The sequence below is a fragment of the Halomonas sp. 25-S5 genome (genome assembly GCF_029889845.1).
Lineage (GTDB): Bacteria > Pseudomonadota > Gammaproteobacteria > Pseudomonadales > Halomonadaceae > Halomonas.
The window spans coordinates 56,244-98,414 of record NZ_JARANV010000014.1 but is presented as its reverse complement, the minus strand read 5'-3'; the positions used below and the strand labels follow the sequence as shown (position 1 = coordinate 98,414).

Genomic DNA, 42,171 nt, shown 5'->3' with positions numbered 1-42,171 from the left:
TCATACTCTCCCCTCCGCTGTGTGGGGTGCGTGTTGTGGTCAATACCCCCCGGGCCCGGGACCGGCCGGTCCGGGCGCTCGGCCGCCGGCGATCAGCAGCTGTAGTACATGTCGAACTCGATCGGGTGCGTGGTCATGCGGATGCGCTCCACGTCTTCGCTGAGCAGCTCGATGTAGGCATCGATCATCTCGTCGGTGAACACGCCGCCCTCGGTGAGGAAGGCGCGATCGGCGTCCAGCGCCTCCAGGGCCTGGTCGAGGCTGTGGGCCACGGTCGGCACGGCCTTGCCCTCTTCCGGCGGCAGGTCGTAGAGGTTCTTGTCCATGGGGTCGCCGGGATGGATCTTGTTCTTGATGCCGTCGATGCCGGCCATCAGCATCGCTGAGAAGGCCAGGTAGGGGTTGGCGGTCGGGTCCGGGAAGCGGGTCTCGACGCGCTTGCCCTTGGGGCTCGCGGTGTAGGGAATGCGCAGCGACGCGGAGCGGTTGCGGGCGCTGTAGGCCAGCATCACCGGCGCCTCGAAGCCCGGCACCAGGCGCTTGTAGGAGTTGGTGGAGGCGTTGGTGAAGGCGTTCAGGGCACGGGCGTGCTTGATGATGCCGCCGATGTAGTAGAGCGCCATCTCGGAGAGGCCCGCGTACTCGTCACCGGCGAACTGGTTGACGCCGTCCTTCCAGAAGGACTGGTGGACGTGCATGCCGCTGCCGTTGTCGCCGACCAGCGGCTTGGGCATGAAGGTGGCGGTCTTGCCGTAGGCGTGAGCCACGTTGTGGATCACGTACTTCATCTCCTGGACCTCGTCGGCCTTCTTCACGAGGGTGTTGAACTTCACACCGATCTCGTTCTGGCCAGCGTTGGCCACCTCGTGGTGATGCACCTCGACGGACTGGCCGATGACTTCCAGGGTGTTGCACATGGCACCGCGCATGTCGTGGAAGCTGTCCACCGGCGGGACCGGGAAGTAGCCGCCCTTGACCCGCGGACGGTGGGCCAGGTTGCCGCCTTCGACAGAACGGTCGGTGGACCAGGCGCCCTCCTCGGAGGTGATCTTGTACATGGAGCCCTCGATGTCGGACTTCCAGTGCACCTCGTCGAAGATGAAGAACTCGGGCTCTGGACCGAAGAAGGCGGTATCACCCAGGCCGGAAGACTGCAGGTAGGCCTCGGCACGCTTGGCGATGGAGCGCGGGTCACGCTCATAGCCCTGCATGGTGGCCGGCTCGATGATGTCGCAGCGCAGCACCAGGGTGGCGTCCTCGGTGAAGGGGTCGAGGAAGGCAGTGCCATCCTCCGGGCGCAGAATCATGTCCGACTCGTTGATGCCCTTCCAGCCAGAGATGGAGGAACCATCGAACATCTGGCCATTCTCGAAAAACTCCTCGTCGACGTCACGGGCCGGGATGGTGACGTGCTGTTCCTTGCCGCGGGTGTCGGTAAAACGCAGATCGACCCACTTCACGTCGTGTTCTTCAATCAGGGCGAGAGTCTTGGCAGACATGGTGTCCTCCGCTGTGAGCTAGGCTCGAAATGTTGGCTGATGTAATGCAATGGCGCTGGCAATACCAGCACGTGTTGTAACATGCCGCGGCAGTGCTGCCCACGGAAGCCATGCACGAACATGGCACTGCCCATAGCAATGCAGGCAGCGTGCCAATCTTGCACCGCTTCATTCCACCTGCCTCATATCATTCTGATTTTTATCGATTTTCGCACCTCGATCCCGGACAGTCCATGTACCAGCATCTGCAGCTCGACGCGGAAATCCGGGGCCTCGCACACCTCGTTGCACCATAAAGGTGCACAAAGATCCTCTAACGCACCACATTGAAACATTCTGCCCCCCCCTTGCCCGCTGATGGCGCGCCTCATGCCGAGGCGGCCGGATAGGTCATGGTTCGCGCACAGAAATATCAGTCCGGCGCCTCATTGATACGCTTCACAACCAAAAACTACACTCACTTACATGGCGGCGCCGGCCGAGGTAAGGCGCGGGTTCCGGAGATGGCGCCATGTCAGTCCGATCGCGTGACTTTTCACTGGAGCCGGCACGAGCATGATCGTCTGCAGCATCCTCCTCGATGCCCGCTCCGCGGGTGCCGGCCTGCCCCGCCGCCTGGCGGCCCTGAGGCCGCTCCGTCAACGGCCCGACCTGCGCCTGGAAGTGGTGCTGGCCGACGACACCGAGGACCCGCGCCTGCAGCGCCTGGCGAGCGGACATGACGCGCGCCTGGTGACCACCGAGGGGACCCCGCTGGGGGATCGCCTCAACACGGCCGTGGCCCACAGCCAGGGACAGGCGCTGCTATTCCCGGCCCGAGGGCGCGCCATCCCCGTCGGCTGGCTCGTCAAGGCGCTGGCGGACATCGAGCAGCACAGCCGGGATGCCGTGGTGTTGACCACCTCGCGCAGCGGCCGGCTGGTGCAGCTCTGGCAACGCTTGCGCCACCGGACACCCGCGGACACCCTCTGTGTCTCGCGGGCCTGGTTCGAGCGCATCGGTGGCTGCGATCCGGCACTCGACGCCGACGCCCTGCCCGACCTGATCGAGCGCTTGCGTGCCTGTCAGGCCAGGATCAGCGCCATCGTGGCGTGAGCCGGGGACGACTCACCGCTGCAACGTCACCTCCTGCTGAACCGACCAGCGACGCGTTCACCTCCTCCGATCACAGGTACTTGGTGATCTGCTTGAACTCATCGAGCGAGACCGACTGACCCTGGGCGATCGCCGCCACGGAATCATCCAGGCAATGGTCCAGGTGATCCTGGATCAGGGTGCGCTTGGCCTGGCACACCGCCTTCTCGACGGCATGTAACTGCTGCGCCAGATCCACGCAGGGCCGACCCTCTTCCATCATGGCAATGACCCGACGCAGGTGGCCATCTACCCGCTTAAGCCGCTTGACGACGTCGTCATGGCTTTGATGTCGATGTGGCGTGTCCTGCATCAAATGTCCTCGTTGTCTTGAGCCTCTCGCCTTTGACCCTATCCCCCCCGGGGGGATAGGGTCAAAGGATCCGATCTTCCCATATGGTTAGCGGCTTGCCATCAAAGATTCCGACCGGGAGCACGCATGGAGCTCTTTCGCGACAAACGTTATCGGCACCTGTTTACCGCCCAGGTGATCGCCTTGATCGGCACCGGCCTCACCACCGTTGGCCTGGCGCTGCTGGCCAGCGAGCTGGCGGGAGAGCGTGCCGGCGAGGTGTTGGGCACGGCACTCGCCATCAAGATGATCGCTTACGTGGGCATCGCCCCGGTGGCGGGTGCCTATGCGTCACGGCTGCCGCGCCGCACGCTGCTGGTTACCCTTGACGTGCTGCGCTGTGCGGTAGTGGTCAGCCTGCCATTCGTCACCGAGGTGTGGCAGATCTACCTCCTGATCTTTCTGCTCAACGCCTGCTCGGCGGGTTTCACACCGGTCTTCCAGGCCACCATTCCCGACATCTTCGAGGACGAACGGCGCTACACGCGAGCGCTGTCGCTGTCTCGGCTCGCGTATGACCTGGAAAACCTGCTCAGCCCGCTTTTCGCCGCGCTGCTGCTGGTGGTGATGTCCTTCGACGCGCTATTCGTCCTGAACGCCGTGGCTTTCCTGCTTTCTGCCGCGCTGGTCGTCAGCGTGGCTCTCCCTTCACCGCACCCTGAGCCGCTCGTGAGTGGCGTCTGGTCCAAGGTGACGCACGGCATGAGCATCTACCTGCGCGCCCCACGCCTGCGGGGCTTGCTGGCCCTCAACATGGCCGTGGCCGCAGCTGGCGCCATGCAGATCGTCAACACCGTCGTCTACGTGCGCCATCTGCTCGGCATGAGCGAGACCAGCGTGGCAATCGCCTTCGCGGCAGCCGGGGGCGGCTCCATGGTCGTAGCACTCTTGCTACCCGCCCTGCTCGAGCGACTCGATCAGCGGCAGGTGATGCTGACCGGTGGCGTGTTCATGAGTCTCAGCCTGTTCGGTGGGCTGCTGGAGCCCGGTTTCATCACCCTGCTGCTGCTGTGGTTCGTGCTGGGGTCCGGCGCCTCGATGGTGATGACCCCCACCGGGCGGCTGCTCAAGCAGTCCTGCCAGGCGGAAGAGCGTCCGGCACTGTTCGCCGCGCAGTTCTCGCTCTCCCACGCCTGCTGGCTGATCGCCTATCCGCTGGCCGGCTGGCTGGGGAGCTCGATGGGCATGATGGCGGCGTTCGCGGCACTGGCAGCGGTGGCCTTGATCGCCACCCTGGCTGCCAGCCGGCTATGGCCGACGGAACCCACAACGGCACGCACCTGAGCGGGCCGTCGCACACGAAGGAGAGAAGGGCTCCCACCAGGCCGAAAGCGCATTTCACCCTTTACCCCGATGAGAACTATTCTGTTCATGCGATTGCCTTGGGGAAGCGACTGAACGTGCTACTCCTAGGCGCCGGTAGTCTGTACAATGCGCGCCCTACATCCCTGCCCCGCGCCTAGGGTACTTTCCAAAACGTGTACATAGGTGCGTACATATCAGCGAGTCATATCCTATGAGCACGACCGTAAGTCCTTCAAATATAGACGCTCTCAGGAACATCGCCATCATCGCTCACGTCGACCATGGCAAGACCACCCTGGTCGACAAGCTCCTCAGCCAGTCCGGCACCCTGGACCGCAAGGCCGAGGGGCAGGAGCGCATCATGGACTCCAATGACCAGGAGAAGGAACGCGGCATCACCATCCTGGCCAAGAACACGGCGATCCGCTGGCAGGCCCCGGGTGGCGAGTACTACCACATCAACATCGTCGACACGCCCGGACACGCCGACTTCGGCGGCGAGGTCGAGCGCGTCATGTCGATGGTCGACTCCGTGCTGCTGCTGGTCGACGCCGTCGACGGCCCCATGCCGCAGACACGCTTCGTCACCCAGAAGGCCTTCGACAAGGGCCTCAAGCCCATCGTGGTAGTCAACAAGATCGACCGCCCCGGCGCCCGCCCCGACTGGGTCATCGACCAGATCTTCGATCTCTTCGACAACCTCGGCGCCAGCGACGAGCAGCTCGACTTCCCGATCATCTACTGTTCGGCACTCAACGGCGTCGCCGGGCCGGATCCCGATGAGCTGGCCGAGGACATGACCCCCATGTTCCAGTCCATCGTCGATATCGTCGAGCCACCCAAGGTCGAGCTCGACGGCCCCTTCCAGATGCAGATCTCGGCCCTCGATTACTCCAGCTACGTGGGCGTCATCGGCTTGGGGCGTATCAGCCGCGGCTCGGTGAAGCCCAACCAGCAGGTCAGCATCATCAGCAAGGAAGGCAACGTCCGCAAGGGCAAGATCGGCCAGGTGATGACCCACATGGGCCTGGAGCGCGTGCAGACCGACGAGGCCACCGCCGGCGACATCATCTGCATCACCGGCATCGACAACCTGGCGATCTCCGACACGATCTGCGACACCGCCCACGTCGAGGCGCTGCCGCCGCTGTCGGTGGATGAGCCGACCGTCTCGATGAGCTTCCAGGTCAACGACTCGCCGTTCGCCGGCAAGGACGGCAAGTTCGTCACCAGCCGCAACATCAAGGAGCGCCTGGAGCAGGAGCTGATCCACAACGTCGCGCTGCGTGTCGAGCAGGGCGAAACGCCGGAGAAGTTCAAGGTGTCCGGGCGCGGCGAGCTGCACCTCTCGGTGCTGATCGAGAGCATGCGCCGCGAAGGCTTCGAGCTGGCCGTGGGCCGCCCCGAGGTGATCATCCGCGAAATCGACGGCGTCAAGCAGGAGCCGTACGAGGAAGTGATCATCGACTGCGAGGAGCAGCACCAGGGCGCCATCATGGAAGAGCTCGGCTATCGCAAGGGCGAGCTCTCCAACATGAACCCCGACGGCAAGGGCCGCGTGCGCCTGGACTTCATCATCCCCGCCCGCGGACTGATCGGCTTTCGTGGCCAGTTCCTGACCCTGACCTCCGGCACCGGCATCCTCACCAGCCGCTTCGATCACTACGGGCCGCTCAAGCCCGACGCGGCGGTCGAGCGTCGCAACGGCGTGCTGGTCTCGATGGTCGGCGGTAAGGCCCTGGCCTATGCGCTGTTCGCCCTTCAGGAGCGTGGCAAGCTGATCATCGACCATGCCACCGAGGTCTATGAAGGCATGCTGATCGGCATCAACAACCGTGCCAACGACATGGTGGTCAATCCCACCAAGGGCAAGAAGCTCGACAATATGCGCTCCACGGGCAACGACGAGAACATCGTGCTGACCCCGCCGGTGAATTTCTCGCTGGAACAGGCCATCGAGTTTCTCGACGACGACGAGCTCGTCGAGATCACGCCGTCTCACATTCGCCTGCGCAAGAAGCACCTCACCGAGAACGAGCGTAAGCGCGCCAGCAAGAAGTAACGTTCGCTGCGCAGCCTGTCAGAGCCCGCCCCCGGCGGGCTCTCTCGTTTGTGCCCGCGGCAGGCTGTCGTTCACTGCATCGGCGGCTATGCTGGAGGCTGGAAGTCCACCCCCGAAGGAGAGCCGACATGCACAAGCACGTGGAGTGGGACGACCCCGGCCGCGACAGCGTGCTGGCGCATTACGCCAGCCATCCCGAGCAGCTCGTCGAGCCGCGTCCCGGCGACATCCTCTCGGGCCGCTACCAGGGCACCATCGTCCGGGTGAAAGTCGAGGCCTGGGTCGACGGCACCAGCATCGGCGAGGTGGCGGCGCTGATCGCCGCCGACAACGGCCGGCGCATGAAGTCCCACGGCAAGCTCGCGCTCGGCGATACCGTGCGCCTGCCGGATGCCTGCCGCGCCCTGGAGCCCGAGCCCAGCCACCCGGAGGAAGACCAGGAATGATCCCGCGCGCGGATACCATCCCCGCCGCCAACGGCCCCTAAACGCAAGTCGACTAGCCAGGAAGGGGGCTTGTGCCGCAAAGTTGGCGAGACAGGCCCACAAGGCCATCAAGACAACCCTGGATCTCCAAGAGCACGCACAACGTCTGGACCCACAAGGGCATCTTCCTGTTGACCGGCGTCGGCCTCGGCATCCACACGTTGTAGAATAACAACCGACGGAACCTGACATGGCAGCCATCATCGACGTCCAGCACGTCCACAAGGCCTTCGGTGGCCTCAGGGTCATCAATGACTGCTCGATCCAGGTGGAGCAGGGCTCGATCACCGGCCTGATCGGCCCCAACGGCGCCGGCAAGTCGACGCTGTTCAACATCATCGCCGGGGCCCTGCCGCTGGACAGCGGCCGGGTCCTGCTCGACGGCGAGGACATCACCAACCGCCCCGCCAACGAGCTGTTCCACAAGGGGCTGCTGCGCACCTTCCAGATCGCCCACGAGTTCTCGCAGATGACGGCGCTGGAGAACCTGATGATGGTGCCGCCGGCCCAGGCCGGCGAGACCCTCTTCAATGCCTGGTTCAAGCCCTCCCTGGTGACGATGCAGGAAACCGAGGTGCGTCGCCGCGCCCTGGAGGTGATCGACTTCATCGGCCTGCACCATGTGCGCAACGAGCTGGCGGGCAACCTCTCCGGCGGCCAGAAGAAGCTGCTGGAACTCGGCCGCACCATGATGACCGACGCCCGGGTGGTGCTGCTCGACGAGATCGCCGCCGGGGTCAACCGCACCCTGCTCGGCGACCTGGTGACCAACATCGAGCGGCTCAATCGCGAGATGGGCTTCACCTTCCTGGTCATCGAACACGACATGGACATGATCGCCCGGCTCTGCGACCCGGTGATCGTGCTCGCCCAAGGCAGCGTGATGGTCGAGGGCAGCATCGAGGAGATCCAGAACAACCCCCAGGTCATCGAGGCCTACTTCGGCGCCGCGTCCTGACGGGAGAGCCGCCGCCCGAGGGCAGGCACCCGGCCAGCGCATTCCAGCGCTTTCCAACAACGAGAACGCACCCAGAGAACGTCTGACAATGCCATTACTCGACGCACGCGACGTGTACGGTGGCTACGGCGGCATGAACATCCTCAACGGGGTGGACATGGCCATCGAGGCCAACGAGATCGGCGTGATCGTCGGCCCCAACGGCGCCGGCAAGTCCACCATGCTCAAGGCCATCTTCGGCCTGCTCCATGTCAACCAGGGCGAGATCCTGCTGCGTGGCGAGCCGATCCACAACCTGCCGCCCAACAAGCTGGTGCAGAAGGGCATGGGCTTCGTCCCCCAGGAGAAGAACGTCTTCCCGAGCCTCACGGTGAAGGAGAACCTGGAGATGGGCGCCTTCCTCAAGCCCGGCAACGTCAAGCGCATGCTCAAGCAAGTCTACGACTTCTTCCCGCCACTCCATGACAAGCGGCACCAGCCCGCTGGCGAGCTCTCCGGGGGCCAGCGCCAGATGGTGGCCATGGGCCGGGCGCTGATGGCCGAGCCCAGCCTGCTGCTGCTCGACGAGCCCACCGCCGGCCTCTCGCCGCTCTACATGAACGAGATCTTCGAGCATGTGAAGTTGGTCAATTCGGCCGGCGTGGGCATCCTGATGGTCGAGCAGAACGCCAAGCAGGCCCTGGCCATCGCCGACCGAGGCTTCGTGCTGGCCGCCGGCCAGAACCGTTTCACCGATACCGGCGCCGCCCTGCTGGCCGACCCGGAAGTCGCCAAGAGCTTCCTGGGCGGCTAGCCCTGAAGGTAAGAAAGAGAAGGTGGGAGAGTACCGAAGTGAATGAACTGGTCTTCTTTATCAACAACGTGGTGATCGCAGGCAGCGTGAGCGGCTCGATCTATGCCATCGGCGCGGTAGGCGTGACGCTGATCTTCAGCATCATGCGCTTCGCCCACTTCGCCCATGGCGACATGATGACCTTCGGCGCCTTCATGGTGCTGCTGCTGACCACCGCCTTCCCCGGCGCGGGAGCCGCCTTCGGCGTGCCCTCCGCGCTGGTCCTGCTACCGCTGGCCATGGCGCTCACCGCGCTGCTCGCGGTGGGCATCGACAAGGCGTTCTACAAGCCGCTGCGCGCCCACGGGGTCAAGCCGATCGTGCTGGTGATCGGCTCGCTGGGGGTGACCCTGATGCTTCAGGGCCTGATCCGGCTGTTCGCCGGCACCAGCGGCCAGAGCCTCTACATCGATGACCGCAAGGAGATCTTCCGCCTCGCCCTGCCCTTCGAAGGCGTGCGGGCCCCTGTAGTGGTCACCGAACCGCAGCTCTATCTGTTCGTGATTACCCTGGTCGCGGTCATCGGCCTGCACCTCTTCCTCAGCCGTTCGCGGCTGGGCAAGGCGATGCGCGCCATGTCCGACAACCCCGACCTGGCCCAAGCCTCGGGCATCAACACCAATACCATCGTCGCCGTGACCTGGGTGATCGCCGGAGGGCTTGCCGCCATCGCCGGCACCCTGCTGTCGCTGGACGTGACCTTCAAGCCCGACCTCAGCTTCTTCCTGCTGCTGCCGATCTTTGCCGCCACCATCGTCGGCGGCGTGGGCCACCCCTACGGCGCGGTCGCCGGCGGCTTCGTGGTCGGCTTCGCCGAAACCCTCGCCGTCTTCAACTGGAGCGTGCTGCTGCGCCCCTTTCGCGACAGCCTGCCGGAATGGCTGACCCAGTCCGGCAACCTGGCCTTCGTCGGCACCGAGTACAAGATCGTGGTGCCCTTCTTCATCCTGGTCGCCATCCTGGTATGGCGCCCCACCGGCATCTTCAAGGGCAAGGTGATCTGATGGACACCAAACGAGCCGATACCGTCGCCGCACCGCGCCGCTTCCCGATGCGCGAGGTCGTTCTCTTCGCTGCCGTGCTAATGGCCGTGCTGGGCGTCTACGTCGCCATGGGCGCGGCCTACAGCACACGCATGCTGGTGGAGGCCGCCTGCTACGCCATCCTGGCCCTGGGCCTGACCATCCAATGGGGCTATGCCGGCCAGTTCAACGCCGGGGTGATGGGCTTCGTGGCCCTGGGCGGCTTCTGTGCCATGTTCTTCAGCATCCCGGTCAACGAGGCCTTCTGGGGGAGCGAGTTGCCCGGCGAGCTAGGCCTGGTGCTGCTCTATATGATCGCTGCCGTGCTGGTGGTGTTCGGCGCCACCCGACTCGACCGACTCGGCGTGCCGCGGAAGCTGCGCACCCTGATCGCCGTCATCCTCGGGGTGGTGCTCTACCTGGTAGTGGTCAATGCCTTCCGCGGCGTGACCGACCAGATCGAGTCGCGCGCCGGCTTCATCGGCGGCCTCGGCCTGCCGGTCGGCATCGGCTGGGTCGTGGGCGGAGCACTCGCCGGCGGGGTGGGCTACTTCATCGGCCGTGTCTGCCTGGGGCTGCGCAGCGACTACCTGGCCATCGCCACCCTGGGCATCGCCGAGATCATCAAGGCCTTCCTCAAGAACTCCGACTGGCTAACCCGCGGCACCGCCACCGTCTCGCCGTTGCCCTGGCCGGTGCCGGGCCCGGCCGAGGTCGGCTTCACCCTGGCCCGGGCCCTCTACCTCTCGATCACCGCGGTGGTGATCGCGGCGATCTTCTTCCTGCTCAGTCGCGCCTACCACGCCCCTTGGGGGCGGATGATCCGCGCCATCCGCGACAACGAGATATCCGCCGCCGCCATGGGCAAGGACATCAACAAGCGGCGCCTGGAGATCTTTGTGCTGGGCTGCATCCTGATGGGCATCGGCGGTGCGGCCCTGGCCAGCTTCAACAGCATGTTCGACCCCCAGGGCTACCTGCCGCTCAACCACACCTTCCTGGTGCTGGTGATGGTGATCCTGGGCGGGCCCGGCAACAACCTGGGCACCATCTTCGGCGCCGTGGCGGTGTACATCATCTGGATCATGTCCGAGCCGCTGGCGCTGTTCCTGATGGAGCTGGCCGTCACCTTCGGCGAGGGTGCCTTCGGCTGGGATGCGCCTACCAACCTGGACAGCCGGGCCCTGCAGGCGCGGGTGTTCGTGATCGGCCTGCTGATCACCCTGGTGCTGCGCTATGCGCCCAAGGGGCTGTTGCCGGAGAAGGTTCGCCACCACGGCTAAGTGCCTCGACGTCACGCAGACGAAGTCCCATACGAACGAGGCCCCGACGGTTGCCCGCCGGGGCCTCTGTGCTGACGGGCCTGGTTCGCGTTTACTTGTCCAGGAAGCCCTTGCTGACAAACTTGCCGTCCTCGACCGCCATTTCCTCGACGACACCCGGCACGTCGCCTTTCTCGTCGAACTCGTGGCTGCCGGAGGCGCCCTCGTAGTTGATCTCGGTGCCGGCGGCGATCAGCTCCTTGGCCTTCTCCCACTCGCCGGGCAGGATCACTTCGCCCGGGGCGGAGGAGACGCTGCGTAGCGCCGCGGCCACGCCCTCGCGCTCGGCGCTGCCGTTCTGCTCGATGGCCAGCGCCAGCAGGAAGGTGGCGTCGTAACCCTGGCCGGCAAACACCGCCTCGTGGGCGATGCCGCCCGCCTCGGCCTGCTCAACGAAACGCTCTGTTCCCGGCGTGTCCGGGTTGCCCGGGCGAGTAGCGATGAAGCTGTCGTTGAGCACCTCCTCGCCCACGTTGTCGAGCAGGCCGGAGATCACCATGCCATCGGCGCCGATGTACTGAGTGAACATGCCGCTCTCATACGCCTGGCGCACCACCGTCTGGCCGGAGGTGTCGCCGTAGGCCAGCACCACCAGGTCGGGCACGCCGGTCGCCGAGAGGGTGCCGAGCTCGGAGCGGTAATCGGCACGGTTGTCCTCGTGGGCCAAGTTCTCGGCCACGGTGCCGCCCTCGGCCTCGTAGGTGGCCACGAAAGCGTCGGCCAACCCGCGGCCATAGTCGTTGTTGACGTAGGTGACCGCCACCTCGTCGATGCCCTTGGCTAGCAGCATCTTGGCCAGCGCCTCGCCTTGGAAGGCGTCGGAGGGCACGGTGCGGAACACCAGGTCGTTGTCCGCGAGCTCGCTCACCGCCGGCGCCGTGGAGGCCGGCGAGACCATCACCACACCGCCGGGAATAGCCGCGTTGTTGGCGGCCGCGATGGTCGCACCGGTGCACAGTGCCCCGACGATGGCCGTGACGTGTTCGCTGTTGACCAGGCGGTCGGCGGCGTTGGAGGCCGCCGAAGCGTCCGAGCAGGTGGTGTCACCGGTGGGCATCTCGATCATCTGGCCATCGAGGAGTCCACCCTGCTCGTTGACGTGCTGCACGGCCAGCTGCGCGGCATCATACACCGGAGGGGTCAACGTCTCGATCGGACCGGTGAAGCCCCCCAAGAAGCCGATCTTCACCTCAGCCTGGGCCATGCCGGAAAGGGCCACCGTGGACGCGGCGACTGCCATCGCCAGTACGTGTTTTTTCATGATTGTTTGTCTCGCTCAGGTTGCTTGAGTAACACACCTACACAATCTGGAACCCTTCTCCGCAGAACACAAGCTCCCCTCGCCAACGCTCCTGGCGATGAGGCCTATACTGACTGGTGTCCATCAACGCTGGAGGCACACCATGATCCATCCGCTTCACGCCACCCTGACCCTGGCCGCCACCCTGGGCCTCGCCACCGGCAGCGCCTTCGCCTTCGAGCCCGCCGGCCAGGACGTCACCTATGACGTCGGCAACGAGGCCTTCGCAGGTTACCTCGCCACTGCCGAGGGCGAGGCCCGCGGCAGCGTGCTGGTCATCCACGACTGGGACGGCCTCGATGACTACGAGCGCCAGCGCGCCGACATGCTCGCCGAACAGGGCTATGACGCCTTCGCCATCGACCTCTACGGCCAGGGCAATCGCCCGGCGGAAACCACCGCCAAGAAGGCCGAGACCGCCCGGCTCTACGAGGACCGCGAGCGCATGCGCCGCCTGACCCTGGCTGGCCTGGCCGAGGCCCGCCAGCAGGGGGCCGCCCGGCCCACCGTGGTGATGGGCTACTGCTTCGGCGGCGCCGTGGTGCTCGAGCTCGCCCGCTCCGGTGCGGCCGACGATGTGGCCGGCTATGCCACCTTCCATGGCAGTCTGGCGACTCCCGAGGGCCAATCCTACAGCGGCGACACCGCCCCGATCCTGATCGCCCACGGCGGCGCCGACCAGTCGATCTCCCTGGGCGACGTCGCCAGCCTGGGCAAGAAGCTCGAGGCCGCCGGCGTCACCTACGAGATCCAGATCTACTCCGGCGCACCCCACGCCTTCACCGTCTTCGGCAGCGACCGCTACCAGCAGCGGGCCGACGAGAAGTCCTGGTCCGCCTTCCAGGGCATGCTCGACGAAGTGCTGTAACCATGCATATCACCTCCCTCTCCGGCAGCCGCGCCGAGATCGGCGAGGCCCACGGCCGCGCCCATGCCGGGCTGATCACCCACAGCCTCGAGGTCTATGACCGGCTGTTCCGGGACTTCGTGGGCCTGGACTGGGCCGGGGCGCGCCACACGGCCGCCCGCTTCCTGCCGATGATCGAGCGCGGCTTCCCGGCCATCCTCGAGGAGATGCAAGGCATCGCCCACGGGGCCGGGCTCGACTTCGAGGACATCCTCACCCTCAACTGCCGCAGCGAGATCTCGCTGACCCAGGCCAGCGGCGGCTGCTCCGCCTTCGCCCTGAACCACAACGGCACTCAGTGGCTGGCCCAGAACTGGGACTGGCGCACCGACCAGCTGCACAACGTGGTGGCGCTCGAGATCAGCGGCCTCGACGCCCCCGCCCTGATCAGCATTGGCGAGGCCGGCATGGTGGCCAAGATCGGCATGAACGAACACGGCATCGGCGTGTGCCTCAACGCCATCCGCTCGCGGACCTGCGGCGAGGGGCTGCCCATCCACGTCGCCCTGCGCAAGATCCTCGAGAGCGCCGACATGGAAGGCGCCGTGGCCGTGGCCAGCCGCGACCGGGTCTGCTCGCCCGCCCACTTCCTGATCGCCAGTGCCCAGGGCGGCAACGAGGGGGACCAGGCCGCCGGCCTGGAGGTGCACCCCGGTGAGCCCGGCCGGCTGGCCCCCGAGGGCGGCCTGGTCACCCACACCAACCACCTCTATGCCCGCGCCGCCACCCGCCAGGTCGAGGACTTCCCGCGGCCCGATTCCCGCCCGCGCCTGGCGCGGCTGGATAGCCTGCTGCGCGAGCGGCTGCCCGCCGAGGGCGAGCTCGGCGAGGGCGAGCTGTTCGCCATCCTGAGCGACCACGACAACGCCCCGCTCTCCATCTGCCGCCACTTCAATCCCGACCAGCCCCCCGAGGAGCGCATGGAGACGCTGTTCTCGGTGGTGATGAACCTGACCCAACGTCGCCTGACGCTGCGCCACGGCAAGCCCTGCGAGAGTGACGAGAGCCTGACCGTGCAGTTTGGCGCCGAGTGACCGCCCGGCCCCGCCGGGCGGGCGTTCACCCTGCCAACGCCTCCTCCACCAGGCCGCGCGCCTCGGCCGTCATCGGCAGCCCCAGCGCCAGCTCATGGGCCCGCGGCGACATCTTTTTCCAGGTCATCTGCACGATGCGGATCAGGTGGTCATGGTCGATCTGCTTCGAGAAGTCGCCGAAGTAGTTCTCCAGGAACACCAAGCAGGCGCAGTCCTCCACCGCCTGGGTGCCCGGGTCGCGCCCCAGGCCCTGCTTGCGGATCATCCGTGCCACCGCCTCGGCCTGCTCGGCGGTGTAGCCCGCCGCCTGCATCAGCCGGGCGGTGGTCTCGCCGGCGCGCTGGCCCTGGTCGCGCCGCCAGGTGAGATAGCCCACCCGCCCCTCGGGATAGTCGCTGCGCGGCACCTGCCAGCGCTGCAGGTGCTGGCCGCGCACCGCCAACCACATCAACGCGTCGGGGTGCTCATGCAGGCGCTCCAGCCAAGCACTCATGCGCCCGGCATGCCACAGCTCCTGGGGCAACGGCTCGCCGTCCACCTCTACACGGCGCGGGTCCTCCGCATGCAGGGCGTCCAGGGCGGCGAGGGTCTGATCAAGGGGGGAAAGGGGCATGGGTCTAGCCTCCGTGTGGAACAAGCTGGCCAGCCCGGTGGCCATCACGCCACCGGGCCGAGATATCCGCCTGTTCTGAAGCAAAACCCCATGCAGGTCAATCTTGTGGATCGTTGCCCTGACCGGAGGCCCTTCCCCAGCCAGCCGGGATGTCGGCGCCTTCGAGCCCCTCGAAGCGATCGGTGACGTAGGTGCTGTGACACGCCACGCAGGACTCGGTCATGCGCCCGTATAGCGCCACCTGCCGGGCGGTATTTCCCGCACGACCAGCCTCGGCCAGGGACGCCGAGAGTTCGTGCAGATAGCCATCCATCTCCAGGAACTCCGCGGGCACAGCGGCCTTCAGGTCCTGACGGTCCTGATCGGTCAACGACTGCGAGAGGATGAAGCTGTCATGGATCGCTTGTCCCTTCTCGGCCACCACGGCGTGGCGCCCCTGGATGATGGCGCTGTAGACCTCGTGCATGGCCAGCTCGACCTGGATCATCTCCTTCTGCAACAGGCCCTGCAGCTTGGGCGTCAGGTCCGGCCGGACGGGCTCCGCGGCCAGGCTGGACGCACTGGCCACCAGCGCGACCAGGGTGCCCAGGGCTAGGGCGACCCGCCGGCCACGGCCGGGGGTCAACGAACGGCTCGATAGGGGGAATAGCATGGTCTGTCTCCTCTGGTGGCTCGCACTCCAAGTGCTCAGCCCTGGAAAGCGTAGTTGCCACCCGGCGGGGCCGCCTTGAGCCAGGTCAGTCCCATCCCGATCTCTACCCCCTGTCGCCACACAGCAGGCCACTGCGGCGGATCTCCCTCAGCCGCCCGCCGCCGATACGGAAGTCCGCATCATCTCGCTGGCATCGTAGCGGAGATGATGCGTAGAGATTGGCATATTCGCCCGAGGTGGTAGAGGAAACAGGCGTGTCATGGAACCGACAAGGTGCTGTCATCGGGAGACAGGATGATGCTCCTGCGGAACTCATCATCCTCGGAGGCTCTCATGAATTTCACCCGTCGCGATGCCCTCAAGATCGGTATAAAGGGGGGGGCCACTCTCGGCGCCTGCCTGGCCGCCCCCTCCATCGTGCTGGCCCAAGGCCGGCGCCCGGTGCTGCCCTACGGCGTGATGAGCGGCGACATGCTTCATGACCGTGCCATGCTCTGGGCCCGTGCCGACCGTGCCTCACGCATGCTGGTGGAGATCGCCGACAACCCCGAGTTTCTTGGTGCTCGCCAGCTCACTGGCCCCGAGGTGCTGCCCGCCACCGACCTGACCGCCAAGCTGGACATCACCGGCCTGGCCGACATGGATACCGCCCACTACCGCGTGCGCTTCGCTGCCCTGGATGACCATCGCGCGATCAGCGAGCCAGTTACCGGGCAGCTGCGCCTGCCGCCGACCACGCGTCGCAACGTCCGCTTCGTCTGGTCCGGCGACACCGCCGGCCAAGGCTGGGGCATCGACGAGTCCCGCGGCGGCATGACCACCTACGCCACCATGCGCCGGCAGCGGCCCGACTTCTTCATCCACTCCGGCGATACCGTCTACGCCGACGGCCCCCTTGAGGAGAGCGTGACGCTGGACAACGGCGAAATCTGGCGCAACCTGGTCACCCCAGAGAAGCGCAAGGTGGCCGAAACCCTGCAGGAGTTCCGCGGCCAGTTCGCCTACAACTTGATGGACGCCAACGTGCGGCAATTCAATGCCGAGGTACCCATGCTCGCCCAGTGGGACGACCACGAAACCCTGAACAACTGGTACCCGGGTGAGCTCCTCGACGACAGCCGCTACACCGAGAAGAACGCCAGCCTGCTAGCGGCACGCGCACGCCGCGCCTTCCTCGAGTACATGCCGCTACGCCAGATGCCCGACGCCCCCGGCAGGATCCACCGGTGTTTCGCCTACGGCCCCGGCCTCGAGGTCTTCATGCTGGACATGCGCAGCTATCGCGCCGCCAACAGCCGCAACCGACAGAGCGACGGCGAGGCCGCCACCTTCCTGGGCCAGGACCAGCTACGTTGGCTGCTCGACGGCCTGCGCCACTCCACCGCCACCTGGAAGATCATCGCCGCCGACATGCCCATCGGGCTGATCGTGCGCGACGGCGAGCACTTTGAAGCCATTGCCAACGACCATCACGGCGCGCCGCTGGGGCGCGAAATGGAAATCGCCGACCTGCTGCGCGCCATCCGTGACGAAGCCATTCACAACGTGGTGTGGCTCACCGCCGATGTGCACTACACCGCCGCCCACCACTACTCACCCGAGCGCGCCAGCTTCAAGGAGTTCGCGCCCTTCTGGGAGTTCGTCAGCGGCCCGCTCCACGCCGGCACCTTCGGCCCCGGCGAGCTGGATGGCACCTTCGGCCCCGAGGTGGTGTTCCAGAAGGCCCCGCCGGAAGGGCAGTCCAACCTGCCGCCCTCCGACGGCTACCAGTTCTTCGGCCAGGTGGACTTGGACGGCGAGAGCGAGACCCTCACCGTCACCCTGATGGACTCCGCCGGCAACGCCCTGCACAGCCAGGCGCTGGAGCCCCAGCCGGCCTGATGATCCCCATGGCAGACAGCGCCGCCAGGTCTTGGACCCGGCGGCGCTGTCGTGAACAGGCTTGCTTCAGATGAAGATCCAGCGCAAAACCGGCCATCGCGAGCAGGAACAGCGTCAGGCCGATGCGCCGCGCCTGCGGGGATCGGGGTTACAGCGGCGACAGTGGCGTGAACGGCAACGGTTGAGCCCCGCGCCTGCGGGGATCGGGGCTTCAAGAAGACTCGCTTCAACGGCAAGGACGGTTGAGCCCCGCGCCTGCGGGGATCGGGCCCTGTAGCCGCCTATGGTCAGGCCGATGAACGGTTGAGCCCCGCGCCTGCGGGGATCGGCTACGGCCCACCACATAGCCGCCCAGGCCGACCGGTTGAGCCCCGCGCCTGCGGGGATCGGAGCTGCCAATCATTCCACGGATCTAGGGCGATCGGTTGAGCCCCGCGCCTGCGGGGATCGGGAACCCGCCGGCTCCGGCGAACAGGTCTATGGCGGTTGAGCCCCGCGCCTGCGGGGATCGGAACGAGCTGCTGGATGCACTCTGCACGGCAGACGGTTGAGCCCCGCGCCTGCGGGGATCGGGTTACGGGAGGAGTTTTCTGGCGGCCTTCGGCGGGTTGAGCCCCGCGCCTGCGGGGATCGGGTCGAGCTGTACAGCAACCCCGGCGAGATCGTGCGGTTGAGCCCCGCGCCTGCGGGGATCGGCAGATCGCCCGCCACGAGACCGACGCCACCGACGGTTGAGCCCCGCGCCTGCGGGGATCGGCGCGAGAGCTATCCGCCGGCCCAGGGCATGTACGGTTGAGCCCCGCGCCTGCGGGGATCGGGGCACCGGTGCCGGCGTGGTCAACGCCGTGGGCGGTTGAGCCCCGCGCCTGCGGGGATCGGCACATCGGAGCCAACCACCATCGGCGGATACGCGGTTGAGCCCCGCGCCTGCGGGGATCGGCCTACGGAGGAACAGAGCATCGAATCATCGGCCGGTTGAGCCCCGCGCCTGCGGGGATCGGCGGGTCTCGGCGAACCGCCCGCGCCTCGGGAACGGTTGAGCCCCGCGCCTGCGGGGATCGGGGCATCAAGCCCATCACCCCTTGGCGCGTAACCGGTTGAGCCCCGCGCCTGCGGGGATCGGGCCACCACCACCGCTCATCGCATCATCGCCACCGGTTGAGCCCCGCGCCTGCGGGGATCGGCCAGGATCGCGTTGACCGCCTCGAAGCCCAGACGGTTGAGCCCCGCGCCTGCGGGGATCGGACGGTCAGATGGTGGCGGCGCTGCTTGATGAACGGTTGAGCCCCGCGCCTGCGGGGATCGGCCGCCGCGCCACGGTAGCCTGTCCACCGCAGTCGGTTGAGCCCCGCGCCTGCGGGGATCGGGCGGCCACCCTTGCCGGTGTCCATGGCCTGATCGGTTGAGCCCCGCGCCTGCGGGGATCGGTTGTGCTCGCAGAGATAGAAGGCGGTTTCGGGCGGTTGAGCCCCGCGCCTGCGGGGATCGGCAGAGCACGGTCCATCGGCCTTTCTCCTTAGCCGGTTGAGCCCCGCGCCTGCGGGGATCGGCTGCCCCTCGGCATCGCGGGCCTTGTCGATGACGGTTGAGCCCCGCGCCTGCGGGGATCGGTTCTCGGTGCTGGTGTCCGTCTCACTGAGCAGCGGTTGAGCCCCGCGCCTGCGGGGATCGGCGCGGCACCATCGTGCGCGACCTGACCTACAGCGGTTGAGCCCCGCGCCTGCGGGGATCGGGATCGCGGGTGAGGTCAAGACCGGCCATCGGCCGGTTGAGCCCCGCGCCTGCGGGGATCGGTTGTGGCACGCTGGAAGCTATGACCCTGCAGACGGTTGAGCCCCGCGCCTGCGGGGATCGGACTAATCGTAACCACTTGTCCTGCAAAAGGAAAATCGCCAGCGGAATTTCCACCAGCGATTTTGCCTATTTTTTGTTCAGCCTGGTTTTTTAAAGAGCCAAACTTATCAACTACTTGGCTTCAATCGGCATAAAGCGCACCAAGCGTAAGCCATCATGGTCCCAGGGCTCGCGGCGGTTGGTGCCATGGGTCTGAAACTCGAAACCGGATTCATGGTTACTGGCCCAGGCCATCACGACATTGCCATCTTCGGCCAGGGCGTTGACCTGCTCCCAGATCATCTCCCGAATGCGCTTGCTGACATCACCGACATAAACCCCCGCACGGATTTCCAGTAACCAAATGGCGAGCCTGCCTCGCAGGCGCGGGGGTACGGCTTCGGTCACTACCATGAGCATGGCCATTATCCACTCCTGTGCCCGGCATCACCGATGGAAGACGGTTCGGGTATCGCCGGGGGCACGGCCTCGGGGGCGGGAGGTGGCGGTTCAATCTCACCGGCTGCCAAGACTTCTTCGATCATGGGAATCAACCGCTGAAGAATCTTGGCCTGCTTGAAGGCATCCCGACAGGCAATGCGCACTTCACGCTCCGGCATGGGCGGGTTGCGCGCTGCAACTCGAAAGGCGGCTGGCACCACCGTATCGAACTTGACGATATCGGCAATATCGTAGACAAAGCTCTTCGGCTTGCCGGTATGCAGAAAGCCGATGGCCGGTGCATAACCCGCCGCCAGTATGGCCGCCTCAGTGAGGCCATAGAGACAAGCTGTTGCGGCGGAAAGGCATTGGTTGGCGACATCGGAGGCATCCCACTGGGCCGGGTCATAACGGCGACCCGACCACTTGACGCCATGCTGCTTGGCAATCAACTGGTAGGTCTTGCGAACCCTGGCCCCCTCCATGCCGCGCAACTGGTCGACACTGCGCCGTGACGGCGGAGGCTCGCCGAAGCGCAGCTCGAACATCTTGCGCACCACTTTCAGGCGCAGCGAATCGTCCAGTGCTAGCTGTGCCTGATAGAGCAGCTTGTCGGAACGTGCTCCCCCCGGTTGGCCAGCGCTATAGAGGCGCACACCGGCATCGCCGATCCAGATCAGTAGCGTACCGACTGTCGCGGCCAACTTGACGGCAGCATGCGAAACCCGGGTTCCGGGTTCGAGCATCAAGCAGGTCACCGCCCCCACGGGAATGTGCATACGTTCGCCGTTCACCTCGTCGATGACGACGAAGGCCCCATCACGCACATCGATCTGCCCCTTGCGAAGGAAAATCATCGACATGCGGTCCTTTTCCGGAATCGGCTTGAGTGGAACGAACCCCATAACAGCCTCCCTACCCCTGAAGAATGCCTATGGCCGGCGGATCAGCATCAGCCCACAACCGAAGGCCTTGGCACGCCCGATTCCCCGCGCCAGCGTCTCGACCAGGCGCCCCGGATCCACGACTTCCAGCAGCCCTTCGTAATCCACACTGGAGAACTGGATGGCGTCTCGCCGGCCGGGTTTCTGCAGCGCGTGCTGACGATAGGCGCCCACCTCCGGCGGAACCGGGAGATGAAAGCCAAATCCTTCCGATCGTTCGACCAACCAGTCTCGTGCAGCCTGATCCATCGCGTGAACACAGTCAGCGCTGGTGCGCTGTCCTGGCGGAAACGGCTTCTTCGCCGTCATCAACACGTCGCTGCGCGGTGAATGCCTGGCGCCCGGTACTCGCCTGGCCACGGTAGGATTGGCGCGGAGCCGAAACGCCAGGCGATCTCCAGGCTCGAGCGTGGGCGCGAACGGCTTGCTCTGCACGTCAAGCAAGTCCGCCATGGCGACCGGCTCCCGGTCGGATAGCACGTAGAACAATGGCAGCCCCTTGGGAATTTTCCCTTGAGTGCCATCCGCCTCCTCCATTTCCTGGCGGAACAGGAAGGGGCGCGGTGCATCGAGATCGGGAAACAGTCGCCACAACAACTGGTGTGCCCCGTAGGCACCGCCTTCCAGGATCTCGAACAAGGTCTCACGGGTGAGCCCGTTGAGATCGACACGAACGCGTGAGAGATACATCAGCGCTTCTCCCCGTGGTGTTCCAGGCGCCGGAACTCGACGCGCGGCCCGAATTGCCAGCGCCGGCGGTTGAGGGGCCGGTCCCAGACCTCGGAAGACTGCACGCCACTGACTTGATCGTGGCCGTCCAGTCGCTCGGGGCCACCCTCCCAGGCATACAGCACGTCATCGGGAAGCCGCAGGACTCTCTTTTCGCCGGGAACCACTTCGTCGAACACGCTATCAAGGGCTCCCCGCAAGTGCTCGGCCTCGACCCGGCGAGGCGCCAGGGGGGCGGCCAGGGGGCAGGACTTGCGCCCCAGGTAGAGCGGAAAGCTCGGTCGACGCAAGGCCGTCTCCAGGGCCTCGAGGGTATGATTCGCCCCCTCGGTGAGCCATACCGCCGCCGTCCAGAGGCCGTCGCAGCGGTAATCACGGCTGGAAAGAATGGTGTTGAGGACCTTGCGAGGGGCATTCAGCTCATCCCGCCGCGTGCGATAGGTCACCTTGGCCTGGGCCGCCGGCACCTGGGCAGTGTGATAATCGCGCAGCAGGATGCCGGGAGAACGCTGCTTGATGGCGATATGCACGCTGTCACAGAGGGCCCGTTGCTCCGCCTCGTCTTCGCGTTTGATGCCCAGAGCCGCCGCCAGCAGACCGATGATCGCCCCTCGCCCGGGATGGGTGGCGGTGGGGCGAGTCTCGCCCACGGCGGCCTCCCCCCAGCTGGCGAGCGGCGCATAGAGCCGAAAGACCAGATATTCCGTCATGACGGCTCCTTACCGATCGGCCTTGAGAAACTCGACTAGGCCAGAGAGGTTGCCGGTGACGGCTTCTCCCTCGAAGGAAGGGCCAGGGTAATCCGGCAGCGCAGAGAGGACATAGCGCCGCTCGGCACAGGGCCCGTATGCCGTGTCAAATGCCTTCGCTTGTTTCTCGAGGCGCCGGACGGCCTCCTCGGCCTGATCCTGACCGGTGACCGGGCGCAGGAAAGATGCCGAGAGCGAGCGTGGCTGCTGATCGCCCTTCTCGGCCAGCACATAGCTGGCGTGGGCACGGGAGCCGAAGCTGTTCTGCTTGCCCTTGGGCGAGGTCCGCACGGCGGCCTCCACCAGGGCGGCGATGGCTCGATCGGCCAGTTCGCTATCGCCCTGGAGGTTGTCGATCAGTTGCTGGCGATCGATGCAGACATAGCTGTAGAACAGGCCTGCACCGAAACCGGCCTCACCGACGTGGGCGGCCCCGCGGTGCTCATCGCCGGTGTTGAGATCGTCCACGGCGGTGAAGTAATCGTCCTCCACTTCGGCGGCATGAACGGTGATGGCGTGGGCCACCTGGCAGGCTGCCTCGACGTTATATTCCGGAACCGCCGCCAGCATACGACCGAACAGGGCGATATCCGCTGCAGCGGGCTTATGGCGCAGCAGCTTGAGATCCGCCTCCGCCGGTGCCCGGTTCTCAGTGACCAGTGTCTCGACCAGGGCATCCACCGCCGCCTGCTCCTCGGGTCCGATATGCACCAGTTGGCTGGTCGCGAGCTCGCCCTTCGCCACGTCGCCGAAGACCTTGGCAATCTCGGTTGCCCAGGCGCGGGCGTCCTTTGCCTTGATACCTTTCTCGAGTAGGCGCTGCTCAGCCTCTATTCCTACCCGCTTGGTGCGCTGACCACGGTGCTGCCCCAGCGCCTCCTCGAACAGCGCCGAGGTGCGCCAGGTACGCTTGAGGCTCTGGGAGGAGACCCGCAGGCGCTTGGCGCCTCCCATGATGGCGGTCTTAGGCCGTCCCAGGTCGTCGCGGTTGAGGTTGGCCGGCGGATAGGCGGTCAGCAGATGAAGCTGGAGAAAATGGCTCATGATGAAAGTCTCTGTCGTCGTGATGGCAAAAATGGGCGCTCATGCACCGCTATGTGGCAGCGCCCCGAAGTAGTCGTTGGCCCAGACGAAGCCGAGCCGTTTCGTGGGCCGGGAGTCCAGCCCACCGCGGTATTCCCGCCACCAGAGCGCAATGTTGTCGGCCAGGTAGACGACGCTGACGTCTTTCCTGTCGATCAGCGCCAGGGCACGCCGCAGTCGCTGCACCAGCTCTTCCGGTGTGCGGCAACCCATCAACTGCTGGAAACGCAGCTCGCTCATGAGCGGCTTGCCGGTCTTCTCCTTCTCCTTGCCCAGCCGGCTCCCCAAGGTGGCATTCGGTTTGTCCCCGCGAACTTCCGTCAGCACCAGGGCAATACAGCTCCAGGCCTGGAGTCGTTCGTCACGCAGCTGAACCGACGCCCCGGGTAGCCGCTGCCAGAGATGGCGAAAGCCTTCGGTCAGCATGGCGGCCTCCGAGGATTCGCAACGCTTTAGTCGGGCACGCACGCCCTTCGGCCAGGGCGGCACCGTGGTGAAGGCTTTCAGTTCCTCGGAGGAGAGCGTCAGGCGCTGCCACCACTGGCGCAACTCAAAGGCCTCGTCTGGCTGCAGTGCCAGCAAACGTTCGGGAACCGCGCGCTCTTTCTGCGTACCCCCCATGATCGTCTCCTCGCTCATGGCGCAACCTCCTCGGTGGGTGTGGCTTCCTGGGCTGCCGTGAGCGGGAAACCGCCCTCTTCGGCAAAGTTCTTCACAACCGTTCCCCCTTTGCCTCCCGCCAACCAGGCCAGCAGGTGTCGGCGGGCCCGAATCACACGCTTCATGTCCAGCTCGACCGGCGGACCGCTCAGGGACTGGTCATCGAACAGTCGCAGCGCCTCGAACTTGAGTGCCTGATACCACGCCTTGGCGACCCGCGACGGCACATGCGGACCCTCGCCCTGCTGCAGGGCCACCTGCATGTCGAATAGCGCGCGGAAGAAGTTAGGCTCGGTCGCGTCATAGAACTGGCTGTCGATGGGGCTCATGTCCCCCTTGGCATCACCGGGGCGAGCGAACCAGGCAGCCTTGACCTGATTGCGCACCGTCCAAGCCACCTGGCGTGCCAGCTCCGTGAAGGATTGCACCCAGGCCCTGAGCGTCTCCTGCTGCTCCGGTGACACCGCCACCAGCGGCATCTCCACGGCGTACCAGGCACGGGGCTTCATCTTGTCGAGATCGTAGCCGAAGGCCCATAGCCTGGCATGCGAGAGCAGTGCCTTGATGTCGTCACCCCACTGCCGGGCTAGCCGGTTAGCGGGAGCCTTGCCATGGAGGTAGTCGTGCACCACACCCGCCGGCAAGGAGCCACTGTTCTTTGGGTCTTCTAGCACCAGGTGCGACCAGTGGCGATACCCCAAGCCGCCCGGCTGTCCCTTGAGGGAAAGAGGCGGTTCCTGGGGTTTCTTGGGATCACGGCGATAGGGGGTCAACGGATGCTGCCAGGGGCCGGCATAGTTGATGCCCTGCTTTCGAGCCCGAATCTCACGAACGCTTCGTTGAGACTCCCTGCCGCAGAGGTCGCATCGGCAGAAGGAATCTTCCACCAGTAGGCGGAAGCGACGCGGCATCGACCAGTACGGATGCAGGGGGTGCATCTGCTCCGGCAACACTTCGGTACCCATGCGATCGCTGATTCGGGTCGTCCCCATCCAGGGAAAGAGGGTGGCGTCATCGGCTCGCGGCGCAGCGCTTTCCTGGCCTCGCCGGGTGATCGAGGCGAGGGGCAACACATTCAGCCACAGACGCTGCCACAGGCTGGCCTCAGCGTCGTCCGGCAGCACCAGAGTCGTCAGCGGGCCACCGCCGCGCAGGCCTACCCGAATACCCGCCCCACCAGCGGGGGCATTGACCTGCATGGTGAAGAGAGCCAACGCTGCGCAATCCGGGCAGATCGTATCGACCCGACCGCGCTTGACGAACAGGTCCGTGTTGTTCTTGACGCCATTGGCCCCCGGCGAGTCGATCAGAAGTCCCGCCACCGTCGCCGGTTCGGTTTCCGCCAACGGATCAAGGTCCTGCATAAAACGCGGCCCTTCGCCATCCAATGCAAAGGCCGCAGAAAAGGGCGTGAAGGAAGTCTCCAATGCCTCACCAACCGGTGGGTCGGCGAAGCGATCCAGCCACTCATCGTGATCCTTCGGCACCAGCGCGGACTGGAGCAGGCCGATCAGCCACTGATAGGCCGCCCCTTGGAAATCGGCGCGTGGCAATGCCAGGTCGACGATATCCGGATCGGCGATGGCCGAGGGTGGGCGGTAGGCGACGCTACCATCCCTGGCACGGAAGGGGAGCCATGAGGCCCATAACAAGTTCATGCGTCACACTCCTTGCAAATGACGGTTCACTCAACCTAGATCAGAAAGCCACATCACACAAAGGAAGAAGAGCATTGACATCACAACACCCAAAACGATAATCGAAACGAGGTTCCTCTCCTCAGAGAGGATGACCCATAAGAAGAGCAGTGAACTGCCTACTGGGATATGTGCTCCCCGCCCTAGCGGGGCTTCTCCTGGTGGTTCCATGACGACTCGGGGCTTATGCTGTCCCAAGGTCGTTGAAACCGGGACCCATGGAGCCTTCAAATGCCGACGCACTATGATCAGGACGCCTATGCCTGGGCTCTGGAGCAGGCCTCTCTGCTGCGCCGCGGCAAACTGGACCAACTCGACACCGAGCACCTGGCCGAGGAGATCGAGAGCATGGGCAAGAGCGAACGTCGTGCCTTGGTCAGCCAACTGGCCCGGCTCTTCATCCACCTGCTCAAGTGGGACCACCAACCCGAACGCCGCTCGCGCAGCTGGTCCCTGACCATCCAGGATGCCCAGGTCAAGGTGACAAGGCTGTTGAGCGAAAACCCGAGCCTGAAGGGCTCGCTGGGCGAGCTGATGTCCGAGGCCTATGACGATGCCCGACGGGCCGCCGCCATCGAGGCCGAGCTGGACCTGGATACCTTTCCGGAGCAATGCCTCTACAGCTTCGACGAAGCGATGACCTTCACTCCCGAGGATTCCCCCTGACCCGGCGATCAGCGTGAGAATTCCACCCCACGTTGCGGGCTGTACCCACCGCCAGGATCGGACTCGGCAAGCCACGGCTGAACGAAGCGCAGCGCCGGGTAGCGCTCCTGCAGGGCCTCCCATTGGGCCTGGCACTCCCCAGAAAGGGCAGCCAGCTTGCGGGCCTGGCTCTGGCGCAGCTTGAGCTGGCTGAGCATGTCGGCATGCCGCTCGCCCTCGGCCCATAGCCTCAGAGAACCCTCGGCATCGCACGCGAGCAGCGCCACATTGACCGTCGGCTCATCGACCAGTCGTGTGCCGATCTCCTGCTCTTCCTGCCACTTGTGTCGATCCCAGATATAGCCGGCCTCCAGCTCCAGAGCATTGAAGGTCGCCATGGACTCGGCGACTCCCTGCATGCCGCGTTGCTCCCAGCGCGCGCCTTGGAGGCCGTCCGGCACCTGATCGGCCACCTCGCCATAGACCCCCTCGATCAAAGGCCGCGCCTCCTCGGGCATGCGGATGGCGCCCCGGTCGCGCAGCACCCGCTGAGTCAGCCAGAGCAGCGAGGTGTCACGGTAGACGGCATTGGTGCCGGGCAAGGCACGCTTCAGCCATTGTTCATCCGGATCCTCCGACCAATCGGGAGCCAGCACCTTGAGGATGGGCGGACGCCTGAAGCCACGCGCATGCCGTTGCAGGCGACCGGCGCGCTGAACCAGCAGGTCGATGGGGGCGAGATCGCTGACCATCAGGTCGACGTCGCAATCCAGGGATTCCTGGAAGACCTGGGTGCTGATCAGCACCTGGCCGCTACGCCGCTGTGGCGAGGACGCCTTGCCCAGCCGGTCGATGACCTGCGATTCGATGCGTTGCCGGTCGATCATGGCGAAGCGGCTGTGGAAAAGTAGGCAACGCTCGGGGTCGGGGTGGCGCTCACGCACCGCCTCAAAGGCGCGAATGGCATCATCCACCGTGTTGCGCACCCAGGCGACGCACTCACCGGCCTCGACGGCGGCCAGGAGGATGTCGATGGCCTGCTCTTCCTGCGTCAGCCAGTCGACCTTAACCTCGCGCGACACCTCAGGGTGCGAGCCCAATGCCACCTCCCGCGGTCCCTCGGGGGTTATCTGCGTCAAAAGCGGAAAATCGTCTCGCACCAGAGACATAGGCTCACGGGAAAGCCCGGTCCACCAGGCCGCGGCCAGGGATTCGCGCATCGCCTTGGGTAGTGTGGCGGTGAGCAGGATGGCACTGCCGCCCTGGCGAGCATGATGGCTCAACAGCTGGCCCAGTAGCGTCTGCATATACTGGTCGTAGGCGTGCACTTCATCGACGATCAGCACCTTGCGCGCCAGGCCATAGAGCCGCAGCGACTGATGACGAAACGGTAGCAGCCCCATCAGGGCCTGATCGATGGTGCCGACTCCCACCTCGGCGAGCAGCGCCTTCTTGCGCGAGTCGGCGAGCCAGCGATTGCACTGCGCCGTGGCCGTCGCTTCCCCCGGCTCGTAGTCGCGGTCGCCGGGTTGGGGCCGGTCGATCGCCAGGGTGAACGCCTCGTTCAAGCGGCTGGCCCCATGGGCAAGCACGAAGGAAGGATGAGAATCGGCGGTATAGAAGCGGCGATGCAGATTGCCGAGACGCTCGTACATGGCGTTGGAGGTCGCCATGGTGGGCAGGGCGAAGTAGAGGCCCTCGCCATGCCCCTCGGCCAGCAGCCGCTGGGTGAGGATGCAGGCGGCCTCGGTCTTGCCGGCGCCGGTAACGTCCTCGAGGAGGAACAGTTGCGCTCCCGCCGAGAGCGGGATCGACTCGGCCTCGCGCTGCAAGGGCGTCGGCGTGACCGGCTGGCCATTGAACCAGGGCGCCAGCCCAGCGTAGGCCAATGGCTGCGGCAGTCGATCGAACCCGGTATCGCGCAACACCCGCTCGGCTCCCGGCTGGGCAGACTGCTCCCAGTACTCGGCAAGCGGCCTAGGCGACTGGCAATACGGGAAGTGCTGCTGATGAGAACCCAGCCAATCGCTGAGCGTCACCCAGCCCGCGATGGTCCAGCTCAGCGACCGGAAGGTCTCCAGCCACGCAGCCGACAGCAACTGCTCAACGGGCCATTCGACCTGGATAAGTGCCGCCCACTCGGCGACGAACCGGTGAGCGGCTTCGACGTCATCGCCTCGCTCATCCCGGTCGAAGAAGCGATCGAGCGCCAACTGGTCCGCCTCGACCGGCTGGCCATGGTGGCCGAACATCGGCGTCATCAGGGCCTTCATGGCTTCGCCGAGTTGCCGGCGCGAGCTGCGCTCCAGCCGGATATCAGGCCAACGCAACACCCCCTCGCGCAGCCAAGCTATCCAGCACCGATCCCACAGCAAGGCACCCAGCCGGTCATGGCGTTCGGTGTAGACCAGCCGCTCGATGGCGGGCACCAGGTCGACGCCTTCGGGTTGCGCCAGACCCTGGAAGGCCCGCGAGAACTTGCCGAGATCGTGCAGGCCCAGCAGGAAAACGAGGAAACAGCGCAACGCCTCGGGTGACATCTCGAGCTGAGTTGCCAGGCGCCGAGTCAAGGAGTATTCGGGAGCAAAAAGGTGCCAACCCACGGCGGCCACATCGAGACTGTGATAGGGCAGCAAATGGCATTGCTCCCCTTCAGCAGCCGGCTTCGCCTTTCCCCAGTAGCGGTGATATGACATCCCTGTCTCTCCGAATGGCATCCTCGTCTTTCATCCAAACACCCCTAACCCCACTCCGCCACCCCTGTGCATCCAACCACCGTACCCTTCAACCCGGTCCTGACTTCGTTCATGCTGAGGTCTCCACCACGGAAGGAGGCGTCTCGCCATGCCCGAAGCCACGGCACTCGCCTGGGATACCCTGGCCCGCTACCGGCTGATCGAGATCTTGGCGCTGTGGGAAGGTCGGGTGGTGGCCTCACAGCTAGGCGAGGCCTTCGGCATCGGGCGACAGCAGGCGCAGAAGGTGCTGCGCCAGTACCGCGCCGTGGCGCCGGGCAACCTCCTCTACGACGAATCGCGCAAGGGGTTCCTGCCTACCGAGTCCTTTGCACCACGATTCGTCCGGGGCCGGGTTGAGGAGTACCTGCACCTGATGGGTTCCGATCAAGCGCCGGCGTCGCCCTTTGCCGGGCTGAGCCTCGCTTCGGCCACCACCGAATCGCTGCCGCTGCCCAGCCGCAAGGTCTCACCGAGGGTCGTGCGCGAGATCGTCAAGGCCGCGCGTGATGAGCAGCGCCTGGAGGTCACCTACGCGTCCTTCACCAGTCCCGCGGGCGAAGACCGCATCCTGGTGCCGCATACCCTGGTGTTCGCCGCCGGGCGCTGGCACGTGCGTGCCTTCTGCGAGAAGCATCGCGACTACCGGGATTTCGTGCTGAGCCGCTTCCGCGGCGTGCCTGAACCGTGTGGCGACATGCTGGGCGAACACGGCATCGCCGAGGACATGGCCTGGCATACCCGGGTCGAGGTGCGCCTGATTCCCGACCGTCGGCTGCCACCGCGGGAGCGCGCGCTCATCGCGGGGGACTTTGGCATGCAGAACGGTGAGCTTGCCCTGTCGTGCCGAGGCCCGCTGGTGCTGTATGCGCTACGCGAGGTGGGGGTGAATCCCCATCACGTCGAGACCGAACCACGGGCCCAGCAGGTCGAGATCGCCAATGCCCAGGCACTGGCACCCTGGATCCACTGGGGCTAGGAGAGTACATGGCGATCGAACAAGGCTGGAAGCTCGCTGACCGAAGGCTACTCGCAGATCGACCCGGCCAAGGACGACGACGATACCGAGCACCTGGTCCCACACCGTGGAGCGCCTGATGCAGGTATGGCGCATCAGCGACGAACGCACATAACAGCCCCCGCCTAGGCTCGTGAGGGCCAGGAGGTGGGTGCCGTATTAAAGCACAAGGTTGAGGGCGCTGAGCCCATTAGGCTCAGGCCTGCATCCTGAGCGCATTGGCCGGCATAGCCGGCCGGTCATCCAGTCGGATACGGGTCAGCACATAGACCAAGGGGCGCTCGGGGTTGCCATTGGTGCGGAATACTTCGCCGTCCAACTCAGCGCCCCGGTCCAGCATGCGGTGCAGCATATCCAAGTGCCCCCTGGGAACATAGCCCAACTTGTGTCCGGCGCTCTCCATCCTGATGGCTTGCGCCTCAACCGAGTTCTCGGGCTCCGGCACGAATTGAACGGGGTCACCCTCACTCAGCTCTGCCGCGTTGAGTTCGGCCTCGTGGCGAAAGCCTGCTATCTCCACCAGCACCTCGAAGGCTTCAGGAGGGTCATCGAAGGGGTGAACCAGCTCGAACCCGTCGTTGGGCAGCTTGGCACCACTGTAGCCCAGCAGGGCGAAATCGCTGATCTCGGCATCGGAGGGAATGGCACGCAGCTCCAGATAGCGACTGAAATCCCCTCGGCTTCGCGGCGGCAGCCGGCGCTTGAAGGCCTCAATCACCTGGTGGCTGTGCTCCACCTGCTTCAGCGGGAACGCCGGATAGCCCTCGAAGCCCATTTTTCTCGCTTCTGCCATCTCGGGACCATGGTCGTACTGAAGCACTATCTGACCGCCCTTCATCACCAGCTGACCCACACGGTAGCGAGAGCGCTTCTTGCTCTCACGGGCCTGCCAGTAGAGCAGCAGCCGCTGTGGTTCCACCAGATGTTCGATAAAGCGGGTCATGTCAGTTCTCCAGTGCCTCCAGCAGGCGCGCTCTCCTTGTCAGCGTCAGGAAGGCAATAAACTCAGCACGTTGCACTGTCAGTGGATGCGGAAGGTCAAACTGTGTGAGGCGGTGCAGCATGGCCTGCAAGTCATCTTCGCACCATCCCTGCAGCCGTTCTATCAGTATCGGTCGGATATGGGGAAAGTTCCGACAGTACTCGGCGACTCCTTCGATCAGGGGTAGGCGCCGCCTATCACCCCCTGGAGAAGTCAAAGGGAGCCGGGTCCGGGCAGACCAGCAATAACTTGTCCCGAGCGCCCACCGGGAAGACTTCGTACTCCTGATGGATGTCCCAGCCCGCAATATCGATAACCTGGCCCGGCCCTTGCTCGACTCCCTCACGATCGATCATGGCGTCGCCCCAGCCACCCGGAATCAAAAAACTTCTCAGCAGCTTCACCGCAGAGCGGATCCGCCGATCGGGGCCGTGTTGCTCGTTACTATAGCATCCTGCGTTCCACAAGCATCACGCCGCCCCCCATTTCGTTAGCCGCCTTTGTTTTCTCGCTTCTTGCACCTTCGCTGCAGCTTTGACGCAGATAATCCCCACATAACAGAGCAAGCCTCCCCCCTCCCCGGCGTCACCGTGACAGTCACTGAAGGAGGCAAGATATGAAGGTACTGAAACCCTGGCAGGCCGTGGGCATCACGGTCGCCGTTAGCTTTCTACTGGTGCTTTGGGAAGTGCCCGCCTCGACCTGGGCCACCTCGGCCACCCTAAGCCTGGCGGCGGGGGTGGCGGCCCTGGCGCTGATGGCTACCTCGGCCATCCTGGCCGGCCGCTGGGGCTGGGTGGAGCTGGTACCGGTACCCGCCGGGCCAAACAGCGCGGCCTTCCGTGAGCGCTTGGCCGAGATCGCCCGCGAGGTGCCGGCCGACAGCGTGGAGATCCGCTTCTGCGGTCCCCAGGGGCTGAAGGAGGCGGTGAGCCAGCAGATGGAGGAGCTGGGCATTCCGCGCCGCAACCTGGCCTATGAGTACTTCGATTTTCGATAGTATCGCCACCGCGGGCGATGGCCGCGTCCGACGGGTGGCTGCTATTCTTTGGTGATATCGCCTCATGTGATCGAGGAATCAAAAGGAACCCCATGACGACCCTCTTTACTCGCCTGAATGCCGTCGCTTCACCCGCCATCGGCCTGGGCTGCATGAACCTCTCCCACGGCTACGGCAGCCCGCTTCCCGAGCGCGAGGCGCTGCGCGCCCTCGACGCAGCCTTCGATATGGGCTATCGCCACGTCGATACCGCCACCCTCTACGGCGCCACCGCCAACGAGCGGCTGGTGGGCAAGGCGCTGGCGGGCAAGCGTCGCGAGATTCTGCTGGCCAGCAAGTGCGGCATGGCCATGGACCCGGCACTCGGCCGCAAGGTGATCGACGAGCGCCCCGAGACGCTGCGCCGCCAGTGCGAGGCGAGCCTCGCGCGGCTGGGCAGCGACCATCTGGACCTCTACTACCTGCACCGCTGGGACAAGAGCCTGCCCATCGAGGAGAGCGTGGGCGCGCTGACCCGGCTGGACGCCATGATGACCCCGGACCAGGTGGCGGGGGCCCGCTACGGCGAGGCCCAGCAGGCGGAGGTCGACACCGAGGAGTTCGGCTATGGCGGGGTTCCGGCGGCGAGTGAGCGGCGGCTGTCGTGATGGCGAGCCTGTCGGGCGAGTTCCGCGGTGGTGCCATCGAACAGGTGCCGCTGGGCCTGTTGGGTCAGAGCATAGGCGTCCTTCACGCCCTGCCGGGCGCGCTCGTCGCACGGTTGCTCGGGGCCCGGCGCTGACGGTGGCTGCCAGGCGAAACAACGCTGCCGGGTCGGGTCGAGCAGCGAGAACTCCACCACCTGGTCGTCCATGACCCAGCCCAGGGTACCCGCCTGATGGTATTCGGCGAGTTGGGGGGCGGCCGGGTCGAGCAGCGAGTGGCCCATGGCGCCGGGAAAGGGCAGGTCCAGCAGGTCGGCCAGGGTCGGCGCCACATCGCGTTGATGGCCGGTGCGCGAGGGACGGCCGGGCTCGACGATGCCCGGCGCATAGAGCAGGAACGGCAGCCGGGAGCGCTCGAGGATCGAGCCTTCCACCCGCGAGGTATGGTCGGACACCAGCACGATCAGCCAGGGATGTTGCCAGTCGCGGGACTCGATGGCCTCGACGAAGTCGCCGACCGCCTCGTCGGCCAGGTGCAGGGTGTTGCGGATCCCCGCGGCACGTGAGTCGCTGTCGATCAGCGGGGTCATGCCGGGTGGCACCTGGGTGTCGTGGGTGGTGTTGGTGTTGATGCCGACCAGCATGGGCTCGCGCATGTCCCCCATGCGCTCCAGGACGAAGCGATAGAGGTCCCGGTCGTAGACGCCCCAGTAGTTCTCGGGCCACTGGCGTTGCTCGATGGCCTCCTTGCCAAGGCTCTCCCGGAAGCCCAGCGCTTGGGCAAAGGCGCCGGTGCCACTGGTGTTCTCGTGGGACCCCTGGAAGAAGGCGGTCTGCCAGCCGGCCTGGGCGAGGCGCTCGGGCAGGCAGTCGTAGTCGTGGCGGGCCAGGTCGGTCTGGGCGATGGTCTGGCCGGGCGGGTTCTGGTAGCTGCAGAACAGGCTGAACATCCCCTCGGTGGTGCGCCGGCCGCCAGCGATGAGGTCCTCGCTGTGCAGTGAGCGCTCGGCCAGGGCGTCGAAGCGCGGCGTCACGGGGCGGCCGTCGTCGAGGGGCGCCATGAAGACGCTAGCCCAGCTCTCCAGCAGCACGAAGGCCACGTTCATCCGGCGGGGCTCGCCGCTCGCCAGGGCAGCGTCGGGATACAGCCGATTCACCCGTGAACGGGCCTGGTCGTCACGCATCCACTCGAGTGGCATGGGCTCCAGCGCATACTTCTGGCCACGCTGCAGGCCGTGCAGCGCCGCGTAGGCACCGTTGAGGGCGGCGGTGGCGGCCTCGGGGTTGCCCAGCCTCAGGGCATCGTCGGGACTCTGGGGTACGCCGCTCACGCCGCCTCGCACGATCGGCACCGTGGCGACGATCACCGCCAGCATGGCCAGCTCGGGCGCGAAGCGCACTCGCAGGCGAGCCTCGGCGACGGGAACCCGCGCGATGACGCCCAGCAAGGCGAGGATGCCCAGCAGGTAGGGCCATTGCGCGATGAGCATGCCGCCCAGGCTGCCGGCGGAGTTGGCGAGCTCCGCCGCCTCATAGCCGACATGGCGGCCGGTCTCCTGCCAGTAGAGCCAGTCGCCCAGCTGGGCAAACAGCAGGAGGGCACCGGCGGGCACCAGCCAGCCACGACGGGGCAGCCATTTTAGCAGGCGGGAGGCTGGCCACAGCACCAGGGTGGTGAGGCCGGCCAGCAGGGCCGAGATGGCCAGGTCGAAGCGCAGCCCCCACCACCAGGCGGTGGGCCAGAGCCCTTCGGGCGTCATCACGGCATCCGACACCAGGCGAAGGCCCCCAGTGATCAGCGTGAGGACCACGAGGAAGCGCAGCCAGGTGAGGAAGAGGCCGGGGCGTGGGCGTTGAGCGGGTGGTATCACGATGTCTGTCCGATGTTCTGTTCATGACGAGCAAGCGGTCGATTCTAGCATGGCACGGCCTACGATCATGACGCCCGGACAGGGTCAGGTGGCGGGCAGTCCCCCTGGGGCGCCGCTGATCCGGCTCGCCCTTACTCCTCTGCACCCTGCGCCCTCCCGCAGACGCCGCCCCCGACCCTTGGTATTCTCGGTGGCTATATTGATAACCATGTTCGGGGGATTGCCATGTGGGATGAACGCTACGACACCGACGACTACGTCTACGGCACCGAGCCCAATGACTTCCTGCGCGAACAGGTGGGCATGATCGGCGAGCCGCCGCGGCAGGTGCTGTGTCTGGCCGATGGCGAGGGACGCAACGGCGTCTACCTGTCCAGGCTCGGCCATCGTGTGCTCTCCGTGGATGCCTCCGCGGTCGGCCTGCGCAAGGCGGCCCGGCTGGCCGAGCGGCAGGGCGTGCCCCTGGAGACCCGGGTCGCCGACCTCACCGAGCACAACTTCGCCGCCGAGGCCTTCGACGCGGTGGTGTCGATCTTTTGCCACGTGCCCGAGGCGGGCCGCCCGCACCTGCACCGCCAGGTGGCGCGCACCCTCAAGCCCGGCGGGATCCTGATCCTGGAGGCCTATACCCCGGCCCAGGTGCCGCGGGACACCGGCGGGCCGGACACCCCGGACCGCACCCCCACGGCCGCGGAGCTGGAGGCGGCCTTCGCCGACTTCGAGATCCTCTCGAGCCGCGAGTTCGACCGCCAGGTGGTCGAGGGACGTGGCCATACCGGCCTGGGCGCCGTGGTGCAGTTCATCGCCCGCAAGCGCCCGGCCTAGGCCGGCCGGCGCTCGCAGCCGGTCAGCGTCGAGTCCGACAGGCCGCTAGCCGCCATTGAACCACCAGGTGGCGACATTGAGGTAGGCGGCGAAGCTCACCCAGGCCAAGTAGGGAACCAGCAGCCAGGCGGCGAGGTGCGAGACGCCGGCGAAACGACGGATGGTCAGCACGATCAGCCCCCACAGCAGCAGCAGGTCGAGCAGCGCCAGGCCCATCCCGTGCAGGCCGAAGAACAGGATCGACCAGAGCGCGTTGGCGGCGAGCTGAGCGACGAAGGGCCAGAGGATGTGCCAGCGTGCAGCGGGCGGGGCGGCCAGGGTGGCCCGCCAGGCGGCCAGCGCCATCAGCAGGTAGAGCGTGCTCCAGGCAATGGGGAAGGCGAGATTCGGCGGGGTCAGCGGTGGCTTGGCCAGGCCGGCGTACCACTCGCCGGGCGGGGTGGCGATGCCGCTCAGCGCGGCCAGCATCACCAGCACCAGCCAACCGAGGAAGATCATCAGTGAGCGGGTCGGGGTCATGCGCGGCCTCCTTGCCAGTCAGGCGTCAGGGGAGGTTACCACACTCCCCCTGGCCCTCCAGGCCGCGGCATCGCGCCCCGGGGATCCGAACAGCGGCCATGGCGGCGGTGAACCGCTTCCAGCCCGGCGGCGCGTCTGGCGGTGGTCAGCGCCCGTATTGTTATGTTATAACCTCCGCCAGTTTTCCGGAGGCTCCCCCATGGCTCACCACCAACACCGGCATCGCCCGGAAGGGCCCTGCCATTTCTCGCTGATGTCGCTCTCCGCGACTCGCCGCCTGCTGCTGGTCGCCGCACCGCTCGCCGCCCTGTGGCTGACGGTCTCCTGGGCCGCGGGGTGGTGGTCCTGATGTCGCGCCTGCAACTGCATGACCTGCAGCTGGCCCGCGGCGGCCAGACGATCCTCGAGCACCTGGACGGCCGCTTCATGGACGGCGCCATCACCGCCCTGATCGGCGCCAACGGCGCCGGCAAGAGCACCCTGATCGCCGCCATCATGGGCATGCTGGCCCCGGTGGCCGGCAGCGTGGAGTGCCGGGTGCCCCGCGAGCGCCGGGCCTGGCTGCCCCAGCAGCTGGCGCTGGACCTCAGCTTCCCGATGAGCGTGGAAGAGCTGATCATGAGCGGCACCTGGCCCAGCCACGGTGCCCTGAAGGGCTACTGCGGCCCCCACTATCGGCGCGGTCGCAAGATCATGGCGCGACTGGGCATCTCGCAGTTGGCTCACCGCCCGCTGGGCGAGCTCTCCGGCGGCCAGCGCCAGCGCGCCCTGCTGGGCCGCACCCTGATGCAGGAGGCCGAGCTGCTGCTGCTCGACGAGCCCTTCGCCAACGTCGACATCGAGACGGTGGACGTGCTGATGGAGGTGCTGCGCGACATGGCCCGGCAAGGCGCCACCATCATCGTGGTGATCCACGACATGGAGCAGCTCGCCCGCCTGGCCGACGACGTGCTGCTGCTTTCCGGCGGCCATGGCCGCTGGGTCAGCCCGGATGCCCTGCTCGACCACCATAGCGGCCTGGTGCCCCGCGCACCGCGCCTGCCCCTGACCTTTCCGGATGCCTCCCATGCTGGCACTGCTTGACGCCTGGCTGCTCGCCCCCTTCGACTACGGCTTCATGCAGCGTGCCCTGGTGGCCGGCCTGGCGCTGTCGCTGGCCGCCCCCCCGCTGGGGGTCTTCCTGATGCTGCGCGGCATGAGCCTGATCGGCGACGCCATGGCCCACGCCATCCTGCCCGGGGTGGCGCTGGGCTTTTTGGCCGCCGGCTTCTCGCTGCCGATGATGAGCCTGGGCGGTATCCTCTCGGGCTTGCTGATCGCGGTGCTCGCCGGCAGCGTGTCGCAGATGACCGGCCACAAGGAGGACTCAGCCATGGCCAGCTTCTTTTTGATCTCGCTGGCCGCCGGGGTAATGCTGGTATCGCTGGGCGGCAGCAGCGTGGATCTCACCCATGTGCTGTTCGGCTCGATTCTCGCCGTGGACTCCACCGCCCTGGTGCTGATCGCCGCTATCAGCAGCCTGATCGTGGTGATCCTGGCGGTGGTCTTCCGCGCCCTGGTGGTGGAGTGCCTGGACCCGTTGTTCCTGCGCGGCCAAGGGGTGCGTGGCGGCCTGATCCACGGCATCTTCCTGGGGCTGGTGGTGCTCAACCTCACAGCCGGCTTCCAGACGCTGGGCACCCTGATGGCCGTGGGCCTGATGATGCTGCCCGCCACCACGGCACGCTTCTGGAGCCAGCGCCTGGAGGGGCTGATCGCCATCGCCATCGCCATCGCCCTGGTCTCCAGCACCGGCGGCCTGCTGCTCTCCTACCACCTCAGCTTGCCCTCGGGGCCGGCCATCATCCTGCTGGCCGGCAGCGGCTATGTGTTCTCCGCGCTGTTCGGCCGCCACCATAGCCTGACTGCCCAGTGGCGCCGCCATGCCGCGCCACTGGGCGCCCCCGAACACGACTGACACGGCACCCCTGACACAACCACCGAGGAATCCTGCCATGCGCCTTTCACGCCTCTGCGCCCTGCTTGCCGGGGTCTCCACCCTGCTAGCCCTGCCCGCCGCCCTGGCCGCCGAGCGCATTCAGGTGGTCACCAGCTTCAGCATCCTCGCCGACATGATCGAGAACGTCGGCGGCGAGCATGTCGAGGTGACGGCCCTGGTCGGCCCCGACAGTGATGCCCATGTCTATTCGCCGCGCCCCACCGACGCCCGCGCCCTGGCCGAGGCCGACCTGGTGGTGTTCAACGGACTGCAGTTCGAGGGCTGGATCGAGCGGTTGATCGACGCCAGCGACTTCACCGGTCCCCTGGTAGTGGCCACCGACGGCATCGCGGCACGGATCGCCGCCGCGGAGGACGACGGCCATGATGACCACGACGATGGGGAGGATCACGGCCATGGCCCCATCGATCCCCACGCCTGGCAAGACCTGAGCATGGGGCCACTCTACGTGGACAACATCCTCGCGGGCCTGATCGAAGCCGACCCGGCCAACAGCGTGGCCTACCGGGCCGGTGCCGAGCGCTACCTGGCAGAGATCGCCGCCACCGACAGCGAACTACGCGAGCGGCTCGGCGAGATTCCCGCCGGCACCAGCGTGATCACCGGCCATGACTCCTTCCGTCACTTCGCCCGCGCCTACGGCCTGGCGTTCCTCTCGCCCCAGGGACTCACCACCGAGGCCGACCCCAGCGCGGCCAACATGGCCCGGCTGATCGACGTGATCCGCGAGAAGCATGTCCAGGCGCTGTTCCACGAGAACATGACCAGCCCGGCGATGATCGACCAGCTGGCCGAGGAGACCGGCCTGCCGGTGGCCGGCACCCTCTATGCCGATGCCCTGGCCAGCGACGGCGAGGCCAGCAGCTGGCTGGGCATGATGCGCCACAACGCCCGCATCCTGCACGATGCCCTGGCCGAGCCGGGCAAGAGCGAAGGCGGCGACGTGCACGGCCATGAACACTGAGTGAACGTTCAAGAATCAGCGATCAGGACGCCTTGTGGCGCCGCTCTGCAAGGCCGATACCTGAGCTGCCTGAACGGCAAGAAATGCTAGACTCTGGCTATCCCGGGCGCAGAATACCCGGCACTGCAAGGAGCCATGCAGCATGCGACTCACGCGTCCCCAACGAGAAACCATCGTCTCCTGCATTCGTCAGTTCGCCGGAGAGAATATCGACGTACGTGTCTTCGGCTCGCGTCTCGATGACGCCCGCCGCGGCGGGGATCTCGATCTGCTGCTGGTGTCCCTCAGTCCCATCTCGCTCCTCACCCGCGCCGAGTTGAAGCAGGCACTCGAGGCACGCCTGCAACTGCCTGTGGATATCGTGACTTATACACAAGGCCATGAACCGACGCCTTTCCAGGCCATCGCAATAAAGCATTCTCGGCCAGTCCACGTAGAGGATGCTGCATGACCCACGATATTCTCGAAGCGCAACAGCGCCATCTGGCTCAACTCATGGAAGCCATCCAGCGCTGTGCCTGGTTTCTCCACCAGTCCGAAGCCAAGATCGATTGGCCCATCCTTCCCGAGTGGCTGGTAGAACACAAGAAGGATGTTGACCTCTTCGAGACACTCGCTGCCATCAATGAGCGGTTCGCCAAGCTGCAGGACTCACTGGCATCCGCCATGCGTCACAGTGCCCTGCTCGCGGGAGAGTCCTCCGACAACTTCCTCAAGGTTCTGGTCTTTTTCGAGAAACAAGGCGTCATAGATGCCACCAGCGACTGGCAGCGCTGCCGTGCAGTTCGCAACATGGCCGCCCATGAATATGCGACCAACTACGCGGACATAGCGGAGCACTTCAACCTGCTGCATGAACTCTCCGCAGTGCTCTTTCATGCCGCTCGACGCCTTATCATCTGGTGCACCGAGCAGCTCGGCATCCCGCCCGCCAGCCGGGACTTCGAGGAAGAGTTCAACCGCACCTTCGCCTGAACCATCGGCTGTGCCACCATCACCGGGCCATCGAACGCCAGGGAAGCCGCCATGCTCGAGTTCCGCCAGGTCCACAAGGCCTATGCCACCCCCCAGGGGCCCCTCGAGGTGCTGGCCGGGGTCGACCTGAGCCTGGCCGTCGGCGAGAGTCTGGCGCTGATGGGCGAGTCGGGCAGCGGCAAGTCGACCCTGCTCCACCTGGCCGCGGGCCTCGACCTGCCCGACCGCGGCGAGGTCAGGGTTTCCGGCCGCGCCATCTCGACGCTCGGCGAGGTGGGCCGGGCACGGCTGCGTCGCGAGACCCTGGGCCTGGTGTTCCAGCAGTTCCACCTGGTGCCGAGCCTGACCGTGCTCGACAACCTGCGCCTGCAGGCGCGCCTCGCCGGCCGCGAGCAGGCCGACTGGACGGCCGAGCTGGTCGAGCGGCTGGGCCTGGCCGGGCTGACGAAGCGCTACCCGGAACAGCTCTCCGGCGGCCAGCAGCAGCGCCTGGCCATCGGCCGCGCCCTGGCACCGCGCCCGGCCCTGCTGCTCGCCGACGAGCCCACCGGCAACCTGGACGAGGGCACCGCCGACGAGGTGCTGGACCTGCTGCTGGCCCTGGTACGCGACACAGGCTGCGCGCTGCTGATGGTCACCCACAGCCCCCGGGTAGCCACCCCCCTGGACCGCGGCCTGCACCTCACCCATGGCCATCTCGGCCAATTCAGCGCGGCCAGGATACCGACATCGTGACCACCCACGCCGTATGGGCCTTCAGGGCCGGGCTCCTCGTCACCGTGACGGCCATCATGGCCGGCATCTGGTGGCTGCTCCAGGCGCTGGGCCTGCCCATGAGCTTCTCCCCCTCCGGCATCGCCGAATGGTTCAACAGCCAGGGCAACATGGGGCCCCTACTGCTCTTGCTGTTGATGATGCTGGCGGTGGTGGTGGGCCCGATTCCCACCCTGCCGGTCACCGCGGCCGCCGGGCTGGCCTTCGGCCTGCTCCCGGGGGTGCTGCTGTCGATCATCGGTGCCATGACCGGGGCCATGATCGCCTTCACCCTGGCCCGTCTGCTGGGGCGGGATGCTCTGCGTACCCGGCTGCCGGCCAATCCGCTGTTCGGTACCCAGGGCTCGCAGCGCCTGCTGTTCCTGACCGTGCTGGTCACGCGCCTGGTACCCATCTTCTCGTTTGCGCTGGTCAGCTACGCCGCCGGGGTCACCGCCATCACCACGGTACGCTTCGCGCTGGGTACGGTGATAGGCATGCTGCCCATGACCCTGGTGTTCGCCAGCCTCGGGCGCGCCTTCGAGCTGAACCCGCTGCTCTCGATCACGGCCGCCGTCGTTATCCTCAGCGTAATGACCCTGCTGCCCTGGTACCTGCATCGACGCCGCCACTCCCGGCTGGCCCGCTGGCTGCATCTCGACGACGAGCCGCCTGGAGAGTAGCCGGGGCTCGGTGCCTCGGCGGGCACCGGCCACTCCCCTGCCCTGTCGCTTCTATGAGACGATACCGACACGAGGGGGCATACCGCCCCGCTCGCTCGCCAGCCACGTGCCCCCATGCTCACTGCCCTGCTGACCCTGCTCTCCCACTATCGCCGTCACCCCAGCCAGCTCGCCATGCTGCTGCTGGGCCTGTGGGTGGCCGGCGCGCTGTGGAGCGGCGTGCAGGCGATCAACGCCTCGGCCCGCGACAGCTACGCCCGGGCCGAGGCGCTCTTCACCACTGGCCTGGACCGTCTGGAGCGCCGCGACGGCGAGCCCCTCGACCGAGCGGACTTCGTGACCCTGCGCCGCCAGGGCCTGTCCGTCTCGCCGCTGCTGGAGGGCACGGTGATCACCGCGCGGGGCGAGCGGCTGACGGTGATCGGCATCGACCCGCTGACCCTGCCCGGCGACAGCGCCTTCGCCACGGCGGGCAGCCCATCCACCTCAAACCCGGGCGAGCTGACGGCCTTCTTCACGCCGCCCTGGCAGACCCGGCTGGCCCCGGATACCGCCCCGCGACTGGGGCTCGAGCGGCAGGCGGCCCCGGGCGCCGAGCCATCGCTGGCCGATGGCCAACGGCTGCCGCCGCTGGTCCTCGCCCCGGCCCTGCCGCCGGACACCCTGGTGGTGGACATCGCCGTCGCGGCCCGGCTGCTGGAACGGGGCACCGCGCTCAGCCGGCTGGTGACCGCGGCCGGCGCGCTGGACTCGGCCCCGGAGGGCTACCGGCTCGGCCGCGCCGCCACCCTGGTCGACCCCGGCGAGCTCACCGCGAGCTTCCACCTCAACCTCACCGCCATGGCGCTGCTGGCGCTGATCGTCGGGCTGTTCATCGTCCAGGCGGCGCTGGGGCTGGCGCTGGAACAGCGCCTGGGGCTGCTGCGCACCCTGCGCGCCCTGGGCGTGCCGGGCCGCACCCTGGTCACCCTGCTGGCCCTCGAGCTGGCCCTGCTGGGCCTTATCGGCGCCCTGGCGGGCATCGCTAGCGGCGCCTGGCTGGCCAGTGCCCTGCTGCCGGACGT

At 66.3% G+C, this 42,171-nt stretch carries 41 protein-coding genes, 1 pseudogene and 1 CRISPR repeat array (1 of these 43 cut by a window edge); of the genes and pseudogenes, 25 read left to right on the top strand and 17 right to left on the bottom strand.

The annotated features are described in order from the left end of the window. Nucleotides 1-92: 92 nt before the first annotated feature. On the bottom strand, nucleotides 93-1,499 hold the full coding sequence (glnA, locus tag OP498_RS11450; RefSeq protein ID WP_280550383.1) for a glutamate--ammonia ligase: 1,407 nt from the start codon (nucleotides 1,497-1,499) through the stop codon (nucleotides 93-95). Nucleotides 1,500-2,054: 555 nt separating this feature from the next. On the opposite strand from glnA, the gene OP498_RS11445 reads away from it, so the two are divergent. Then, nucleotides 2,055-2,594: a glycosyltransferase gene (locus OP498_RS11445; protein WP_280550381.1), complete on the top strand. Its 540-nt coding sequence runs from the start codon at nucleotides 2,055-2,057 to the stop codon at nucleotides 2,592-2,594. Between the two features lie 70 nt (nucleotides 2,595-2,664). On the opposite strand, the gene OP498_RS11440 is transcribed toward OP498_RS11445, so the two are convergent. Beyond that, nucleotides 2,665-2,946: a metal-sensing transcriptional repressor gene (locus OP498_RS11440; protein WP_280550380.1), complete on the bottom strand. Its 282-nt coding sequence runs from the start codon at nucleotides 2,944-2,946 to the stop codon at nucleotides 2,665-2,667. A 126-nt stretch (nucleotides 2,947-3,072) separates the two neighbouring features. Here OP498_RS11440 and OP498_RS11435 point away from each other — a divergent pair, with 126 nt between their 5' ends. The 7 genes from OP498_RS11435 (at nucleotide 3,073) to OP498_RS11405 (ending at nucleotide 10,932) form a co-directional block, all read left to right on the top strand. Beyond that, nucleotides 3,073-4,269, top strand: a complete 1,197-nt coding sequence (locus tag OP498_RS11435) for an MFS transporter (protein WP_280553598.1) — start codon at nucleotides 3,073-3,075, stop codon at nucleotides 4,267-4,269. A gap of 232 nt (nucleotides 4,270-4,501) precedes the next feature. Then, complete coding sequence (gene typA / locus OP498_RS11430; protein ID WP_280550377.1) at nucleotides 4,502-6,352, top strand: translational GTPase TypA; 1,851 nt, start codon at nucleotides 4,502-4,504, stop codon at nucleotides 6,350-6,352. 128 nt (nucleotides 6,353-6,480) lie between these two features. Next, nucleotides 6,481-6,798: a hypothetical protein gene (locus OP498_RS11425; protein WP_280550376.1), complete on the top strand. Its 318-nt coding sequence runs from the start codon at nucleotides 6,481-6,483 to the stop codon at nucleotides 6,796-6,798. A 229-nt stretch (nucleotides 6,799-7,027) separates the two neighbouring features. Further along, nucleotides 7,028-7,795, top strand: coding sequence for an ABC transporter ATP-binding protein (locus OP498_RS11420; protein ID WP_280550375.1), 768 nt, complete (start codon nucleotides 7,028-7,030; stop codon nucleotides 7,793-7,795). An 88-nt stretch (nucleotides 7,796-7,883) separates the two neighbouring features. After that, the gene (locus OP498_RS11415) at nucleotides 7,884-8,588 is read left to right on the top strand and encodes an ABC transporter ATP-binding protein (RefSeq protein ID WP_280550374.1); all 705 of its coding nucleotides are present in this window, start codon (nucleotides 7,884-7,886) and stop codon (nucleotides 8,586-8,588) included. Between the two features lie 38 nt (nucleotides 8,589-8,626). Continuing rightward, a complete protein-coding gene (locus OP498_RS11410; RefSeq protein ID WP_280553597.1) occupies nucleotides 8,627-9,631 on the top strand; it encodes a branched-chain amino acid ABC transporter permease in 1,005 nt (334 codons plus the stop codon). After that, nucleotides 9,631-10,932 carry a branched-chain amino acid ABC transporter permease gene (locus tag OP498_RS11405; RefSeq protein WP_280550372.1) on the top strand — a complete coding sequence of 434 codons (1,302 nt, stop codon included), beginning with the start codon at nucleotides 9,631-9,633 and terminating at the stop codon, nucleotides 10,930-10,932. Before OP498_RS11410 ends, OP498_RS11405 begins: the two co-directional genes overlap by 1 nt. Nucleotides 10,933-11,023: 91 nt before the next feature. Here OP498_RS11405 and OP498_RS11400 read toward each other — a convergent pair whose 3' ends face one another. After that, nucleotides 11,024-12,235, bottom strand: a complete 1,212-nt coding sequence (locus OP498_RS11400; RefSeq protein ID WP_280550385.1) for an ABC transporter substrate-binding protein — start codon at nucleotides 12,233-12,235, stop codon at nucleotides 11,024-11,026. 139 nt (nucleotides 12,236-12,374) lie between these two features. On the opposite strand from OP498_RS11400, the gene OP498_RS11395 reads away from it, so the two are divergent. Next, nucleotides 12,375-13,139 carry a dienelactone hydrolase family protein gene (locus OP498_RS11395; protein WP_280553596.1) on the top strand — a complete coding sequence of 255 codons (765 nt, stop codon included), beginning with the start codon at nucleotides 12,375-12,377 and terminating at the stop codon, nucleotides 13,137-13,139. Between the two features lie 2 nt (nucleotides 13,140-13,141). Next, nucleotides 13,142-14,212: a C45 family autoproteolytic acyltransferase/hydolase gene (locus OP498_RS11390; protein ID WP_280553594.1), complete on the top strand. Its 1,071-nt coding sequence runs from the start codon at nucleotides 13,142-13,144 to the stop codon at nucleotides 14,210-14,212. Between the two features lie 25 nt (nucleotides 14,213-14,237). Here OP498_RS11390 and OP498_RS11385 read toward each other — a convergent pair whose 3' ends face one another. Further along, nucleotides 14,238-14,825: a DUF4202 domain-containing protein gene (locus OP498_RS11385; RefSeq protein WP_280550368.1), complete on the bottom strand. Its 588-nt coding sequence runs from the start codon at nucleotides 14,823-14,825 to the stop codon at nucleotides 14,238-14,240. A 97-nt stretch (nucleotides 14,826-14,922) separates the two neighbouring features. Next, nucleotides 14,923-15,477 carry a hypothetical protein gene (locus OP498_RS11380; RefSeq protein ID WP_280553593.1) on the bottom strand — a complete coding sequence of 185 codons (555 nt, stop codon included), beginning with the start codon at nucleotides 15,475-15,477 and terminating at the stop codon, nucleotides 14,923-14,925. A gap of 333 nt (nucleotides 15,478-15,810) precedes the next feature. Here OP498_RS11380 and OP498_RS11375 point away from each other — a divergent pair, with 333 nt between their 5' ends. Beyond that, nucleotides 15,811-17,358, top strand: coding sequence for an alkaline phosphatase D family protein (locus tag OP498_RS11375; RefSeq protein ID WP_280553591.1), 1,548 nt, complete (start codon nucleotides 15,811-15,813; stop codon nucleotides 17,356-17,358). Nucleotides 17,359-17,475: 117 nt separating this feature from the next. Continuing rightward, nucleotides 17,476-19,213: a CRISPR direct-repeat array (repeat unit 29 nt; unit sequence CGGTTGAGCCCCGCGCCTGCGGGGATCGG). Nucleotides 19,214-19,323: 110 nt separating this feature from the next. Here OP498_RS11375 and cas2e read toward each other — a convergent pair. The 7 genes from cas2e to casA are packed head-to-tail and all read right to left on the bottom strand — an operon-like array spanning nucleotide 19,324 to nucleotide 25,455. Beyond that, nucleotides 19,324-19,617, bottom strand: a complete 294-nt coding sequence (gene cas2e, locus OP498_RS11370; RefSeq protein WP_280553589.1) for a type I-E CRISPR-associated endoribonuclease Cas2e — start codon at nucleotides 19,615-19,617, stop codon at nucleotides 19,324-19,326. Then, nucleotides 19,617-20,537, bottom strand: coding sequence for a type I-E CRISPR-associated endonuclease Cas1e (gene cas1e / locus OP498_RS11365; RefSeq protein WP_280553587.1), 921 nt, complete (start codon nucleotides 20,535-20,537; stop codon nucleotides 19,617-19,619). Before cas1e ends, cas2e begins: the two co-directional genes overlap by 1 nt. A gap of 27 nt (nucleotides 20,538-20,564) precedes the next feature. Beyond that, nucleotides 20,565-21,266, bottom strand: coding sequence for a type I-E CRISPR-associated protein Cas6/Cse3/CasE (cas6e, locus tag OP498_RS11360; RefSeq protein WP_280553586.1), 702 nt, complete (start codon nucleotides 21,264-21,266; stop codon nucleotides 20,565-20,567). Further along, complete coding sequence (gene cas5e / locus OP498_RS11355; protein WP_280553585.1) at nucleotides 21,266-22,015, bottom strand: type I-E CRISPR-associated protein Cas5/CasD; 750 nt, start codon at nucleotides 22,013-22,015, stop codon at nucleotides 21,266-21,268. The genes cas6e and cas5e overlap by 1 nt, the downstream gene beginning before the upstream one ends. Nucleotides 22,016-22,024: 9 nt before the next feature. Then, entirely contained in the window at nucleotides 22,025-23,098 is a 1,074-nt protein-coding gene (cas7e, locus tag OP498_RS11350) for a type I-E CRISPR-associated protein Cas7/Cse4/CasC (protein ID WP_280553584.1), read from the bottom strand. Nucleotides 23,099-23,137: 39 nt separating this feature from the next. After that, nucleotides 23,138-23,776 (bottom strand): type I-E CRISPR-associated protein Cse2/CasB, encoded by a 639-nt coding sequence (gene casB / locus OP498_RS11345; RefSeq protein ID WP_280553583.1) that lies wholly within the window; start codon nucleotides 23,774-23,776, stop codon nucleotides 23,138-23,140. Continuing rightward, nucleotides 23,773-25,455 carry a type I-E CRISPR-associated protein Cse1/CasA gene (gene casA / locus OP498_RS11340; RefSeq protein WP_280553581.1) on the bottom strand — a complete coding sequence of 561 codons (1,683 nt, stop codon included), beginning with the start codon at nucleotides 25,453-25,455 and terminating at the stop codon, nucleotides 23,773-23,775. The genes casB and casA overlap by 4 nt, the downstream gene beginning before the upstream one ends. A gap of 270 nt (nucleotides 25,456-25,725) precedes the next feature. On the opposite strand from casA, the gene OP498_RS11335 reads away from it, so the two are divergent. Continuing rightward, nucleotides 25,726-26,160 carry a DUF29 domain-containing protein gene (locus OP498_RS11335; RefSeq protein WP_280553580.1) on the top strand — a complete coding sequence of 145 codons (435 nt, stop codon included), beginning with the start codon at nucleotides 25,726-25,728 and terminating at the stop codon, nucleotides 26,158-26,160. Nucleotides 26,161-26,168: 8 nt separating this feature from the next. On the opposite strand, the gene cas3 is transcribed toward OP498_RS11335, so the two are convergent. After that, complete coding sequence (cas3, locus tag OP498_RS11330) at nucleotides 26,169-28,835, bottom strand: CRISPR-associated helicase Cas3' (protein ID WP_280553579.1); 2,667 nt, start codon at nucleotides 28,833-28,835, stop codon at nucleotides 26,169-26,171. A gap of 148 nt (nucleotides 28,836-28,983) precedes the next feature. Between cas3 and OP498_RS11325 the strand changes: the two genes are divergently transcribed. Next, a complete protein-coding gene (locus OP498_RS11325; RefSeq protein ID WP_280553578.1) occupies nucleotides 28,984-29,853 on the top strand; it encodes a WYL domain-containing protein in 870 nt (289 codons plus the stop codon). Between the two features lie 235 nt (nucleotides 29,854-30,088). Here the strand turns inward: OP498_RS11325 and OP498_RS11320 are convergent, their stop codons facing one another. Both OP498_RS11320 and OP498_RS11315 read right to left on the bottom strand, forming a co-directional pair. Continuing rightward, nucleotides 30,089-30,835, bottom strand: a complete 747-nt coding sequence (locus OP498_RS11320) for an HIRAN domain-containing protein (protein ID WP_280553577.1) — start codon at nucleotides 30,833-30,835, stop codon at nucleotides 30,089-30,091. Nucleotides 30,836-31,071: 236 nt separating this feature from the next. Beyond that, complete coding sequence (locus OP498_RS11315; RefSeq protein ID WP_280553575.1) at nucleotides 31,072-31,278, bottom strand: hypothetical protein; 207 nt, start codon at nucleotides 31,276-31,278, stop codon at nucleotides 31,072-31,074. A gap of 212 nt (nucleotides 31,279-31,490) precedes the next feature. On the opposite strand from OP498_RS11315, the gene OP498_RS11310 reads away from it, so the two are divergent. Together OP498_RS11310 and OP498_RS11305 are read left to right on the top strand one after the other, a co-directional pair. Further along, nucleotides 31,491-31,874, top strand: coding sequence for a hypothetical protein (locus OP498_RS11310; protein WP_280553574.1), 384 nt, complete (start codon nucleotides 31,491-31,493; stop codon nucleotides 31,872-31,874). 92 nt (nucleotides 31,875-31,966) lie between these two features. Continuing rightward, a pseudogene (locus tag OP498_RS11305) lies at nucleotides 31,967-32,395 on the top strand (aldo/keto reductase); the annotation flags it as partial. 83 nt (nucleotides 32,396-32,478) lie between these two features. On the opposite strand, the gene OP498_RS11300 reads toward OP498_RS11305, so the two are convergent. Continuing rightward, entirely contained in the window at nucleotides 32,479-34,389 is a 1,911-nt protein-coding gene (locus OP498_RS11300; RefSeq protein ID WP_280553573.1) for an LTA synthase family protein, read from the bottom strand. Nucleotides 34,390-34,614: 225 nt separating this feature from the next. Between OP498_RS11300 and OP498_RS11295 the strand changes: the two genes are divergently transcribed. Beyond that, a complete protein-coding gene (locus OP498_RS11295) occupies nucleotides 34,615-35,214 on the top strand; it encodes a class I SAM-dependent methyltransferase (RefSeq protein ID WP_280553572.1) in 600 nt (199 codons plus the stop codon). 45 nt (nucleotides 35,215-35,259) lie between these two features. Here the strand turns inward: OP498_RS11295 and OP498_RS11290 are convergent, their stop codons facing one another. Then, the gene (locus OP498_RS11290; RefSeq protein WP_280553570.1) at nucleotides 35,260-35,733 is read right to left on the bottom strand and encodes a tryptophan-rich sensory protein; all 474 of its coding nucleotides are present in this window, start codon (nucleotides 35,731-35,733) and stop codon (nucleotides 35,260-35,262) included. Nucleotides 35,734-35,932: 199 nt separating this feature from the next. On the opposite strand from OP498_RS11290, the gene OP498_RS11285 reads away from it, so the two are divergent. The 9 genes from OP498_RS11285 to OP498_RS11245 all read left to right on the top strand — a co-directional run. After that, the gene (locus tag OP498_RS11285; RefSeq protein ID WP_280547026.1) at nucleotides 35,933-36,082 is read left to right on the top strand and encodes a hypothetical protein; all 150 of its coding nucleotides are present in this window, start codon (nucleotides 35,933-35,935) and stop codon (nucleotides 36,080-36,082) included. Further along, a complete protein-coding gene (locus OP498_RS11280) occupies nucleotides 36,082-36,816 on the top strand; it encodes a metal ABC transporter ATP-binding protein (protein ID WP_280547025.1) in 735 nt (244 codons plus the stop codon). The genes OP498_RS11285 and OP498_RS11280 overlap by 1 nt, the downstream gene beginning before the upstream one ends. Then, nucleotides 36,800-37,690, top strand: a complete 891-nt coding sequence (locus tag OP498_RS11275) for a metal ABC transporter permease (RefSeq protein WP_280547024.1) — start codon at nucleotides 36,800-36,802, stop codon at nucleotides 37,688-37,690. The genes OP498_RS11280 and OP498_RS11275 overlap by 17 nt, the downstream gene beginning before the upstream one ends. A gap of 37 nt (nucleotides 37,691-37,727) precedes the next feature. Further along, on the top strand, nucleotides 37,728-38,696 hold the full coding sequence (locus tag OP498_RS11270; RefSeq protein ID WP_280547023.1) for a zinc ABC transporter substrate-binding protein: 969 nt from the start codon (nucleotides 37,728-37,730) through the stop codon (nucleotides 38,694-38,696). A gap of 142 nt (nucleotides 38,697-38,838) precedes the next feature. Beyond that, nucleotides 38,839-39,147: a nucleotidyltransferase domain-containing protein gene (locus OP498_RS11265; protein WP_280547022.1), complete on the top strand. Its 309-nt coding sequence runs from the start codon at nucleotides 38,839-38,841 to the stop codon at nucleotides 39,145-39,147. Next, entirely contained in the window at nucleotides 39,144-39,671 is a 528-nt protein-coding gene (locus tag OP498_RS11260; RefSeq protein ID WP_280547021.1) for a hypothetical protein, read from the top strand. Before OP498_RS11265 ends, OP498_RS11260 begins: the two co-directional genes overlap by 4 nt. 51 nt (nucleotides 39,672-39,722) lie before the next feature. Beyond that, complete coding sequence (locus tag OP498_RS11255; RefSeq protein ID WP_280553568.1) at nucleotides 39,723-40,406, top strand: ABC transporter ATP-binding protein; 684 nt, start codon at nucleotides 39,723-39,725, stop codon at nucleotides 40,404-40,406. Continuing rightward, on the top strand, nucleotides 40,403-41,107 hold the full coding sequence (locus OP498_RS11250; protein ID WP_280547019.1) for a TVP38/TMEM64 family protein: 705 nt from the start codon (nucleotides 40,403-40,405) through the stop codon (nucleotides 41,105-41,107). The genes OP498_RS11255 and OP498_RS11250 overlap by 4 nt, the downstream gene beginning before the upstream one ends. 114 nt (nucleotides 41,108-41,221) lie before the next feature. Further along, nucleotides 41,222-42,171 carry the 5' end (the start) of an FtsX-like permease family protein gene (locus OP498_RS11245; RefSeq protein WP_280553567.1) on the top strand. Its footprint extends 1,582 nt past the window's final position, so 950 of the gene's 2,532 nt are visible here — the first part of the coding sequence; the start codon lies at nucleotides 41,222-41,224; its stop codon lies off the right edge, out of view.

What these genes read in the sequence shown, in the direction of transcription:
- OP498_RS11405 (WP_280550372.1), top strand. Translation starts at nt 9,631, where the DNA reads ATGGACACCAAACGAGCCGATACCGTCGCCGCACCGCGCCGCTTCCCG.
- glnA (WP_280550383.1), bottom strand. Translation starts at nt 1,499, where the DNA reads ATGTCTGCCAAGACTCTCGCCCTGATTGAAGAACACGACGTGAAGTGG.
- OP498_RS11390 (WP_280553594.1), top strand. Translation starts at nt 13,142, where the DNA reads ATGCATATCACCTCCCTCTCCGGCAGCCGCGCCGAGATCGGCGAGGCC.
- OP498_RS11335 (WP_280553580.1), top strand. Translation starts at nt 25,726, where the DNA reads ATGCCGACGCACTATGATCAGGACGCCTATGCCTGGGCTCTGGAGCAG.
- OP498_RS11425 (WP_280550376.1), top strand. Translation starts at nt 6,481, where the DNA reads ATGCACAAGCACGTGGAGTGGGACGACCCCGGCCGCGACAGCGTGCTG.
- OP498_RS11440 (WP_280550380.1), bottom strand. Translation starts at nt 2,946, where the DNA reads ATGCAGGACACGCCACATCGACATCAAAGCCATGACGACGTCGTCAAG.
- OP498_RS11255 (WP_280553568.1), top strand. Translation starts at nt 39,723, where the DNA reads ATGCTCGAGTTCCGCCAGGTCCACAAGGCCTATGCCACCCCCCAGGGG.
- cas2e (WP_280553589.1), bottom strand. Translation starts at nt 19,617, where the DNA reads ATGGCCATGCTCATGGTAGTGACCGAAGCCGTACCCCCGCGCCTGCGA.
- OP498_RS11310 (WP_280553574.1), top strand. Translation starts at nt 31,491, where the DNA reads ATGAAGGTACTGAAACCCTGGCAGGCCGTGGGCATCACGGTCGCCGTT.
- OP498_RS11290 (WP_280553570.1), bottom strand. Translation starts at nt 35,733, where the DNA reads ATGACCCCGACCCGCTCACTGATGATCTTCCTCGGTTGGCTGGTGCTG.
- OP498_RS11435 (WP_280553598.1), top strand. Translation starts at nt 3,073, where the DNA reads ATGGAGCTCTTTCGCGACAAACGTTATCGGCACCTGTTTACCGCCCAG.
- OP498_RS11275 (WP_280547024.1), top strand. Translation starts at nt 36,800, where the DNA reads ATGCTGGCACTGCTTGACGCCTGGCTGCTCGCCCCCTTCGACTACGGC.
- OP498_RS11385 (WP_280550368.1), bottom strand. Translation starts at nt 14,825, where the DNA reads ATGCCCCTTTCCCCCCTTGATCAGACCCTCGCCGCCCTGGACGCCCTG.
- OP498_RS11320 (WP_280553577.1), bottom strand. Translation starts at nt 30,835, where the DNA reads ATGACCCGCTTTATCGAACATCTGGTGGAACCACAGCGGCTGCTGCTC.
- cas6e (WP_280553586.1), bottom strand. Translation starts at nt 21,266, where the DNA reads ATGTATCTCTCACGCGTTCGTGTCGATCTCAACGGGCTCACCCGTGAG.
- OP498_RS11280 (WP_280547025.1), top strand. Translation starts at nt 36,082, where the DNA reads ATGTCGCGCCTGCAACTGCATGACCTGCAGCTGGCCCGCGGCGGCCAG.
- OP498_RS11445 (WP_280550381.1), top strand. Translation starts at nt 2,055, where the DNA reads ATGATCGTCTGCAGCATCCTCCTCGATGCCCGCTCCGCGGGTGCCGGC.
- OP498_RS11325 (WP_280553578.1), top strand. Translation starts at nt 28,984, where the DNA reads ATGCCCGAAGCCACGGCACTCGCCTGGGATACCCTGGCCCGCTACCGG.
- OP498_RS11260 (WP_280547021.1), top strand. Translation starts at nt 39,144, where the DNA reads ATGACCCACGATATTCTCGAAGCGCAACAGCGCCATCTGGCTCAACTC.
- cas5e (WP_280553585.1), bottom strand. Translation starts at nt 22,015, where the DNA reads ATGACGGAATATCTGGTCTTTCGGCTCTATGCGCCGCTCGCCAGCTGG.
- casA (WP_280553581.1), bottom strand. Translation starts at nt 25,455, where the DNA reads ATGAACTTGTTATGGGCCTCATGGCTCCCCTTCCGTGCCAGGGATGGT.
- typA (WP_280550377.1), top strand. Translation starts at nt 4,502, where the DNA reads ATGAGCACGACCGTAAGTCCTTCAAATATAGACGCTCTCAGGAACATC.
- OP498_RS11420 (WP_280550375.1), top strand. Translation starts at nt 7,028, where the DNA reads ATGGCAGCCATCATCGACGTCCAGCACGTCCACAAGGCCTTCGGTGGC.
- OP498_RS11375 (WP_280553591.1), top strand. Translation starts at nt 15,811, where the DNA reads ATGAATTTCACCCGTCGCGATGCCCTCAAGATCGGTATAAAGGGGGGG.
- OP498_RS11295 (WP_280553572.1), top strand. Translation starts at nt 34,615, where the DNA reads ATGTGGGATGAACGCTACGACACCGACGACTACGTCTACGGCACCGAG.
- OP498_RS11380 (WP_280553593.1), bottom strand. Translation starts at nt 15,477, where the DNA reads ATGCTATTCCCCCTATCGAGCCGTTCGTTGACCCCCGGCCGTGGCCGG.
- cas7e (WP_280553584.1), bottom strand. Translation starts at nt 23,098, where the DNA reads ATGAGCCATTTTCTCCAGCTTCATCTGCTGACCGCCTATCCGCCGGCC.
- OP498_RS11270 (WP_280547023.1), top strand. Translation starts at nt 37,728, where the DNA reads ATGCGCCTTTCACGCCTCTGCGCCCTGCTTGCCGGGGTCTCCACCCTG.
- OP498_RS11285 (WP_280547026.1), top strand. Translation starts at nt 35,933, where the DNA reads ATGGCTCACCACCAACACCGGCATCGCCCGGAAGGGCCCTGCCATTTC.
- OP498_RS11415 (WP_280550374.1), top strand. Translation starts at nt 7,884, where the DNA reads ATGCCATTACTCGACGCACGCGACGTGTACGGTGGCTACGGCGGCATG.
- OP498_RS11265 (WP_280547022.1), top strand. Translation starts at nt 38,839, where the DNA reads ATGCGACTCACGCGTCCCCAACGAGAAACCATCGTCTCCTGCATTCGT.
- cas3 (WP_280553579.1), bottom strand. Translation starts at nt 28,835, where the DNA reads ATGTCATATCACCGCTACTGGGGAAAGGCGAAGCCGGCTGCTGAAGGG.
- cas1e (WP_280553587.1), bottom strand. Translation starts at nt 20,537, where the DNA reads ATGGGGTTCGTTCCACTCAAGCCGATTCCGGAAAAGGACCGCATGTCG.
- casB (WP_280553583.1), bottom strand. Translation starts at nt 23,776, where the DNA reads ATGAGCGAGGAGACGATCATGGGGGGTACGCAGAAAGAGCGCGCGGTT.
- OP498_RS11395 (WP_280553596.1), top strand. Translation starts at nt 12,375, where the DNA reads ATGATCCATCCGCTTCACGCCACCCTGACCCTGGCCGCCACCCTGGGC.